The organism is Parasphingopyxis sp. (assembly GCF_052168295.1).
Classification (GTDB): domain Bacteria; phylum Pseudomonadota; class Alphaproteobacteria; order Sphingomonadales; family Sphingomonadaceae; genus Parasphingopyxis.
The window spans coordinates 1-55,228 of the sequence record NZ_JBQLZN010000063.1 but is presented as its reverse complement, the minus strand read 5'-3'; the positions used below and the strand labels follow the sequence as shown (position 1 = coordinate 55,228).

Annotated in this window: 54 protein-coding genes and 1 pseudogene (1 of these 55 cut by a window edge); 25 read left to right on the top strand and 30 right to left on the bottom strand. The window is 64.5% G+C overall.

All coding sequences use genetic code 11. From position 1 onward, the window contains the following. The 4 genes from ACTS1Z_RS10700 to ACTS1Z_RS10685 all read right to left on the bottom strand — a co-directional run. Positions 1–282, bottom strand: partial view of a DUF58 domain-containing protein gene (locus ACTS1Z_RS10700; protein ID WP_442624447.1) — the 5' portion only. The gene continues 1,056 nt to the left of window position 1, outside the view; only the first 282 of its 1,338 coding nucleotides appear in the window; it begins with the start codon at positions 280–282; its stop codon lies beyond the left edge, outside the window. 208 nt (positions 283–490) lie between these two features. Then, positions 491–1,447, bottom strand: coding sequence for an AAA family ATPase (locus ACTS1Z_RS10695; RefSeq protein ID WP_442624446.1), 957 nt, complete (start codon positions 1,445–1,447; stop codon positions 491–493). Next, a complete protein-coding gene (locus ACTS1Z_RS10690; protein ID WP_442624445.1) occupies positions 1,437–2,636 on the bottom strand; it encodes a DUF4350 domain-containing protein in 1,200 nt (399 codons plus the stop codon). Before ACTS1Z_RS10690 ends, ACTS1Z_RS10695 begins: the two co-directional genes overlap by 11 nt. After that, on the bottom strand, positions 2,633–3,277 hold the full coding sequence (locus tag ACTS1Z_RS10685; protein WP_442624444.1) for a DUF4129 domain-containing protein: 645 nt from the start codon (positions 3,275–3,277) through the stop codon (positions 2,633–2,635). Before ACTS1Z_RS10685 ends, ACTS1Z_RS10690 begins: the two co-directional genes overlap by 4 nt. A 115-nt stretch (positions 3,278–3,392) precedes the next feature. On the opposite strand from ACTS1Z_RS10685, the gene ACTS1Z_RS10680 reads away from it, so the two are divergent. Beyond that, positions 3,393–4,298 carry a hypothetical protein gene (locus ACTS1Z_RS10680; protein WP_442624443.1) on the top strand — a complete coding sequence of 302 codons (906 nt, stop codon included), beginning with the start codon at positions 3,393–3,395 and terminating at the stop codon, positions 4,296–4,298. Positions 4,299–4,367: 69 nt separating this feature from the next. Beyond that, the gene (locus tag ACTS1Z_RS10675) at positions 4,368–5,372 is read left to right on the top strand and encodes a fumarylacetoacetate hydrolase family protein (RefSeq protein ID WP_442624442.1); all 1,005 of its coding nucleotides are present in this window, start codon (positions 4,368–4,370) and stop codon (positions 5,370–5,372) included. 63 nt (positions 5,373–5,435) lie between these two features. Here the strand turns inward: ACTS1Z_RS10675 and ACTS1Z_RS10670 are convergent, their stop codons facing one another. Beyond that, the gene (locus tag ACTS1Z_RS10670) at positions 5,436–5,864 is read right to left on the bottom strand and encodes a DUF2147 domain-containing protein (RefSeq protein WP_442624441.1); all 429 of its coding nucleotides are present in this window, start codon (positions 5,862–5,864) and stop codon (positions 5,436–5,438) included. A gap of 109 nt (positions 5,865–5,973) precedes the next feature. Between ACTS1Z_RS10670 and ACTS1Z_RS10665 the strand changes: the two genes are divergently transcribed. Then, on the top strand, positions 5,974–6,852 hold the full coding sequence (locus ACTS1Z_RS10665; RefSeq protein WP_442624440.1) for an S-methyl-5'-thioadenosine phosphorylase: 879 nt from the start codon (positions 5,974–5,976) through the stop codon (positions 6,850–6,852). 142 nt (positions 6,853–6,994) lie between these two features. Here ACTS1Z_RS10665 and ACTS1Z_RS10660 read toward each other — a convergent pair whose 3' ends face one another. Continuing rightward, positions 6,995–7,834, bottom strand: coding sequence for a radical SAM protein (locus tag ACTS1Z_RS10660; RefSeq protein ID WP_442624478.1), 840 nt, complete (start codon positions 7,832–7,834; stop codon positions 6,995–6,997). Between the two features lie 189 nt (positions 7,835–8,023). Then, positions 8,024–9,439, bottom strand: coding sequence for a dihydrolipoyl dehydrogenase family protein (locus ACTS1Z_RS10655; RefSeq protein WP_442624439.1), 1,416 nt, complete (start codon positions 9,437–9,439; stop codon positions 8,024–8,026). Between the two features lie 175 nt (positions 9,440–9,614). Here ACTS1Z_RS10655 and ACTS1Z_RS10650 point away from each other — a divergent pair, with 175 nt between their 5' ends. From ACTS1Z_RS10650 to ACTS1Z_RS10640, 3 genes are all read left to right on the top strand, one after another. Continuing rightward, the gene (locus tag ACTS1Z_RS10650; RefSeq protein ID WP_442624438.1) at positions 9,615–10,658 is read left to right on the top strand and encodes a methyltransferase domain-containing protein; all 1,044 of its coding nucleotides are present in this window, start codon (positions 9,615–9,617) and stop codon (positions 10,656–10,658) included. A 1-nt stretch (position 10,659) separates the two neighbouring features. Continuing rightward, positions 10,660–11,745, top strand: a complete 1,086-nt coding sequence (locus tag ACTS1Z_RS10645; RefSeq protein WP_442624437.1) for an SDR family oxidoreductase — start codon at positions 10,660–10,662, stop codon at positions 11,743–11,745. 216 nt (positions 11,746–11,961) lie between these two features. Then, on the top strand, positions 11,962–12,765 hold the full coding sequence (locus ACTS1Z_RS10640) for an arginyltransferase (RefSeq protein ID WP_442624436.1): 804 nt from the start codon (positions 11,962–11,964) through the stop codon (positions 12,763–12,765). A gap of 315 nt (positions 12,766–13,080) precedes the next feature. Here the strand turns inward: ACTS1Z_RS10640 and ACTS1Z_RS10635 are convergent, their stop codons facing one another. From ACTS1Z_RS10635 to ACTS1Z_RS10620, 4 genes are all read right to left on the bottom strand, one after another. Further along, positions 13,081–13,836: a peptidase gene (locus tag ACTS1Z_RS10635; protein ID WP_442624435.1), complete on the bottom strand. Its 756-nt coding sequence runs from the start codon at positions 13,834–13,836 to the stop codon at positions 13,081–13,083. Between the two features lie 106 nt (positions 13,837–13,942). Beyond that, complete coding sequence (locus ACTS1Z_RS10630) at positions 13,943–14,767, bottom strand: transglutaminase family protein (RefSeq protein WP_442624434.1); 825 nt, start codon at positions 14,765–14,767, stop codon at positions 13,943–13,945. Between the two features lie 13 nt (positions 14,768–14,780). Continuing rightward, positions 14,781–15,716 (bottom strand): alpha-E domain-containing protein, encoded by a 936-nt coding sequence (locus ACTS1Z_RS10625; RefSeq protein ID WP_442624433.1) that lies wholly within the window; start codon positions 15,714–15,716, stop codon positions 14,781–14,783. Continuing rightward, positions 15,716–17,161: a circularly permuted type 2 ATP-grasp protein gene (locus tag ACTS1Z_RS10620; protein WP_442624432.1), complete on the bottom strand. Its 1,446-nt coding sequence runs from the start codon at positions 17,159–17,161 to the stop codon at positions 15,716–15,718. The genes ACTS1Z_RS10625 and ACTS1Z_RS10620 overlap by 1 nt, the downstream gene beginning before the upstream one ends. Before the next feature lie 123 nt (positions 17,162–17,284). On the opposite strand from ACTS1Z_RS10620, the gene ACTS1Z_RS10615 reads away from it, so the two are divergent. Beyond that, positions 17,285–18,187, top strand: coding sequence for a phytanoyl-CoA dioxygenase family protein (locus ACTS1Z_RS10615; protein WP_442624431.1), 903 nt, complete (start codon positions 17,285–17,287; stop codon positions 18,185–18,187). A gap of 24 nt (positions 18,188–18,211) precedes the next feature. Continuing rightward, complete coding sequence (locus ACTS1Z_RS10610) at positions 18,212–18,997, top strand: SDR family NAD(P)-dependent oxidoreductase (protein ID WP_442624430.1); 786 nt, start codon at positions 18,212–18,214, stop codon at positions 18,995–18,997. Between the two features lie 153 nt (positions 18,998–19,150). Here ACTS1Z_RS10610 and ACTS1Z_RS10605 read toward each other — a convergent pair whose 3' ends face one another. The 4 genes from ACTS1Z_RS10605 to ACTS1Z_RS10590 are packed head-to-tail and all read right to left on the bottom strand — an operon-like array spanning position 19,151 to position 22,769. Continuing rightward, a complete protein-coding gene (locus ACTS1Z_RS10605) occupies positions 19,151–19,633 on the bottom strand; it encodes a DUF411 domain-containing protein (RefSeq protein WP_442624429.1) in 483 nt (160 codons plus the stop codon). A gap of 16 nt (positions 19,634–19,649) precedes the next feature. Beyond that, the gene (locus ACTS1Z_RS10600; protein ID WP_442624428.1) at positions 19,650–20,777 is read right to left on the bottom strand and encodes a copper resistance protein B; all 1,128 of its coding nucleotides are present in this window, start codon (positions 20,775–20,777) and stop codon (positions 19,650–19,652) included. Then, a complete protein-coding gene (locus ACTS1Z_RS10595) occupies positions 20,774–22,525 on the bottom strand; it encodes a copper resistance system multicopper oxidase (RefSeq protein ID WP_442624427.1) in 1,752 nt (583 codons plus the stop codon). Before ACTS1Z_RS10595 ends, ACTS1Z_RS10600 begins: the two co-directional genes overlap by 4 nt. A gap of 4 nt (positions 22,526–22,529) precedes the next feature. Next, positions 22,530–22,769: a metal-sensitive transcriptional regulator gene (locus tag ACTS1Z_RS10590; RefSeq protein WP_442624426.1), complete on the bottom strand. Its 240-nt coding sequence runs from the start codon at positions 22,767–22,769 to the stop codon at positions 22,530–22,532. Positions 22,770–22,881: 112 nt separating this feature from the next. Here ACTS1Z_RS10590 and ACTS1Z_RS10585 point away from each other — a divergent pair, with 112 nt between their 5' ends. Next, positions 22,882–25,068, top strand: coding sequence for a copper-transporting P-type ATPase (locus tag ACTS1Z_RS10585; RefSeq protein ID WP_442624425.1), 2,187 nt, complete (start codon positions 22,882–22,884; stop codon positions 25,066–25,068). Positions 25,069–25,121: 53 nt separating this feature from the next. Here the strand turns inward: ACTS1Z_RS10585 and ACTS1Z_RS10580 are convergent, their stop codons facing one another. The 5 genes from ACTS1Z_RS10580 to ACTS1Z_RS10560 all read right to left on the bottom strand — a co-directional run bounded on the left by ACTS1Z_RS10580 (position 25,122) and on the right by ACTS1Z_RS10560 (position 30,846). Next, positions 25,122–26,072, bottom strand: a complete 951-nt coding sequence (locus tag ACTS1Z_RS10580; RefSeq protein ID WP_442624424.1) for a cupin domain-containing protein — start codon at positions 26,070–26,072, stop codon at positions 25,122–25,124. Positions 26,073–26,147: 75 nt separating this feature from the next. Continuing rightward, positions 26,148–26,792 (bottom strand): TetR family transcriptional regulator, encoded by a 645-nt coding sequence (locus ACTS1Z_RS10575; RefSeq protein WP_442624423.1) that lies wholly within the window; start codon positions 26,790–26,792, stop codon positions 26,148–26,150. 195 nt (positions 26,793–26,987) lie between these two features. After that, entirely contained in the window at positions 26,988–27,689 is a 702-nt protein-coding gene (gene ctrA / locus ACTS1Z_RS10570; protein WP_442624422.1) for a response regulator transcription factor CtrA, read from the bottom strand. A 187-nt stretch (positions 27,690–27,876) separates the two neighbouring features. Beyond that, positions 27,877–29,850 (bottom strand): CHASE2 domain-containing protein, encoded by a 1,974-nt coding sequence (locus ACTS1Z_RS10565; protein ID WP_442624421.1) that lies wholly within the window; start codon positions 29,848–29,850, stop codon positions 27,877–27,879. 99 nt (positions 29,851–29,949) lie between these two features. Beyond that, positions 29,950–30,846 carry a LysR family transcriptional regulator gene (locus ACTS1Z_RS10560; protein WP_442624420.1) on the bottom strand — a complete coding sequence of 299 codons (897 nt, stop codon included), beginning with the start codon at positions 30,844–30,846 and terminating at the stop codon, positions 29,950–29,952. A gap of 95 nt (positions 30,847–30,941) precedes the next feature. On the opposite strand from ACTS1Z_RS10560, the gene ACTS1Z_RS10555 reads away from it, so the two are divergent. The 3 genes from ACTS1Z_RS10555 (at position 30,942) to ACTS1Z_RS10545 (ending at position 32,991) form a co-directional block, all read left to right on the top strand. Further along, positions 30,942–31,640 (top strand): pirin family protein, encoded by a 699-nt coding sequence (locus ACTS1Z_RS10555; protein WP_442624419.1) that lies wholly within the window; start codon positions 30,942–30,944, stop codon positions 31,638–31,640. Positions 31,641–31,708: 68 nt separating this feature from the next. Further along, positions 31,709–32,308, top strand: coding sequence for an NAD(P)H:quinone oxidoreductase (gene wrbA / locus ACTS1Z_RS10550; RefSeq protein WP_442624418.1), 600 nt, complete (start codon positions 31,709–31,711; stop codon positions 32,306–32,308). 38 nt (positions 32,309–32,346) lie between these two features. Then, positions 32,347–32,991, top strand: coding sequence for an RluA family pseudouridine synthase (locus tag ACTS1Z_RS10545; protein ID WP_442624477.1), 645 nt, complete (start codon positions 32,347–32,349; stop codon positions 32,989–32,991). Here ACTS1Z_RS10545 and ACTS1Z_RS10540 read toward each other — a convergent pair. Then, the gene (locus ACTS1Z_RS10540) at positions 32,988–33,785 is read right to left on the bottom strand and encodes a hypothetical protein (RefSeq protein WP_442624417.1); all 798 of its coding nucleotides are present in this window, start codon (positions 33,783–33,785) and stop codon (positions 32,988–32,990) included. The two genes, ACTS1Z_RS10545 and ACTS1Z_RS10540, sit on opposite strands and share 4 nt — an antisense overlap. A 107-nt stretch (positions 33,786–33,892) precedes the next feature. Between ACTS1Z_RS10540 and arfB the strand changes: the two genes are divergently transcribed. The 3 genes from arfB to ACTS1Z_RS10525 all read left to right on the top strand — a co-directional run bounded on the left by arfB (position 33,893) and on the right by ACTS1Z_RS10525 (position 36,323). Next, positions 33,893–34,306 (top strand): alternative ribosome rescue aminoacyl-tRNA hydrolase ArfB, encoded by a 414-nt coding sequence (gene arfB, locus ACTS1Z_RS10535; protein ID WP_442624416.1) that lies wholly within the window; start codon positions 33,893–33,895, stop codon positions 34,304–34,306. Between the two features lie 196 nt (positions 34,307–34,502). After that, complete coding sequence (locus tag ACTS1Z_RS10530) at positions 34,503–34,991, top strand: GAF domain-containing protein (RefSeq protein ID WP_442624476.1); 489 nt, start codon at positions 34,503–34,505, stop codon at positions 34,989–34,991. A 138-nt stretch (positions 34,992–35,129) separates the two neighbouring features. Then, a complete protein-coding gene (locus ACTS1Z_RS10525; protein ID WP_442624415.1) occupies positions 35,130–36,323 on the top strand; it encodes an RcnB family protein in 1,194 nt (397 codons plus the stop codon). A gap of 134 nt (positions 36,324–36,457) precedes the next feature. Here the strand turns inward: ACTS1Z_RS10525 and ACTS1Z_RS10520 are convergent, their stop codons facing one another. Further along, positions 36,458–36,913, bottom strand: coding sequence for a universal stress protein (locus ACTS1Z_RS10520; protein ID WP_442624414.1), 456 nt, complete (start codon positions 36,911–36,913; stop codon positions 36,458–36,460). Positions 36,914–37,019: 106 nt separating this feature from the next. Here ACTS1Z_RS10520 and ACTS1Z_RS10515 point away from each other — a divergent pair, with 106 nt between their 5' ends. Genes ACTS1Z_RS10515 through ACTS1Z_RS10485 form a run of 7 tightly spaced genes read left to right on the top strand, consistent with a single transcriptional unit; the run spans position 37,020 to position 43,917 of the window. After that, on the top strand, positions 37,020–37,475 hold the full coding sequence (locus ACTS1Z_RS10515) for a hypothetical protein (RefSeq protein ID WP_442624413.1): 456 nt from the start codon (positions 37,020–37,022) through the stop codon (positions 37,473–37,475). 29 nt (positions 37,476–37,504) lie between these two features. Continuing rightward, positions 37,505–38,839, top strand: coding sequence for a pyruvate dehydrogenase complex dihydrolipoamide acetyltransferase (locus ACTS1Z_RS10510; RefSeq protein WP_442624412.1), 1,335 nt, complete (start codon positions 37,505–37,507; stop codon positions 38,837–38,839). Between the two features lie 16 nt (positions 38,840–38,855). Further along, entirely contained in the window at positions 38,856–39,488 is a 633-nt protein-coding gene (locus ACTS1Z_RS10505) for an NADPH-dependent F420 reductase (RefSeq protein WP_442624411.1), read from the top strand. Next, a complete protein-coding gene (locus ACTS1Z_RS10500; RefSeq protein WP_442624410.1) occupies positions 39,475–39,921 on the top strand; it encodes an endonuclease domain-containing protein in 447 nt (148 codons plus the stop codon). The genes ACTS1Z_RS10505 and ACTS1Z_RS10500 overlap by 14 nt, the downstream gene beginning before the upstream one ends. 14 nt (positions 39,922–39,935) lie before the next feature. Next, positions 39,936–41,336 (top strand): dihydrolipoyl dehydrogenase, encoded by a 1,401-nt coding sequence (gene lpdA / locus ACTS1Z_RS10495; protein WP_442624409.1) that lies wholly within the window; start codon positions 39,936–39,938, stop codon positions 41,334–41,336. Between the two features lie 19 nt (positions 41,337–41,355). Then, the gene (locus tag ACTS1Z_RS10490) at positions 41,356–42,576 is read left to right on the top strand and encodes an APC family permease (RefSeq protein WP_442624408.1); all 1,221 of its coding nucleotides are present in this window, start codon (positions 41,356–41,358) and stop codon (positions 42,574–42,576) included. 60 nt (positions 42,577–42,636) lie between these two features. Continuing rightward, entirely contained in the window at positions 42,637–43,917 is a 1,281-nt protein-coding gene (locus tag ACTS1Z_RS10485; protein WP_442624407.1) for a Xaa-Pro dipeptidase, read from the top strand. Between the two features lie 24 nt (positions 43,918–43,941). On the opposite strand, the gene ACTS1Z_RS10480 is transcribed toward ACTS1Z_RS10485, so the two are convergent. Together ACTS1Z_RS10480 and ACTS1Z_RS10475 are read right to left on the bottom strand one after the other, a co-directional pair. Beyond that, a complete protein-coding gene (locus ACTS1Z_RS10480; protein WP_442624406.1) occupies positions 43,942–44,385 on the bottom strand; it encodes a bactofilin family protein in 444 nt (147 codons plus the stop codon). Continuing rightward, a complete protein-coding gene (locus ACTS1Z_RS10475; RefSeq protein ID WP_442624405.1) occupies positions 44,360–45,517 on the bottom strand; it encodes a M23 family metallopeptidase in 1,158 nt (385 codons plus the stop codon). The genes ACTS1Z_RS10480 and ACTS1Z_RS10475 overlap by 26 nt, the downstream gene beginning before the upstream one ends. A gap of 151 nt (positions 45,518–45,668) precedes the next feature. Here ACTS1Z_RS10475 and ACTS1Z_RS10470 point away from each other — a divergent pair, with 151 nt between their 5' ends. Both ACTS1Z_RS10470 and ACTS1Z_RS10465 read left to right on the top strand, forming a co-directional pair. Further along, positions 45,669–46,628 carry an aminotransferase class IV gene (locus ACTS1Z_RS10470; protein ID WP_442624404.1) on the top strand — a complete coding sequence of 320 codons (960 nt, stop codon included), beginning with the start codon at positions 45,669–45,671 and terminating at the stop codon, positions 46,626–46,628. After that, positions 46,625–47,353 (top strand): HAD family hydrolase, encoded by a 729-nt coding sequence (locus ACTS1Z_RS10465; protein WP_442624403.1) that lies wholly within the window; start codon positions 46,625–46,627, stop codon positions 47,351–47,353. The genes ACTS1Z_RS10470 and ACTS1Z_RS10465 overlap by 4 nt, the downstream gene beginning before the upstream one ends. A 9-nt stretch (positions 47,354–47,362) precedes the next feature. Here ACTS1Z_RS10465 and ACTS1Z_RS10460 read toward each other — a convergent pair whose 3' ends face one another. The 6 genes from ACTS1Z_RS10460 to ACTS1Z_RS10435 form a co-directional block, all read right to left on the bottom strand. Further along, complete coding sequence (locus ACTS1Z_RS10460; RefSeq protein ID WP_442624402.1) at positions 47,363–48,226, bottom strand: alpha/beta hydrolase; 864 nt, start codon at positions 48,224–48,226, stop codon at positions 47,363–47,365. A gap of 24 nt (positions 48,227–48,250) precedes the next feature. Beyond that, complete coding sequence (locus tag ACTS1Z_RS10455) at positions 48,251–49,537, bottom strand: serine hydrolase domain-containing protein (protein WP_442624401.1); 1,287 nt, start codon at positions 49,535–49,537, stop codon at positions 48,251–48,253. A 70-nt stretch (positions 49,538–49,607) separates the two neighbouring features. Then, entirely contained in the window at positions 49,608–50,186 is a 579-nt protein-coding gene (locus ACTS1Z_RS10450) for a uracil-DNA glycosylase family protein (RefSeq protein WP_442624400.1), read from the bottom strand. Positions 50,187–50,282: 96 nt separating this feature from the next. Beyond that, positions 50,283–50,771 (bottom strand): hypothetical protein, encoded by a 489-nt coding sequence (locus ACTS1Z_RS10445; protein ID WP_442624399.1) that lies wholly within the window; start codon positions 50,769–50,771, stop codon positions 50,283–50,285. A 141-nt stretch (positions 50,772–50,912) separates the two neighbouring features. After that, complete coding sequence (locus ACTS1Z_RS10440) at positions 50,913–53,318, bottom strand: TonB-dependent receptor (RefSeq protein WP_442624398.1); 2,406 nt, start codon at positions 53,316–53,318, stop codon at positions 50,913–50,915. A gap of 155 nt (positions 53,319–53,473) precedes the next feature. Then, the gene (locus tag ACTS1Z_RS10435) at positions 53,474–54,736 is read right to left on the bottom strand and encodes an amidohydrolase family protein (RefSeq protein ID WP_442624397.1); all 1,263 of its coding nucleotides are present in this window, start codon (positions 54,734–54,736) and stop codon (positions 53,474–53,476) included. Between the two features lie 338 nt (positions 54,737–55,074). Between ACTS1Z_RS10435 and rpsL the strand changes: the two are divergent. Next, positions 55,075–55,228: pseudogene (rpsL, locus tag ACTS1Z_RS10430) on the top strand (30S ribosomal protein S12); the annotation flags it as partial.

Below are 55,228 nucleotides of genomic sequence, written 5' to 3'. Positions count from 1 at the left end.
GGGCGAACCGCGCCTGTCGATCCCGCCCTCGCCGTCCTGAAACCGCAGCCGGCTCGTGACGATGAACGGCGCGCCGACGCCGATCGTCGCGGGCTTGTCGATCTCGATGTCCAGCCGTTCGCGCCGCTTTGCGCTCGCCGCGTCGAGCAGGATCAGCGCCGCCATGAGCACGATCCAGATCAGCCCGAGATACCAATATTGCGGCACGACCACGCCGATCACAAGCGCAGCGGGCGCGCCGAGCGCGGTCAGGATTACGGACCGGGCGGTCGGATAGATCATGTGCGTCTCGCCATAGAGTGTTTCTTGGATTTTTTGCGTTTCGAGCAATGACCGAGCTTCCCCTCCCCTTGATGGGGAGGGGTCAGGGGTGGGGTGATATCTCCGTTCGCGCCGTTCCAAGCCGATGGTTCACCCCCACCCAAACCCTCCCCCATCAAGGGGGAGGGCTTAAGACACCGCTCTATCTGTAAAGACGAGTTGCCGAGTGTCACCGCGGCGCCTCGACCTGCTCGATCAGGTTGGCCACGATGCCGTCGGCATCGCGTCCGTCGATCTCGGGGGCGGCGGACAGGATTACGCGATGGCGCAGCACGGCAGGCGCCAGCGCCTTCACATCGTCGGGGATCACATAGTCGCGCCCGTCCAGCGCGGCGGCGGCTCGCGCGGCGCTTGCGAGCATCGCCGCCGCACGCGGACTGGCCCCGGCGTCGAGATCGGCGGTTTCGCGCGTCGCCCGGATCAGCGCGACGATATAGTTAGTGATATCGGGCACAAGCTTCACCGTGGCCGCCGCTTCGATGGCGGCCGCGATGGCACCCCCGTCCGCCTTGCATTCGATCTCGAAATCGCTCGCCTTGGGCGCGCCGAACCGGCTGCCATGCACGGCGACGATCTTCTGTTCTTCCTCCTCGCTCGGATAGCCGACGGCGAGCTTGAACAGAAACCGGTCGAGCTGCGCTTCGGGTAGCGGATAGACGCCCTGTTGCTCGATCGGGTTTTGCGTCGCGACCACCATGAAACGGTCGGACAGCCGATGCGTCTCGCCGTCGATCGTCACCGCGCGTTCCTGCATCGCTTCGAGCAGGGCCGCCTGGCTCTTGGGCGGCGTGCGGTTGATCTCGTCGGCAAGCAGCAGCTCGCAGAAGATCGGGCCGCGCGTGAGCTTGAACTCGCTGGTCTGGAAGTTGAACAGGTTGGCGCCGATGATATCGCTCGGCATCAGGTCCGGCGTGAACTGGATGCGCCCGAAATCGAGGCCGAGCGCGCGCGAGAAGCATTGGGCGAGAAAGGTCTTCGCCGTGCCCGGCGGGCCTTCGAGCAGGCAATGGCCGGAAGAGAAGAGCGCGATCAGCAGATGATCGACAATCTCTTCCTGCCCGACGATCGCCTTGGCGATTTCGGCGCGAATGCTTTCGCCGAGCGGCTTGATGTCTTCAACCTTCATGGGTGACGGCCTTTCTCCAGTCGTAAAGCGCCTGTGCGGCGGCAAGTATCTCGTGCCGGCCCGTCGCGCGTTCGGCGGCGCGGGCCAGCGATGTAAAGGACGGCATGGTCTTGGGACCCAGCCCGTCGAGCCAGCGGTCCAGCGCTTCGCCCTCGAGTTCGCGCGGATTGCCGATCGCGGAGATGGCTGCCTCGCGCGCCATCGCGGCATAGCGTTCGCTCGACAGATGCTCGCGCCGGGCGAGACGCAGCAGTTCGGCGCTATTGTCGACAAGCGCGCGCTTGCCGAAGGCGATGGCGCGGCCGGGTCTGAGTTCCGGGCCGAAGCGGTAGATCGCCTGGAAGGCGGCGAGCAGCGCGGCGGCGAGCAGGCAGAGCGTCAAGGCAAGGAAGGGCGGTTCGAAGGCGAGCGTCAGCAGGTTGCGTGCGCCGCCAAAGCCGTTGGCGACCAGCTCGAACCGATAGGGGCCGTTCGTCTCGTTGAGCGCGCCGAGCAGTTGCAGCGCGGCCCGCGCGCTTTCGGTATCGGCGAGCGCCAGGTTGTTGAGCAGGTCGGGGTCGGCAAGGATGTAGATCTGCCGATCTTCAAGCTGGCCGAGCACGATCTCGGATTTGTCAGTCCGGATCACTGGAATGAGGCCGTCGCCCGATATCGTTTGCAAGCTTTCCGGCGCCATAAGCGCAAGGCTCGGGGACAGGCCGGTCCGCAGCCGGGTGTCGCTGTCGGTCGTGCTCGTCGAAACGCTGAATTGTCCGAGATCGGAGAGTAGCGGCGCTGCACTCCCGCCGATGCCGGAATCCAGCCACTGCACGCGGTCGCGTTCGTTTGGCACCGGAAAGGTCGCCCATTTCGGCAGTATGATCAGCAGCGGTCCCCAGCCATTTTCCGTAAGGGCGTATACCCGCTCGCGATTGCTGATCTGTTCCAGCGTGACGATCGTCAGCCCGGCATCGGGAAAAGAGTCTTCCTGCCGAATATAACCGACATCCGCGCCCGTTTCCTCAAGCAGCGTGTAGACGCCACGAAATCCCACGGCCGATGTCGAGAGGCTGTGCGCGCGCCCGTCCCGTCCGCTTCGGATCTCCGGCGCATAGGCGGTCAGCAACAGGAACGCTCCAAAGCCGATAATACCCGCGATCACGAGCAGGATCACCGTTTTCGCGCTGAAGGGTGATGCCGTCTCGGTCATGTCCAGCTCTTCCCGAAGGCGAATTCCTCATAGGCGGAGCGCGCTTCGCGCCAGCCCGATTCGTCGACCGGGCGCGCCGCGAATATGCCGCGCTCGACGACGCGCGCAATGGACGAAAAGGCGGACCGGGCGGGTGCGGGCAGTGCAGGCGCCCTTGCGATGTCCCGGCTGGTCAGCGCGGGGCGGAGAAAATCGGGCAGCCGTTCCTCGATATCGGCGACGCTGCGGAACAGCAGCAGATGCGCGGCCTCGGCATAGCGGCCCTGCTGCGCCAAAGCGTCCGCTTCGCCGAGCAAGCCCTGCGCCGCCCGGGTTTCGGGCCGCCACGTCTCGACGGTCTCTTCGTCATCATCATCGCCAGCCGGCCGGTCGGTGAAACGGCGGTAGAGCGCGCGGCCTATACTGAAAAGGATCAGCCCGCCGATCCCCACGGCCGCGATCCAGAACAGCGCCTGCCAGAAGGGGCCGAGCGTTTCGAGCCATTGCAGGAAATTCACGAGCCAGTCGGGCGGCGGGTTCCGTTCGGGCATCTCGAACCGCGTCATCTCGGTCTGGATGCGCTCGCTCTCGATCAGTTCGCGATAGGCGGCATCGAAATTCTGCGTGCCGTCTTCTGCCCTCGGCGGTGCCACAGCCGTCATGCGAACTCGTTCCCCTTGCGAGAATGGGCCTGCATAGCCCGCGCGCCGGAGCATGGCGAGAGTGGACTTTCCGCGCGTCTTACCGGAATGTTCGCGGCCGATACGGGAGGACGATATGGAATCGGAAGCCGGCCAGCAGCCGCGGTTCAGCTTCGGCAAGACGGTGTCGGACATGTTCGGCAGTATCGGCCGCAATCTCCTCGTGCTCGCGATACTCGCGGTGCTGCTGGCGGGCGTGCCCAACGCCATCTATTCGGGCGTCGCGATGCAGAGCATGGGGCTGATGGTCGGCGCGCAAAGCTTTTTCGACGGCGATTTTCTAAGCTTTTTCGGTCCGGCGATGATCATCGGCTGGGTAATCACGATCTGCGCCGCGGTGGCCGCGCAGGCCGCGATGACGGCGGTGGTGCTGGCGGACCTGCGCGGCGGCCGGCTCGACTTCGGCGCGGCGATCAGGGAAGGGCTGCGCTATTTCTTCCCGGTCCTCGGGATCACGATCATCTATTATCTCGCGGCCGGCGCGATCGTCGCACTGCCGATGCTCGGCATATTCGGGGTCATGGGCGGAATGGCGAGCGGCGACGCCGCGGCGCTCGGCGCAGTCTTCTCGATCTTCTTTCTCTTTCTGATCGTCATCATTCCCGCCCTGCTGTTTCTGGTCGTCGTCTGGATCGCCGCCGTGCCCGCCGCGATGGAGGAACGGATCGGCGTGTTCGCGAGCCTCGGGCGCAGCTGGTCGCTGACGCGCGGCTATCGCTGGAAGATATTGGCGATGGTGCTGCTCTATTTTGTCGTCCTGATGATGGTGTCCGGCACGATCAGCGCGGCGACCATGCCGGCGATGATGTTCTCTCCGGCGGAAACTTCGCTGGACGGTATGATACCCTATCTGATGGCCCAGTCGCTGCTCGGCGCACTGACGCTCGTCATCACCTATCCGGCGATCGCTGCGGTCTATTTCAATCTGCGCAATGCGAAGGAGGGCGTGTTCGAACAGGGCGTCGCCGATATATTCGAATAGCGCGAAACGGATTTGGACGCGGATGCGTTGGCCCGTTATGGACCGGTAACGAAAAATCAGGAGACACAGATGAAATTGGGATCGCTCAAGGGCGGCCGCGACGGCAGGCTCGTCGTCGTCAGCCATGATCTCGCCTGGTGCGCGGACGCATCGCATATCGCGCCGACTTTGCAGGCCGCGCTCGACGAGTGGGAAGACCGCGCGCCGCTGCTCGAAAATCTCGCCACCGATCTCGCGCACGACGCGATCCCCAAGGAGCGGTTTCACGAGCGCGAAGCCGCCTCGCCGCTGCCGCGCGCCTATCAATGGGCGGACGGCTCGGCCTACGTCAATCACGTTGTCCTCGTGCGCAAAGCGCGCGGGGCGGAGATTCCGGACAGTTTCTGGGAAGACCCGCTGATGTATCAGGGCGGATCGGACGGCTTTATCGGGCCGCGCGATCCGATTCCCCTGCCCGACGAGGAATGGGGCTGCGATCTCGAGGCCGAGATCGTCGTCGTCACCGGCGACGTGGCACAGGGCGCCAGTCGCGAGGAGGCGCTGGGCAGCATCCGGCTCGTCGGCCTCGTCAACGATGTTTCCTTACGCAACCTGATCCCGGCCGAACTCGGCAAGGGTTTCGGCTTCGTTCAGTCCAAGCCGGCGAGCGCCTTCTCGCCCGTCTTCGTGACGCCGGACGAGTTGCCGAACTGGAAAGAAGGCAAGCTGCACGGGCCGCTGATGGTGGACTTGAACGGCAAACCCTTCGGTCGCGCCGATGCGGGCGAGGACATGACCTTTGATTTCGGGACGCTCGTCGCGCATCTCGCCAAGACGCGCAATCTCGTCGCCGGATCGATTATCGGTTCGGGCACGGTATCCAATCGCGACGAGGATGGCGGTCCCGGCAAGCCGATCGACCAGGGCGGGCGCGGATACAGCTGCCTGGCCGAAGTCCGGATGGTCGAGAAAATCCTCGACGGCGAAATGAAGACGCCGTTCCTCTCGCACGGCGATACCGTGCGCATCTGGATGGAAGACGAACACGGCCATGCCACGTTCGGCACCATCGAGCAGGAGGTTGTAGAGGGTTAGAGTTCGTCAGAATTTTCCTAGCGGGCCGGTGCCGCGCTCGACCGCCAGGTCGAGTCTGACAAACTATCTCCGCGTCCAGGTCTGCGACTGGCAGATGATGCCGCCGAGCACGCAGCCGGTCACGCGCAGCGTGCCGTTGCGGTTGAGGCGCAGCCGGGCATTGTAGCTGCGGCCATTCTCCGGATCGTAGATCTGGCCGTGGCGATACTGACCGCCATCGCGGCGAAATCCGGTGAGGACGCGCACGCCCTGGATCGGGCGGTCGCGTAGATTGGGATCGGGATTGTTCACGTCGCGCTGCCCTTCTTCGACATCGACGAGAATGCGCGCGATCCGGCCGCAGATATTCGATCCGCACCGCTCGACCGCGATGATCGCGCGATTGTCCTCGGTCAGCCAGTTGCCGAGGATGCTCGATTGCGCCGAAGCGGGCGCGGCGGAGACCGCCATCATCGCCATGCAGAGTCCGGCAAGGCGCGAAATGAGTTTCATCAGCATCTCCAAGGGTTTGAATCGACAGCCGCTGAATCGCGCCTAGCCTGTTTCGCTTTCCTGGACTAGTGCCCGGACACCGGGTTGCCGACAAACGGAGGGGACGAAAATGGACGAAGGCGAATGGGTGATCGGCGTGATCGGCGGGTCCGGGCTCTATGCGATGGACGCGCTCGAAAATGCGCAGTCGATTCGGGTCGATAGCCCTTGGGGCGACGCGTCGGACGAACTTGTGATTGGCGAGATTGCCGGCAAGCGCTTCGTCTTCCTGCCGCGCCACGGCAAGGGCCATCGCATCCCGCCGAGCGACCTCAATTTCCGCGCCAATATCGATGTGCTGAAGCGGGCCGGGTGCACGGACATGCTGTCGCTCTCCGCCGTCGGCTCGCTGCGCGAGGATCTCCCGCCCGGCAACTTCGTGATCGTCGACCAGTTCATCGACCGGACCTTCGCGCGCAAAAAGAGCTTTTTCAGCACCGGGCTGGTCGCGCATGTCTCGATGGCCGATCCGGTCTGCCCGAGCCTCTCGGACCGGGCCGAGGCGGCGGCGAAAGCCGCGGGCGCCGACGTACATCGCGGCGCGACCTATCTCGCGATGGAGGGTCCGCAATTCTCCTCGCGCGCGGAGAGCGAGCTCTACCGCTCATGGGGCTGCGATGTGATCGGTATGACGGCGATGCCCGAAGCCAAGCTCGCGCGCGAGGCGGAGCTGCCCTATGCGCTCGTCGCGATGGTGACGGATTACGATTGCTGGCGCGACGGCGAGGAGCATGTCGAGGTGCACGACATTCTCGCGACGCTCTCGGCCAATGCCGACAGGGCCGCGCACACGGTCGTCGAATTCGCCAAGGCGCTGCCCGATACGCGGCCTGTCAATCCGCTGGATACCGTGCTCGACATCTCGATCATCACCGCGCCCGATGCGCGCGATCCGGCGATGCTGGCGAAGCTCGATGCGGTCGGGAAGCGGGTGTTCAAAAGCCAATAATTCCCTCTCCCCTGGCGGGAGAGGGGGATAGGGCGGACGTTGCTATAGATGAGCCGCGCCCGGCGCCTTTCCCCTCTCCAATTCCGACTAGTTCGCTGCGCTCACAAGTCTCCATATCCTCTCCCGCAAGGGGAGAGGAGGTTCAGGCCGTGCAGCTCGCGCCACCGAGGACGCAGAAGCGGGCGCAATGGGGGTGGTTCAGCGACACGTCGCGGCTGGCTTCGGCGAGCGTTTCGCCCATCTGGAAGTCGTCGCCATAGGGGAGCAGCGTGCAGGCGGTGACCATCGGCCGCGCCGCGCCTTTATGTTTGACCACCATCCGGCTCGATGCGCACATCACGCTCTTCGGATCGACATCGAGAATGCCCCAACAGGCCGTCGTGATCTCGGGCACATCCGCGCTCGCATCCATTTCGGGAAACAGGACGAGCTGCGCCGGGTCCGCCGCGTCGATCCGGATGCCGGTCTCGGCGAACAGCGCAGCATAGCCCTTGCGCGCCATCGCATCGTCTTCATGCGCGAGATGGCGGCCGGCGACGGCGATCGAAAAACTGTTGTCGGACAGCCATTGGAGACCGGCCATGCCCTTGTCCCAGCTATTGGGGCCGCGTTCGGCCTCATGCACGGCTCGCGTGTAATGATCGAGGCTGACGCGGAACGTCATCCGGTCGCCATGGCGCGCGTTCAGGTCGAGCAGCGCCTCTTCGAAGCGCCGCATCGGCCGCATCGCATTGGTCAGCACCAGCACTTCGAACCCGCGCGCAAGGCAGGTTTCGAGCATTGGCACCATGTCGCGGTTCATGAAAGGCTCGCCGCCGGTAAAGCCGATCTCGCGCGTGCCCAGCCCCTCGCGTTCGATCTCGTCGAGATACGTCTCGACTTCGGCCAGTGTCAGATAGACGAGCGCGTCATTGGTCGGCGAGCTTTCGATGTAACAGCTCTTGCAGGCGAGGTTGCAGAGCGTGCCCGTGTTGAACCACAGCGTCTCCAGCTTTTCGAGCGAGACCGTCGCGCGCGGCTCGCCCTTGGCCGTGACCGTGGGATCGCGGAACTTGGCCGGATCGAGCGGCGCGGCATCGGCGATTTCGAAAGGCGAGGGGTCTTCTAGCGGCTGGGTAGCGATGGCGGGATATCCTGTCTGGTTGGTGTGCCCATAAACGTGCGGGCGCGGCTAAAGCAAATATTTGGCGCGGAAACGTGCCCATCGTTTCGGGAGGCCACCGAATATCGTCGGCTCCCAGATCGCGAAACCGGCCTGCTTCGAGATATCCGAACGGGTCGGATAGGGGACGATCGCGCCGCCGATGGCAAAGGCGTTGGCCTTGCCGCCGATCGCCAGGCTCCAGGGCAGTAGCAGCTCGCCGGCATGCGGGCCGACGGCGGTCGCACCGAGCACCTTCTTGCCCTTGCGGATGATCTTCAGGAAGCCTTCGGATTCATTTTCCGCGCGCGCCCGGTCATTCTCGGCGAATTCCTGCTTCGTCACCGCGACGGCGTCGCCATATTTCTCGCGCGCCTGCGCTTCGGTCATGCCGACATGGCCGAGCTCGGGATCGCTATAGGTGACCCAGGGCAGGGCGGAATAATCGGCCTTGCCCGACAGGCCGAGCGCGATCTGCAGGATGACGAGCGAGCCTTCATAGCCCGAGGCATGGGTGAAGCGCGGTCCGACCCGGCAATCGCCGATCGCATAGACCTTTTTGTTGGTCGTGCGGCGGCGCGCATCGACTTCGATACCGCGCGGGCTCCACGCGATCCCGCCATTTTCAAGGCCGAAACCGGCAAAGTCGCAGGTGCGGCCCGTCGCGACGAGCAGGTGGCTCGCCTCGATGGGCTCGCCCTTGTCCGTTTCGACGCGGATGACGCCGTCGCTCTGGCCGACCTTCACGACATTGGTCTCTTCGCGAATGTCCATGCCTTCGGCGCGGAACCGGTCGACAACGATCTTCGCGGCTTCGGGATCATCCTTGCCCATCAACCGGCCGCGCTCGACGATCGTGACCTTGCTGCCCAAGCGGCGGAAGCTTTGCGCCATCTCGCAGCCGATCGGGCCGCCGCCCATAATCGCCAGATGATCGGGGCGTTCGGTCAGGCCGAAGATCGTTTCGTTGGTCAGATAATCGACGCTCTCGATGCCCTCGACCGGGGGGATGAACGGCTTGGAACCGATGGCGAGCACGATACGGGGCGCCTTCAGCGTTTGTCCGTTCACCTCGATCGTCGAACCGTCGATCATCTTCGCATAGCCGCGAATGACCTCGACGCCGAACTCTTCTTCGAAGCGTTCCTGCGAATCGTCGACCGCGATCGCATCTATCGCGCCCTGCACATGATCGTGCACGGCCTTGAAATCGATCTCCGGCTCGACATCGGCGATGCCATATTTGGCGTTCTCGCGCATTTCCTGCGCGCGCCGTGCCGCCGTGATCAGCGCCTTGGAGGGCACGCAGCCGGTGTTCAGGCAATCGCCCCCCATCGGCCCTTTCTCGATGAGCGCGACTTTCAGCCCGAACTGGGCGCAGCCGCCGGCGGCCGTGAGCCCCGCGGAGCCGGCGCCGATTACGATTACGTCATGGGTGCGTTTCATGATGCCTGTTCCCTGTCTCTGTCGCGTCCCTGTGTGTCGCGCCGTGTTGCCGCGATGTCTCGACCGGGCTTTTCGGGAAGGTTGCGATAAAGGTTACAATCGCGGTGCGTTTGTGTAACCGATCCGCAGCCTGTTCCGAAACCTTTTCCACAGACATTCCCGCCGGAGACACGCTTTGAACATCGAGAATAGCCGCGACTATTACGGACAGGTGCTGCAGGGCTCCGCCGATCTGAAAACCGACGCCTGCTGCACTATCGAGGCGCCGGCGCCGGAAATTCTCGAAGCCCTGGCCAACGTCCATCCCGATGTGAAGGCGCGCTATTATGGCTGCGGGCTGATCGCGCCCGAAGCGGCGGAGGGCATGCGCATCCTCGATCTCGGCAGCGGTTCGGGGCAGGACGCCTATCTGCTGGCGCAGCTCGCCGGGCCCGAAGGCAGCGTCGTCGGCGTCGATACGACGCCCGAACAACTCGCCGTCGCGCGCGAGCATCTCGATTGGCATGCCGAGCGGTTCGGCTATCGCAATGTCGAATTCGTCGAGGGCGATATCGAGCAGCTCGATACGCTGGGCCTCGAACCGGCGAGTTTCGACATCATCGTCTCCAACTGCGTGATCAACCTCGTCGCCGACAAGGCCAAGGTGTTCCGCGATGCGCATGCGTTGCTGAAGCCCGGCGGCGAATTCTATTTTTCGGATGTTTATGCCGAACGCCGGGTGCCCGCGCCGCTGCGCGCCGATCCCGTGCTGCATGGCGAGTGCCTGTCGGGCGCTCTCTATTGGGGCGATTTCGACAGGCTGGCGAAGGAAGCCGGCTTTCGCGATCCGCGCCTCGTGACCGACCGGCCGCTGGCGATCGGTGATCCGGCGGTCGCGGAGAAAGTGGCCGGCATCCGTTTCTTCTCGGCTACCTATCGTCTGTTCAAGCTCGACGGATTGGAGCCGGCTTGCGAAGATTATGGGCAGGCAGTCCGTTACAAGGGGACAATCCCCGGCCATGAGCGTGCCTTCATGCTGGACGGGCATCATGTCATCGAAAAGGGCCGCATGTTCGCCGTGTGCGGCAATACCTGGCGGATGCTGGCGGAGACGCGCTTTGCCGAGCATTTCGAATTTTTCGGCGATTTCTCGACCCATTATGGGATCTTCCCGGGCTGCGGCGACCTGATGCCCTATGATGCGGCGCCGGCCAGCGACGCGGTTTCGGGCTGCTGCTGAGTTGAGCTGCTATCTGGTTACCGGAGCCGCAGGGCTGCTCGGCGGCGAGATTTCGGCCGCGCTGGCCGACAAAGGCCATCGCGTCATCGGCCTCGTCCGCAAGAACCGCTTCGTCATGCATGGCGACCGGAAGCGTAGGCCGACCGAAGACTGGACCGGCGATCCGCCTGCACCCGGCGACATCCACCTGCTGCAGGGCGATGTCCGTCACCCACAGCTCGGGCTGACGCCGGACGCCTATGCACGGCTGGCCGCGCAGGTCGACTGCATCGTCCATTGCGCCGCGATCGTGCAGTTCGACGCCGACGAAACTATCTACGAGGCTGTGAACATCCGCGGCACCGGTCATATCCTCGATCTCGCCCGCGCCCGCCCCGGCACGCCGGCCGCGCTGCTGCAGGTCAGCACCGCCTATGTCTGCGGGACGCGCGACGGCGAAATCGCCGAGGATGACGCGGCCCGGCCCGAGCGTTTCTCCAACCCCTATGAGGCGAGCAAATTTTCGGCCGAGGCACAGGTGCGGCAGGCGATGGCGGACGGAGTGACTGCCGCCATCGCACGCCCGAGCATCGTGGTCGGCCGCGCGCATGACGGCGTGATCGCCGGTTTCGACACGATCTATATGGCGTTCAAGCTGCTCGCCGAGGGCCGGATCCGGACGATCCCGTCGACCCCCGATGCGACGCTGAACTTCGTGCCGCTCGATCATGCCGTCAACGGTATCGTAACCATTGCGGAGCGGATCGAGGAGGCGGCCGGGCGGACCTTTCACCTCGTCGCCGGGGCGCCGATGCCGGTTGCCGACTTCTTCGCGCTGGTGCGCGACTATCCGCAATTCTCGAACCCCGAACAGGTGTCGCCGGAAGCTTTCGACCCGGCGGCGCTCTCGCCGCTCGAACAGCGTTTCCATCGCCGCGTCGCCGCACTCTACACGAGCTACTTCCAGCGTAATCCCCTGTTTTTACAGGATAACATCGTCGAACTGACCGGCGTGAGCGGTCCCGTTGCCGATCATGCGCTGATGCGGCGGCAAATCGATTTTGCGATTCGCACCGGTTTCCTGCCCGCCGAGTCGGTCCCGGCCTGACCGTGCCTGCCGATTGCGCGCACGCGGTTACGGACCAAATCGGGACGGTTAAAATGGTTATCCACAAACGCGGTCAATCGGCATGGTTAATCTTCACAAGAAATTGCCGCCTCGGCCCGTTTTAACTCTTTTTTAGGGTAAACGGCCTTCCCAACCTCCCGCTGCGCAGTCATAAATACGTCAAACAGCAACGACCGATGCGAAGGCGGTTTTTTGGTGAGCGCACCTTTTCGATTCCCGCGATTTTTTGTGACGGCGCCCAGTCCGTGCCCCTATCTCAAGGGCCGCATGGAGCGGAAGGTGTTCACCGAACTGCGCGGTCCGCACGCCGCGGAGCTCAACGAAGCGCTCGGGCGGATCGGCTTCCGGCGCAGCCAGTCGGTCGCCTATCGGCCGAGCTGCGTGGGATGCCAAGCCTGTATCTCGGTGCGCGTGGCCGCATCGCAGTTCAAGCCCAATGCGAGCCAGCGCCGCCTGCTCCGCCGCAACGGCGATCTCGTCGTCAATGCCTGCGAGGCCTGGACGACGGAAGAGCAGTTCGCGCTGCTGCGCCGTTATCTCAAGGTTCGCCATCCCGATGGCGGTATGCACGAGATGGACGAAATGGATTTCGCCGACATGGTCGAGCAGACCCCGGTCGATACCTATATGATCGAATATCGCGAGCCGGGCGAGGGCGGCCGTCCCGGGCGGCTGGTCGGCGCCTGCCTGACCGACCGGCAGTCGGACGGGCTGTCGATGATCTACAGCTTCTTCGATCCCGACCATGCCGAGCGCAAGGGCCTCGGCAACACCATCATCCTCGATCATATCGTGCATGCGGCGAAGGCCGGGTTGCCCTATGTCTATCTCGGCTATTGGGTCGAGGGCGCGCCGCGCATGCGCTACAAGACGCGCTACAAGCCGCTCGAACGGCTTACGCCCAACGGCTGGGTGCCGTTCGATCCGGACGGACCAGATCGCGCGAAAAAGGGCGCGCCCAGCACGACCGACGCCAGGATATTCGCGCGCACCGAATAGCGTGCCTGACGCGAGGAAAAGCAGCTATCTGCTTCAGATATGTGATGGCGACTATCCCGTTCGGGGCATGTATCCGCACATCCCATCTCGTCATTCCAGCGAACGCTGGAATCTCCGGCCGCAAACACCCTGCCTATCCGCCTGAGATCCCAGCGTTCGCTGGGATGACGGGGGATCACCTGTTTGAAAGGAATAGGCCCCACACATGATCCAGCTACTCCGTTAGCCCTGAGCCTGTCGAAGGACGCTTCTCCGGCCGATAGACGCCCTTCGACAAGCTCAGGGCTGACGGCGTGTTTGAAAGATGCCCTTCTCCTAGTTGTCCGCTTTCATGAAAGGCGGCATCGGAATCGCGGCGCGCGCTTCGGCGAGCGCGATGGCCCATTGCGACGACAGCATGTTGAAATAGTCGTCGGTCTCCTCGATCCGGCGGAAATGCGCGGGCTCGCTCTCGTCTGCGGGCAGGATCGCGAGGTCTAGCGGGCGCCCGACGCTTAGGTTGGAGCGCATCGTGGAATCGAAGGACACGAGCCCGGTTTTCACCGCATCGTCGAGCGGCGTTTCATATTCGAGCGCGCGATCGAGGATCGGCTTCCCATATTTGGTTTCGCCGATCTGCATGAACGGCCGGTCCGGCTGGCAGCTGATGAAATTGCCTTCCTTGTAGATGTGATAGAGCCGCAAGGGACGGCCCTTGAACCGTCCGCCGAGCAGCATCGAGCCGGAAAAGCTGTACTGGCTGTCCTCGCCCGCCGTCTCCTTGATCTCCTCGCGCGAGATCTGCAGCGCCTCGCCGATCAGGCCCGCCACGCGATGCATGTTCGACATGCCGGAAAGGAAACGCGGTCCGTCGCTGTCGTCCTCTTCCTCCAGGCCTTCGGCGAGCAGGGCGAAGGCCGATTGCGTGACCGAGAGATTGCCCGCCGTACAGGCGATGATCGTACGCTCGTCGCTCTGCTCGAGGATATGGAGCTTCTTGTAGGAGGAGATGTTGTCGACACCGGCATTGGTGCGCGTGTCGGCGATCATCACCAACCCGTCTTTCAGCAACATTCCGAGGCAATAGGTCATGCGAATCCGCGGCAAATTTTCAGCGAATAGCGGTTAGCGGGGAAGATCGGCGGCGGATAGACTGTATCTGCGTCGAGATGTGGATCGGCGCGCGGCGCGTTCGGCGTCAATTCTGGCTTTGCGCCTGCGCCTGGGTCACGCGGACATTGACCGCGAGTTCCTCGTTGCCGCCGCCTACGCGGCGACCGGCGACCGGCGCGGCATCGCGATAGTCGAGCCCGCAGGCGAGGCGCACATAGGCGTCGTCCGGCCCGATGCCGTTCGCCGGATCGAAGCCCGTCCAGCCGATATCGGGCAGATGGGCCTCGGCCCAGGCATGGCTGGCTTCCTGATTTTCCGCGCCGTCGCGGCGATAGAGATGGCCCGAGATGTAACGGGCGGGCGTCCCCATGGCCCGCGCCGCGGCGCAGAAGATATGCGCATGATCCTGGCACACGCCCTTGTTGGCGGCGAAGGCGGTGGCTGCGTCGCGTTCGACGGCATCGAGCGTCGGCTCGAAGCGGATTTCCTCGAGCAGCCGCTGCATCAGCAGGTGCATCCGCTCGAGCGGGTCGGATTTCCTCGCTTCGATATCGGCCGCGAATTTCCGGATTGCGCTGTCGGCCTTGCTGAGCTCGGTAGAGCGGAGAAAGGCTTTTGCAGGCAGGGGCTCCGGCGCATCCTCGACCACGCCCGACCGGTCCGAAGTCAGCACCTCGCCCGATACCGAGAGCGCGACATTCTGCACCGGTCCGTCAATATAGAGCATGGTGACGTGATTGCCGAAACCGTCGCGGTGGCTGCGCAGCCGCGCGTCGCAATCGACGTCGATATGCCAGTTCATCACGGTCTGCGCGGCGAAGTTTGGCGGCGTCATCCGCAAGAGCTGGACGAGCCGGCGCTGCGGTTCGCTGAACGCGTACTCGGTGCGATGATCGATGGTGAGATGCATCTGCGCGGCGCCCCTAGTCGAACCGGAACTGCTTGGTGATGGCCTGGCTCAGCAGGCGGTTTTCCTCGATAAGGGCCTGCAGATATTCGTGCAGGCCGCCACCGATAATATCGCGGATCGTGGTGGCGGCGATGCGCCGCTGGCGAAGCCGCGCCATGCGATCCGCCTCGCCCTGATAGCCGGTCAATTTGCCGAGCTCGCCGAGCAGTTCGACCGTATCGTCGACGGTCGCGGCGATCGAGCGCGGCAATTCGCGGCGCAGGATGAGCATCTCTACGACGTTGCGCGGCGAGAGCCCGTCCCGGTAGAGCCAGCGGAAGGCCGTGTTCGCCGAGACGGTCTGGAGGATCGTGCCCCATTGGTCGCGGTCGACGAGACCGCCCACCTCTTCGCCCTCCGGCAGGATGATGTGGTATTTGACGTCGATGAGCCGGGCCGTGTTGTCGGTCCGCTCGATATTTTCGCCGAGCATCAGGAAGAAATAGCTTTCCCTGCGCAACATGCGGTGGAGCGCGCCTTCGAAACCGCGATTCTCGGCGATCAGCGCTTCGATCAGATTGATCGTCCCCTGCGCGCTCCCCACAGCGCTGCGCCCGTCGATATTGAGCCAGGCCCGGTTGATCGATTCCCAGCCCTCCCGGGTCAGCGCGGTGCGCACGGCGCGCGCGTTCATCCGGGCATTGTAGAGGCAATTGCGGATCGAGCTCGGATTGTCCTCGGAAAAGGTCAGATAGTTGGCGACGTTGTTCGGCGTGATCGTCTCGCCCGTCTGACCGAAATCATGGCTCGCCGCGGCGACCGCGAGCGCGCTCGACCAGGCGCCTTCGCCGGCGGGCCGGGCGGACAGCGCATCGAGCCGGACCGTCGCCTCGATCAGGCGCGCGGTGAATTCGGCGCGCTCCATATAGCGGCCGATCCAGTAGAGTTGGGAGGCGGTCCGGGCGAGCATCAGCCGGGCTGCTCGCTTTGCGGGCGCAGGACCAAGCTGTCTTTCGTGCCGCCGCCCTGGCTCGAATTGACGACGAGCGAGCCTTCCCTGAGCGCCACGCGCGTCAGCCCGCCGGGCACCGTCGTCACTTTTTGCCCGTCGGACAGGACGAACGGCCGGAAATCGACATGGCGGCCCTTCGCCCCCTTCTCCGTCAGCGTGGGGACGGTCGAAAGGTCGAGCGTCGGCTGCGCGATATAGCCGTCGGGATTATCGATCAGCGCCGCGCGGAATTCCTCGATCTCCTCGCTCGTCGAGGTCGGCCCGACGAGCATGCCGTAGCCGCCTGATCCGTCGACTTTCTTGACGACCAGATCGGCGAGATTGTCGAGCGTATATTGGAGCGCATCGGCTTCGCGGCAGCGCCAGGTCTCGACATTGGGGAGCTTGGCGTCCTCGCCCGAATAATATTTCACGATTTCCGGCATGTAGGAATAGATCGCCTTGTCGTCCGATATCCCGCCGCCCGGTGCGTTGATCAGCGTGACATTGCCCGCGAAATAGGCGGCCATCAGCCCCGGTACGCCGAGCATGGAATCGGGGCGGAAGATCAGCGGATCGAGAAAATCGTCGTCGATGCGACGATAGATGACGTCGACGCGCTTGCGCCCCTCGATGGTCCGCATCCAGACGATATCGTCGTCGACGACGAGGTCGGCCGCCTCGACCAGTTCGATCCCGACATTGTCGGCGAGGAAGCTGTGCTCGTAAAAGGCGCTGTTGAAATGGCCGGGCGTTAACAGCACGCAGCACGGCTCGCCCGGCGCGCTTTCCGGCGCGACCGCCTGCATCATCGCACGCAGCGCATCGGTATAGCCGTCCACGGGTTCGACTTCGAACGCCTCGAACAGTTCCGGGCAGAGCCGCAGCATCGCCTCGCGATTTTCGAGCATATAGGAGACGCCGGACGGCGTGCGCGCATTGTCTTCGAGGACGAGAAATTCGTCCGGCCCCGTGCGCACCATGTCGATGCCGCAGATATGCGCATAGACGCCGTGCGGCGGGCGATGGCCGTTGACGACAGGCGTGAAGCCCGGATTGCACAGGACGAGATCGTCCGGGACGATACCGTCGGCGAGAATCTTCCGCTCGCCGTAAACGTCCTCGAGGAACATGTTGAGCGCGGTGACCCGCTGCTCCAGCCCGTCGGACAGCGATTGCCATTCCTCGGCGGTGAAGACGCGCGGGATGATATCGAACGGGATGATCCGCTCGGCCTGTTCCTCCTCGCCATAGACGTTGAAGGTGATGCCGAGCTGGCGGAACGCGGCTTCGGCGGAATCCTGCCGCCGGCGCAGCTCCTTTTTCGGCGTTTCGCGGATCCAGCGGGCGATGGACTCGAAACCGGGCCGCGGCGTGCGCCCCCGGCTGTGACCCCAAATCTCGTCGAAGAAGCTTTTTGACATGCTGTACTGCAACAATGCACGAGCGCCCCGGTTTGTTCAACCGGCGCGGCAAGTGCCGGTGCGCCAGGCTCTTGGATCGACGCCGATATGGGTTAGGGTGGACGCTGCAAGAGGAGAGTGAGCATGGCCCAAATCACCCATGTCGATGCCGATGTCGCGCCGGAGGAGATTTCGCGACTGCTCGCCGAGCAGGGCGCGGTGATCGTCGATAAGCTGATGCAGGGCGATCAGCTGGACCGGCTGACCGGCGAGATCATGCCCTATGTCGAAGCGACCGAACTCGGGCGCGACGATTTTACCGGGCGCAAGACGACGCGCACCGGTGCGCTGGTCGCGCGCTCGGCGGCCTGCCGGGAGCTCGTCACGAACCCGACCATCCTCGGCGCGTGCGAGAAATTCCTGCTGCCCTTTTGCGACCGTTTCCAGCTCCATCTCACCCAGCTTATCCGCATCCGCGACGGGCAGGGCGTCCAACCGCTCCATCGCGACCGGCTCGCCTGGGGCGGCTATCTGCAGCGTGTGATCGAACCGCAGCTTAACACGATCTGGGCCGTCACCGATTTCACATTCGAAAACGGCGCGACACAGGTCGCCCCAGGAAGCAATCTCTGGGAAGACGATACGCGGCTGCCGACGGAAGACGAACTGACTTGGGCCGAGATGAAGGCGGGTTCGGTGCTCGTCTATTCGGGCAGCGTCATTCATGGCGGCGGGGCGAATACATCCGGCGCCGACCGGATGGGCCTCAACATCACCTATGCGCTCGGCTGGCTGCGGCAGGAGGAGAATCAATATCTCTCCTGCCCGCCTGAGATCGCCAAGGATTTCGATCCCGAACTCCAGGCGCTGCTCGGCTATGCCATGGGCAGCTACGCGCTCGGCTATTATACGCCGCCCTTGCCGCCGGGCGAGGGGCCGGAAGTCGTGCCGCCCGATTTCCTGTTCGGCGAAAAGGCCGCGGGCTGGGGCGACGATCTGTACGAGCAGGTCACGCAGCGCTCGCGCGAAGGCACGCTAGGCGGTTGAGCGCCGCGCAAATCGGAGAAGGATGTGGAACCCTATCAGCCATTGAGCCGGTCGATCGCCGGCAAGGTCGCCATCATAACCGGCGCGGCGAGCGGCATGGGGCGGGCGACGGCGCATCTCTTCGCCGCCGAAGGCGCGAAGGTTTCCGTTACCGATCTCCGGCAGGAGGCCTGTAACGCGGTGGTGGACGAGATTGCTGCGGCGGAGGTTTCCGGCGAGGCTGCGGCATGGGCGCTCGATGTGTCGGACCCGGATGCCATCGCGCGCGTCGTCGGCGCGGCGGCGGAGCGGTTCGGCGGCATCGATATCCTCGTCAACAATGCCGGTTTCGCGATTCCGGCCGATATCGGCGAAGAGAGCTACGAGGACAGCTGGGGCCCGACGCTCGAAGTCATGCTCACCGCGCATCAGCGGATGATCCGTGCCGCGCTGCCGCATCTGAGCCAGTCGGACAGCCCCCGCATCGTCAATATCGCCTCGACCGAAGGACTGGGCGCGACGCCGGGCAACAGTCCTTATGTCGCCGCCAAACACGGCGTGATCGGCCTGACGCGCGGGCTAGCGGTGGATCTGGGGCGGGAGGGCATTACCGTGAACTGCATTTGCCCGGGCCCGATCCGCACCGGAATCACCGATGCGATCCCCGAAGAGCATAAGACGATCTACGCCAAGCGCCGGGTGCCGATGCGCCGTTACGGCATCCCCGAAGAGGTTGCGCATATGACGCTGTCCTGCGCCCTGCCTGCGGCGAGCTTCCTGACCGGCGCGGTAATCCCCGTCGATGGCGGGCTGACGATCAAGAACGCGTAGTTTGTCAGACTCGACCTGTCGGTCGAGCGCCGCACCGGCCCACTCCCCCTCCCGGCCTCCCAACAGGGTACACTCAAATGGGAGGTCGGGAGGGGGAGCGGGCCGGTGCGGCGATTTCGCGTCAGCGAAATTCTGAATAAAACGCGGCGGGGTTTAGCGGTTGGCGAAAACGCGCGTCGCGCCGTCGCGCCGGAACAGCAAGACTTGATAGGGTTCGCGCCGGTTGCCCATCTCCATCCCCGGCGAGCCGATGGGCATGCCGGGCACCGCGATACCTGCGGCATCCGGCCGCTCGTCGAGCAGCCGGCGAATGTCTGCGGCGGGCACATGGCCCTCGACCGCATAACCGCCGATCTCGGCGGTATGGCATGAGCGCAGCCTGTCGGGCACGCCGAGCCGGCGGGCAATCGGTGTCGTGTCCGCCACATCGATTCCTTCGACGGTGAAGCCGTCGGCCCGCAAATGATCGATCCACGCGTTGCAGCAGCCGCAGGTCGGCGTCTTGTGGACGCGCATCGGCGGCAGCCCGGCGCTGGCCGACGTCTGCGAACCGGCTGGGCCGGCCGAGCAGGCGACGAGCGTCGCCGGTATCGCGGCGAGGAAGGTGCGACGGGAGAGGATCGTTTCGGTCATCATCGGGCCTCCATAATCGTCAGAACCGGAATTTGACACCGGCGAGGAAGACCCAGCGGTCCGGATCGTCGCCGACCGCGCGGGCGAAATCGGCGGTGTCGCCGAATGCGCGCTGCCATTCCACGCCGATATAGGGCGCGAATTCGGGAACGATCTCGTAGCGCAGCCGCAGTCCGGCCTCGAGATCGCTGAACCCCGATCCGACGCCGAGTTCGGGTATGTCCTGCGCGGAGAGGTTCAGCTCCACGCGCGGCTGCAGGATCAGGCTCTGCGTGAGCCGCTGGTCATACTCGGCCTCGATCCGTGCGGTGACGTCGCCATCGTCGGAGACAAAGGCGGCGAGATCGACCTCGAACATATAAGGCGCAAGTCCTTGCACGCCGAGCGCGAGATGGGCGCTGTCCGGCCCCTCGCGAAAATCGGCGCGGACGCCAGCCTGGAAATCGAAAAACGGCCCGATCGCATGGCTCCACAGCGCCTGTATTTCGACCTCTTCGAGCGATCCGCCGAACGCGCCCTCGCCTTCGGACTTGATCCAGAGCCGGTCGATATCGCCGCCATAGCGCGCGTTGAGCTCCCAGACATACTCGTCCTCGCCATCGCCGATAGCCGCCTCGAGCCGATCCACGGAAAACAGCCCGACGGTCATCGCGCCATTCTCTCGGCGGAGATTATCGCGCGCCTCGGCCATGACGGCTGGCGGAAAGATCGTATCGGCGGCGTGCGCCGGGCCGCTGAACGCTTCGGGCGGCGGGCCGGACTGGGGCAGGGCCGTATCGCTTGCGGTGTCGGGCATCGCGTGGCCGGCGTGCGGATCGTCGGCGGGCATTGCATGACCGTCATGGCTGGCCTCGGGTTCGTCCATCTGGTGGCCCGCATGCGGATCGGGTTCGTCCGGCGCGCCATGGCCGGCGTGCGGATCGGGCTCGACTGCCTCCGGCGTCATCTGCTCGGTTTCGCGCACGATCTCCGTACCCTCAGTCAGGTCATGACTGACATGCACGTCGGGCGGTTGCTCGGGTGTCTGCTCGGCCTGTGTTTCCATCGCGTGATGCGCATGCGGGTCGGCGGCCTGGCCATGACCCTGATGCTGGGCGAGAGCCGGGCTGGCGGTGAGCAAGCCCGCTACGGCGATGGCAGTCTTCACGCCGCGTCTCCGTCGAGCGGCCGGACGGTGACGACGTTGAACATGCCGGCATGCATGTGCATCATCAAATGGCAGTGAAACGCCCAGTCACCGGGTGCGTCGGCGGTCAGGTCGAACTGGACGAAACCGCCAGGCAGCACATTCACCGTATGCTTGCGCGGATGGCGGCCCGGATGGCCGTTCACCAGCTCGAAGAAAAAGCCGTGCAGGTGAATCGGGTGCGTCATCATCGTGTCGTTGACGAGCTTGACGCGCACCCGCTCGTCGCGCGCGAAGCGGATCGGCTCGACCTGTTCCGAAAACCGCCGCCCGTCGAACGACCACATATAGCGTTCCATATTGCCGGTCAGGTGGATCTGGAGCTCACGGCTCGGCGGGCGCGGATCGGGATTGGGAGCGAGCGCCTCAAGATCGGTGTAAACAAGCACGCGGTGCGGGACATCGTCGAGCCCGAGCCCGCGATCGCCGGTGCGATCGACCGGCATCGGCGCGATCATATCGACGCCAGGGGTGAGCTCGACGCCGGGCGCGACCGATCCGTCGCGCATCGAATGGTCCATCGATCCATGGTCCATCCCGGCCATGTCATGGCCCATGGCCGCATGATCCATGCCGTCCATCGCCATACCGCCCATGCCCATATCGCGCATGGTCAGCGTCGGGCGGTCGCGCAGCGGCGGAACCGCCGCCTCCATGCCGGGGCGTGGCGCGAGCGTCGCGCGGCCCATGCCGGACCGGTCGATGCTCTCGCTGACAATCGTATAGGCTTGGGGCTGGGTCGGCGTGACGATCACGTCATAGGTTTCGGCGACGCCGATCTGGAACTCGTCCACGGTCACTGGCCGCACATTCTCCCCATCGGCATTGACGACCGTCATCGGCAGGCCGGGAATGCGGACATTCATGATCGACATGGCCGAGGCGTTGATGATCCGCAGGCGCACGCGCTCGCCGGGCTCGAACAGCCCGGTCCAGTTTTCCTGCGGCCCATGGCCGTTGACGAGATAGGTATAGGTCGCGCCCGTCACATCCGCGATGTCCGACGGCATCATCCGCATCCCGCCCCATTGCAGGCGCTGCGCCGCGCTCATCTGCCGCCCGTCGAACAGAGTGTTCTGCTGCCGGTTGAAATAGTCGGGGCTCTGCTTCAGCCGCGTCATGATCCGGTGCGGGTGCATGAAGCTCCAGTCGGACAGCACGAGGATATGCTCGCGATCATAGGCGACCGGATCGGGGCCGGCTGGATCGATGACGATCGGGCCGTAATGGCCCATCGCCTCCTGCAGCCCCGAATGGCTGTGATACCAATAGGTGCCGGCCTGGCGGATAGGGAATTCGTAGGTGAAGGTCTCATGCGGCCGGATGCCGGGGAAGGAGATTCCGGGCACGCCGTCCATCTGAAAGGGCAGGAGGATGCCGTGCCAATGGATCGAGCTGTCTTCGTCGAGATGGTTGGTCACGTCGATCCGGACATTCTGCCCCTCACGCAGGCGGATCAGCGGCGCGGGGAGCGTCCCGTTGACGGTGATCGCATGGCCCGTGCGGCCGCCCACGGTGAACGGCGTCTCGCCGATGCTGAGCGCAATCCGCTCGCCGCTGAGGACGCCCGGGCTGGCCGCCGCCATAGGGCGATGATGGACATGGTCCTGCGCCCGCGCCCAACCGGGCAGCAGGTTCGAGGCGGCCAAGCCGCCCGACAGGGCAAGCGCGCCCGAAAGCAGCGCGCGGCGGTCGATCGTCGAAGTCATGGTGCTAGCGGTTCACTTTCCCAAACAAATCGATGAGCTCGGCGAATTTCTCTTTTTGCTCGGCGGCGTCGCCGCTTTCGATCGCCTCGGCAACGCAATGGTCGGCATGCTTGGCGAGCACCTTGGCTTTGGCCGATTTTAGCGCCGATTCCATCGCACTTATCTGCTGGAGGATGTCGATGCAGTAACGCTCCTCCTCCATCATCCTGGCGATTCCGCGCGCCTGGCCCTCGATGCGGTGCATGCGCTTGATCTCGTCAGAAAATTTTTCGCTCATGCCAACCTCCTCCTAACCGCGGCTTGACGACTCATATACCTACCCCCAGTATAGTATCAAGAGGCTAGTGGGGAAAGCGATGAACGACCAGTGCTGCCATCACGACCACGGCAACCGGGCGCCAGCCGCCCCCGCCGACCTTCCGCCCGGTACGATCTACACCTGTCCGATGCATCCCGAGATCCGCCAGGTCGGGCCGGGGAGCTGCCCGATCTGCGGCATGGCGCTGGAGCCGGAGACGATTTCGCTCGAGGATGGCCCCGATCCCGAATATCTCGACATGCGCCGGCGCTTCTGGGTCAGCGCGCTCTTCACCGCGCCGCTCGTCGTCTATGTCATGGGCGCGATGCTGCCGGGCCGGCCGTTCGACGGGCTGGTCGCGCCGCAGCTGGCGCCGTGGATCGAGCTGGCGCTGGCCAGCCCGGTCGTGCTCTGGGGCGCCTGGCCCTTCTTCGTCCGCGCCGTCCAGTCCGTCCGCACGCTCAACCTCAACATGTTCACGCTGATCGGGCTCGGCGTCGCCATCGCCTATGGCTTCAGCGTCGTCGCGACGATCGCGCCCGCTATCTTCCCGCCGGCCTTTCGCGACGCCGAGGGCCGGGTCGGCGTCTATTTCGAAGCGGCCGCCGTCATCACGACGCTCGTGCTGCTCGGGCAGGTGCTCGAACTCAAGGCGCGCGGGCAGACATCGGGGGCGCTGCGCGCGCTGCTCGAACTGGCGCCGCCCGTCGCGCTGCGGATCGGCGACGACGGCGCGGAGGAGGAAGTGCCGCTCGACGCGGTGCGCGAGGGCGACCGCCTGCGCGTGCGCCCCGGCGACAAGGTGCCGGTCGACGGCACGGTCGCGAGCGGCGCGAGCAATGTCGATGAATCGATGGTCACCGGCGAGCCGATCCCGGTCGCCAAGGCCGAGGGCGATGCCGTCACCGGCGGCACCGTCAACCAGACCGGCAGCTTCGTCATGACCGCCGAGCGGATCGGCGCGGACACCCTGCTCGCCAAGATCGTCCAGATGGTCGCCGAGGCCCAGCGCAGCCGCGCGCCGATCCAGCGGCTCGCGGATCTCGTCGCGAGCTGGTTCGTCCCGGCCGTTGTCGGCATCGCGGTTCTCACCTTCATCGTCTGGGCGCTGATCGGCCCCGAGCCGGCGATGGCCTATGCGCTCGTCAACGCGATCGCGGTGCTGATCATCGCCTGTCCCTGCGCGCTCGGGCTCGCGACGCCGATGTCGATCATGGTCGGCACCGGCAAGGGCGCGCAGAACGGCATCCTGATCAAGAATGCCGAGGCGCTCGAGACTTTCGAGAAGATCGATACCGTCGTCGTCGACAAGACCGGCACGCTGACCGAGGGCAAGCCGAGGCTCGTCGCGGTGGAGGCCGTACCGGGCGTGGACGAGGACGAACTGCTAGGCCTCGTCGCATCGGTCGAGCGCGCCAGCGAACATCCGCTCGCCGCAGCGATCGTCGACGGCGCGAAAGAGCGCGGACTCGATCTTGCCGCGGCCGAAGATTTCGCCTCGGTCACGGGCGAAGGCGTCGAGGCCGGCGTCTTGGGCCGGGCCGTCGCCATCGGCAACGAGAAGATGATGGAGCGCGCCGGTGCGCGTGACGACGGGCTAACCGCGCGGGCCGGCAACGGCCGCGAAGCCGGCCGGACGGTGATGTTCGTCGCGCTCGACGGTAAGCCCGCCGGCATGGTCGCCGTCGCAGATCCGATCAAGGAGACGAGCGCGGGCGCGATCGCTCGCCTTCACGAAGACGGGATCCGCGTCGTCATGCTGACCGGCGACGCCGAGGGCACGGCGCGGGCCGTCGCGCGCCAGGTCGGCATCGACGAGGTCCGCGCCAACGTCTCGCCCGAAGACAAACACCGGATCGTTAGCGAGCTGAAGGCCGAAGGGCGCACCGTCGCGATGGCCGGCGACGGGATCAACGACGCGCCCGCGCTCGCCGCCGCCGATATCGGCGTGGCGATGGGCACCGGCACCGATGTCGCGATGGAAAGTGCCGGCATCACGCTGGTGAAAGGCGATCTCGCCGGCATCGCCAAGGCGCGGCGGCTTTCGCGGCTGACGATGCGCAACATCCGCCAGAACCTGTTCTTCGCGTTCGTGTACAACACGCTCGGCGTGCCGGTCGCCGCCGGCGTGCTCTACCCGGTCTTCGGCCTGCTGCTCAGCCCGATGATCGCGGCGGCCGCGATGAGCCTGTCCTCGGTCTCGGTGATCGGCAATGCGCTGCGGCTGAGGCGGGCGCGGCTCTAGGCGGACCGACGCTTTCCCGACGGCAAGAGGCCGCGCCGCTGCGCCGGTCTCGGCTAGTTCTGTGGTCGCCTGAACGGATAGCTGCCGTGAAATTCGGCTTGCGCTTCCAGATATTCGGGGAAGGACGTGCCGAAGGCGAAATCCGAATTGTCGCCATAGAGGATGACGATACCTTCCAGCGGTACATCGCCCTCGCTGCGCACGACGTGCTTAGCGTAATGCGGCACGAAGACGCTCATGCCCGGTTCGAGCGCGATTATGCCCTCGTCGGTCTCCAATGTCCCCCGGCCATGGGTGACGATGAAAAGGTTGGGGACCTGGCTGAATTCCAGCCGCTCGTCGTCATTGGCAACTTCGCCGCTCGCGATGCTGAAATGCAGAATCCGGACGGCCTTCAGCATATGCAGGGCGGTAGCCTGCGCTCCGTGCGTCTCCAACGCATTGTCCCGGCCGAAGCGCGTGACTTCGGTCGTGCCGTGCGTCCCCGTCGTGAAGAAATGCGACAGTGCGATATAGTATCGGCTCTGCACGCCGGAATCCATGTCGAACCCGTCCATCGTGCGCGTCTCGACGCCGACCTGATCCGATCCGAAGGATTGCATGGCGGCCGTACCCGCATTCACGTCGCCGCTCGCGATCAGACGCAACACGCCGATGTCCGCAATCTCGAAATACCAGGTCGGCTCGGCCGGCGCGGCGCGCGTCAGCGTGACATTATGCGGTCCGAAGCGGTGGAAGGTCAGGTGCGGTGTGGCTTCCGGATTATAGGCCTCTTCCGTACGCTCGACGGCGATCGTCCACCAGTCTTCGCCGAGCTTGATGCCGAACGTGTCGCTGATCGCCATCGGATCGGTGCGATAATCCTCGGCGAGCGCCTCAAGAATCGCATGGGCTTCGTCGGTCTCGTTCATCGGACGGGTCTCCTCAGCGGGCTGGGCGAGGGCGGGCAATGGCTGCGCGACGGCCATCAGCGATACGGCGCAAAACAGGAACGGCTTCATCATGACATCTCTCCTTGGTGTATCGCCGTTTTAATACACCATGGCTCAATTTAAGCAAGTGTTTAATTTTGTCTCCCGCTAAGTCGGCCGCAACGCGTGGGAGAGCATGTCGCCCAGCGTCTCGACGAACTCGTCTAGGGTCGGCAGCGATACCGGCCGTGCGGCTTTCTGCGCGGCCGCCTCGCGGACCCGGGTCGCGATGAGAAAGTGGATGAGCGGACCGACAATGGTGAGATGGACGATCTGCGGGTCGTAGCGGCGCGCCTCTTCGCGCAACGGAATATGCGCGAGCACCGCCTCGGTCAGCGCCATGAAACCGAGCATCTTGGTCAGCGATTCCGGCCGGAGCAATTGCTCCGGGTCCAGTTGCTCGCGCAGGATCATCGGGCCGAGATGCGGGCGGCTCGCCATGGCAGCGGCGAAGATGCGGACGAGCTCGCGTTCGGGATAGTCGGCGCTATCGAGATCCGCTTCTCCGGCGAGCTGGGCAGCATGGTCGACCGCTTCGGAAAGGATGTCGTGATACAGCGCGCCCTTGCCGCCGAAATGATAGGATACCAGCGCCTGGTTGACGCCGGCCGCCGCCGCTATGTCCCGCACGCCGGTGGCCTTGAATCCCTTGTCGGCGAAAAGTTTGGCGGCTGCGTCCATGATCGCGCGGCGCGTACGGGTCGCGCGATCGGCGATCGGCGCGGTGCCGGTGGAAGGGGCTTCGGACGCCATGCCGGCATCCTAGGCCGGGGGCGGGGCGCAGACCAGAGCAGGGGTTGTTCACGCGGCGCAAAGAAAGAGGCCGCGGCAGTTTCGTGCCAAGGCCCCAAACGCAAAGAAAGAGGCCGCGGCAGTGTCCTGCCGCGGCCTCGCCCCTATTGCCGGGATTTGGAAACCCCGCTCCCTGTCTTGGCTCAGGCGACCGCCTTACGCGACCTGGGCCTGTTCTTCCTCGACCGGGTCGCGCAGCACGTAGCCGCGGCCCCAGACGGTTTCGATGTAGTTTTCGCCGCCCGAAGCAAGGCTGAGCTTCTTCCTGAGCTTGCAGATGAAGACGTCGATGATCTTGAGTTCCGGCTCGTCCATGCCGCCGTAAAGGTGGTTCAGGAACATTTCCTTGGTGAGCGTCGTGCCCTTGCGGAGGCTCAGCAGTTCGAGCATCGCATACTCTTTACCGGTGAGGTGAACACGGTTGCTGTCCACTTCGACGGTCTTGGCGTCGAGATTGACGGCGAGCTTGCCCGTCTTGATGACCGACTGGCTGTGCCCCTTGGAGCGGCGCACCACGGCGTGGATGCGGGCGACCAGCTCTTCGCGGTGGAAGGGCTTCGTCACATAATCGTCGGCGCCGAAGCCGAAGCTGCGGACCTTGGAATCCATTTCGGCGATGCCCGAAAGGATGAGGACCGGCGTCTGCACCTTCGAAAGGCGCAGCTTCTTCAGCACGTCATAGCCGTGCATGTCCGGCAGGTTCAGGTCGAGCAGAATGATATCGTAATCATAGAGCTTGCCCAGATCGAGGCCTTCTTCGCCCAGATCGGTCGTGTAGACGTTGAAGCCTTCGGTCGTCAGCATCATTTCGATGCTCTTCGCCGTGGTAGGCTCGTCTTCGATCAGCAACACACGCATCAGGTCACCCCTTTGTTGTGGCACCGAACGAGACGCCGTCCCGAACGGCTCGGTGCAATTCATTAACCATCGAAGGTATGAACGCAAAAGGTTAAAGGCCAGTTAACTCCACGAGTCGCGGACCTGTGACATTTTCGACTCACCCGGATTTCGCGGCGGAAATGCGCGTTTTGGCGCCATTGCTGCGCTAATCTCCGCCCTGCCGCTGTTCGATTATCCGGCTCATTCGCTCCACGAAAGACCCGAGCGCTTCGTCTTCGGGCGCAAGCCGGCGCAGCGCGTCTATGGCGGCGGGATCGCCCTCCATCGCCCGGCGATGAAGCGCCTCCAGCCGGTCGAAATGCTCCGGATCCATGTCGGGAACCGGTTCGAATACGATGACCGGCGTCGATCGGCCGCGCAGAAATATCGATCCCATCGTCCGGCACTGGCTGCCGGGCAACTGGTCTATCGCGGCGTCGCTCACCAGGATTTTCGTTCCGAGCTCCTTGTTCGCCGCCTCGAGCCGCGCCGCCACATTCATCGTATCGCCGAGTGCGGTATATTGAATGCGGTCCTTGCCGCCGAAATTGCCGACGATCGCCTCGCCATAATGCATGCCGACGCGCGTGCGGCCCACCTTGTACTCGGCCCATTGCGGATCGGTGCGAAAGGCTTCGCCGGCCTGTTGGAGCGCGATCGCGGCGCGATAGGCGCGCAAGCCGTCATCGTCGCGCGCGATCGGCGCGCCCCAGATGGCGACGAGCGCGTCGCCGACATATTTGTCGATGGTCCCGCCATGGTCGATCACCACGGCCGAGAGCGTCTCGAGATATGCGTTGAGCAGGCTCGCGACATCTCCCGCATCGGTGCGGTGGCACAGATCGTTGAACCCTTCCATGTCGGTAAATACGGTGAAGATCATGCGGCGGTCGCCGCTTAATGCGGCATCGGAGGGCCGGGCCAGGAGTTCGGTGGCGATATCGGGCGGCAGGTAGCGCGCGAGGGCGAACTGCGCGACGCGGCCGCGCTCCCACGCAATCGAGCGGCGCACGGTGACAAGCGTCAGGATAATCAGCGCCCAGCCGAAAACGGGACCGGCAGCCGGAAGGCCGTAGGTTGGCAAGGGTACGATCATTTGAATGCCGAAAGGCAGCGCCAGCAAAATCAGGAGCACGGCAATAACGCCGGCGATATGCAGCCATTTACCCTGTACGAACAGGCCGAGTATGATCGCGGACGCCATGGCGATGATGACCATCAGGCCGCCAAGCCAATCGGGCGGATCATCATAGCGTACATTGTCGAGCCGCTGCGCGATCATATGCGCCTGGACCTCAAGCCCGGAAGCGGTCGTCATTCCCGTGGCCCGATCGATATAGGGCACGTCGACGCGATTGAGGTCGAAATAGTCGGTGCCGATCAAGACAATCCGCCCAACCAGAAACTCTTCGAGAAGCGGCCCGACGGCGGGGTCCGCCACCATATCGATGGCGAGCATCGGAAAAACCGTGCCGTCGACATAGGCCGGCGTACGATAGCGGACCGGGCCGCCATAATCGGCGAACGGATCGCCTTCGCGAACGACGGCATCGGCAATCAGAGGAATTTCACCTGCGACAGGCCAACGCCTGACGACGCCGTCGCTGTCGATGCGCAGCCGCGGATCGGCGAATTCGACATTGCTGCCCGTCAGGCTATCGGAAAGCGACTGGAGATACTCCGTACGCTCAAAGGAAAGGTCGAAATCGTCGGGATCGCCCGGCATTGCAACATAGGTCGGCGTTCGCATCGCGGTGAGCGCCGCGACCAACTGTTCGTCTTCCTGGGTGGGGCTGTCCAACAATATGTCGATGACGACGGCGCGGGGGCGCGCGGCGTCTATCGAGGGCAAGGCCCGCGCCAGCATGCTGCGATCGACCGGCGATCGGCGCCCGGTCTCCATTGCCGTTTCCTCGGTATAGGCGACGAGGGCGATCCGCTCATCCGTTTCGGAAACGCCCATCGCCATCTGGTAGCGCTGGTTAAAAAGCGCGAGTTCGGCGGCACGCACCAGCGGCGTCTGCCAGCCTAATATCGATACGAAGAGTGCAAGGAAAAAGGCGGCGACGAGCAGTAACTTCGCCGTCGGGCCGAGCCAGGCGAGCATTTCGCCGAATTTCGAACGGATTTGCCGCAGCACGATCAGTTCCCCCGATTCCTAGATCGCAGAATGGACGGGCAGCGACAAGATGCGGGCAATAGGGCTTGGCCGAAGCGGTGCGCGTCAGTTCGCCGGGCGTTACCCGCCGAGCCGTTCCGCCAGATAATCGAGCAGAACGGTCACCCGCGCCGGGCGTTCGCGGCCCGGCGGCGTGACGAGATGCAGCGCGACGGGCGGGGGGGACCAGTCGGGCAGTAGCGTCACCAATGTGCCTTCCGGATCGTGCTGTGCGAGCATGAAATCGGGCACGAGCGCGATCCCGTGCCCGGCCATCAGCGCCGGCATCATCGCGTCGCTATTGTTCGCGCGCAGCGGCCCGCTGGGGCGGACATGCGCCTCTTCGCCATTTTTATGGGTAAACCGCCAGCTCTCCGGATTGGGCAGATAGGCATAGCAGAGGCAGGCATGGTCTTTGAGGTCGCTTGGATGCGCTGGGCGGCCCTTACGCTCTATATAGGAGGCAGAGGCGACGAGATGGCGGTCGATCGGGCCGAGGCGCCGGGCCTTGAGGCTGCTGTCGGGGAGGGCGGCGATGCGCAGCGCCGCATCGAAGCCGCCGCCGATAATATCGACGACATCGTCGCTCAGATGCAGGTCGATCGAGATTTCGGGATAGCGCGCGAGAAAATCGGGCAGCACCGCACCGACATGGGCGATGCCGAAGCTCATCGGCGCGGCGAGACGCACGAGGCCGCGCGGATTGGCCGCATCGTCGCGCGCCGCATCCTCCGCTTCTTCGCCCAGACTCAGCAATTGCTGGGCGCGCCCGGCCAGTTCGCGGCCGCTTTCGGTGAGCGAGAGATGGCGCGAGCTGCGATGGAGCAGCTGGACGCCGAGCGACTTTTCGAGGCGCGTGACGGCCTTGGATACGGTGGCCTTGGATACAGCTAGGTCCTCGGCCGCCGCCGTGAAAGACCGGAGTTCGACGACTTTCGCGAAAATCGCCCAGGCTTCGAGATCGGGTAGATTGGACATAAAATCGAAACGATAGTTTTCCAATGTTTCTATTTCGGTTCTATCGCAAACGCCTATCTCGGTGTCAACGAAACACGCAACGAAAGGGCAATCCGATGATCGAGAAACGACCTTTTTCCAGCCTCGGCCACGCCGATCATGGCTGGCTCAACGCCCGCCACCATTTTTCCTTCGCCAATTATTACGATCCGGCCCGGATGGGCTGGGGCAGCCTGCGTGTCTGGAATGACGACGAGATCGCCGCGCAAAGCGGCTTTCCGCCGCATCCGCATCAGGACATGGAAATCATCACCTATGTCCGCCAGGGTGCGATCACGCATGAGGATTCGATGGGCAACAAGGGCCGCACCGAAGCCGGCGACGTCCAGGTGATGAGCGCGGGCAAGGGCGTCCGTCACTCGGAATATAATCTGGAGGACGAGGAAACCCGGATCTTCCAGATCTGGATCGAAACCGCCGAGCGCGGCGCCGATCCCAGCTGGGGCGCCAAGCCTTTTCCCAAGGCCGACCGCTCGGGCCGGTTCGTGACGCTCGCCAGCGGCTTCGAGGAAGACGCCGATGCGCTCAGGATACTGACGCCCGCTCGCGTGATGGGCGCGACGCTCAAGGCCGGCGAAAGCATCGACTATGAGGTCGGCGAGGGCCGCCACGCCTATATGGTGCCGGCGACCGGAAAGCTCGTCGCCAACGATGTCGAGCTCGATGCGCGCGACGGCGCGGCCATATCCGGTGGCACGACCGTCACCCTCACCGCGCTCGAGGAGAGCGAAATCGTTCTCGTCGACGCGGCCTGAATATCCCCCAAGGCCATCCCGGTTCCCCCACCGGGATGGCCGTTTTCTTGAAGAAGGAGAGTTGTCCGATGACCAAAGTTCTTGTGCTCTATTATTCCTCCTACGGCCATATCGAGCAGATGGCCGAAGCGATCGCCGAAGGCGCGCGCGATGGCGGCGCCGAAGTCGCGATCAAGCGCGTGCCGGAAACCGCGCCCGACGAAGTCGTCGAGGGTGCGGGCTTCAAGACCGATTACGACCATCCGATCGCCGAGGTCGACGAGCTGCCCGAATATGACGCGATCATCGTCGGCGCGCCGACCCGGTTCGGCCGGATGCCGAGCCAGATGGCCGCCTTCTGGGACCGCACCGGCGGCCTGTGGATGAAGGGCGCGCTTAACGGCAAGGTTGCGGGAGCGTTCACGTCCACGGCGTCGCAGCATGGCGGGCAGGAAACCACCCTGTTTTCGATCATCACGACGCTGTTCCATCAGGGCTTTACCGTGGTCGGCCTCGACTATGGTTTTCAGGGTCAGATGGGCGTCGAGGAAGTGAAGGGCGGATCACCTTATGGCGCGACGACGATCGCCGGTAACGACGGCAGCCGCCAGCCCAGCGACACCGAACTGGACGGCGCCCGCTACCAGGGCCGCCGCATCGCCGAAACCGCCGCGAAGCTCGCGGCCTGATCTTGCGTCCCGCCGGCATGGCTGCGATCAGCGCGGCCATGCTGGCGGAGCGTATTCTTTTCTCCGACGCCGAAGCGATCGTGATCGACAAGCCCGCGGGGTTTGCAGTCACGAAGCCGAAACGCGGTGGCGATTGCCTCGAGGAGCGGCTTTCGGAGCTGCGCATGGGGTTTGCGCGCGATCCGATGATCGTCCACCGGCTGGACCGGGATACGAGCGGCTGCCTGTTGCTGGCGCGCAATCCCAAGGCGCTGAAGCGGTTCAACCGCAGCTTCGAGGACGGCAGCGTCCGTAAAATCTATCGGGCGGTGCTCGACGGTATCCTTCAAGATGAGGCAGGCACTATCGATCTGCCCCTGCTCAAACGATCCACGCGCGAACGCGGCTGGTGGATGGAAGGCGATCCGCGCGGAAAGGCGGCGCGTACGCACTGGGAAACGCTCAAGGTCGAGAACGGCAAGACGCTCGTCGAGTTCCGCCCGGAAACCGGCCGCACCCATCAGCTTCGCGTACATGCGAAAGAGGCGCTGCATTGTCCGATAGCGGGCGATCCCGTGTACGGTTCGGGCAGCGGGCCGATGCTGTTGCACGCGCGGGTGCTCCACGTGTCGCGCACCGGAAAGCCGGCAATCGCCGCCGAGGCGCCGCTGCCTGACCATTTTGGTATCTGGCGGCAGGCCTAACCGAATTGCCCGGCTTCGATGCGGAAGGTTTCGGCCGGAATCTCCTCGTCCACCTCGAAATCGGTATAGATGAAGTCATAGGCGCGTACGCCGTTGAGCCAGCTGCGCGTGCGGCCCGGCTGGACCCAGGAGATACCGGGCTTGGTGAAGAAATTGTCGAAGCGCCGTTCGTGAAAACCGCGCGGCGTGGCAAAGGCCACCCGCGCCATCCGGTAATCGGCTTTGCGCAGCGCGAAGACGCCGCGCCCGCCGCTCGGATCGATCACGCTGATCGCGAAGACGGGATCGCCGTCGACGGTATCGTCCGGCTCGCGTTCGAGCATATAGCCTTCGTCGAGCGCGAAGCGGAACATGCCGAAGCCCATGGAGGTGCGCCAGAAGGGGCTGTCCGCGCCCTCGCCGGTCGGTCCGTTGATATCATAGGTCCGCTCGCCGTCGAAAGCGATCTGCAGGCGGGGTTCGCCATCGACGAAGGAGGAAACGCGGATCTGGCCATCGGCGCGATGGCCGTCCGGTTTCGTCTCCGGATGGATGCGCCACAGGTCATAGGGGTCATGGCGGATCGGTTCGCCCGGACCGTCCGGATATTCGAGCAGATAGCCGTGCAGATGATAGCTGGTCGGCCGCAGCCATTGCGCGCCGCCCATCGCCGCCTGCGCACGCGCGACGATTTCGGCGGCCTCGAGCGCCGCATCGGCCGCCGGTTGCGCGAATATGCGGCCCGCGGGTATCGCGGCGAGCGCGCCCGCCGTCCCGCAAAGCCCGATGAACCGCCTGCGTCCGATCCCGCTCATGCCATCGCTCCCTCTGGTTGCACCGTCGGAGCCTATCCGAAGCCGCAACACGCGCAAAGGCCGCGGAACATTTGGATCGCGGGTGCAGGCTCGGCTAGGAAACGTGCATGACCGGTTTCGATCCTTCCGAAATCCCTGCCGACGCGATCGAGGAGCGCCATCTCGCGGGCACGGGCCCTGGCGGACAGAATGTGAACAAGGTCGCGACGGCCGTGCAGCTGCGCGTCGATACGCTGGCACTCGAATTGCCGTCGCACGTCTATCGCCGCCTGCGCTCGCTCGCCGGCAACCGGATGACGGCGGACGGCACGCTCGTAATCACCGCGCGTAACCATCGCAGCCAGGAAGCGAACCGGAGGGAAGCGATGGCGCGGCTCGGCGCGCTGATCGAAAAGGCGCGCCACCGGCCCGCCCGGCGGATCAAGACCAAGCCGAGCCGGGCCGCCAAGGCGCGACGCGTGGACCGCAAGAAGGTGCGCGGGCAGGTTAAAAAAGCGCGCGCCAAGCCGCGTCTGGATTGAGGTTTGTTTGTCAGAACATTGCTGTCGCAATGTCGCGGCACCGGCCCACTCCCCCTCCCGACCTCCCATTGAGTGTACCCTAGTTGGGAGGTCGGGAGGGGGAGTGGGCCGGTGCCGCGCTCAACCGCAAGGTTGAGTCTGACAGAAAGAATCCTCAGATATGCGGATATCCGAAACAACCGGGTTGCGTATGATCATGCATGAGTTCGCGATATCCGAAGCGGCCGACAAGCCTTCGCTCTATGCCGACCTCCATTCGGCGCTTGATGGGCTGACCGCCGACGAGCCCGACGCCATCGCCAATATGGCGAATGCGGCGGCGCTGCTGTGGGAATATCTGCCGGACATCAACTGGGCGGGTTTCTATCGCCTGATCGGCGACGAACTCGTGCTCGGCCCGTTTCAGGGCAAGGCCGCCTGTATCCGGATCGCGATGGGTGCGGGCGTGTGCGGGACGGCCGCGGCGACGCACGAAACGCAGCTCGTAGATGATGTCGAGGCCTTTCCCGGCCATATTCCCTGCGATGCCGCGTCGGCGTCCGAGCTGGTCGTACCGATCGTGGTGGAAGGGCGGTTGATCGGCGTGCTGGACATCGACAGCCCGTCCAAGGCGCGCTTCGATGCCGACGATGCGGCCGGATGCGAAGCGCTGGTCGCGTTGATCGGGCCGCGCGTCGCCGGCTGACGGCCGCGAACTGCCTCAAATCGGGACAGAATGGCGCATAGCGCGGCGTGGCGCGGTCCCGCCAAAACTGTTAAGAAATCGTGAACGCCCGGCGCGCGACGCGTTTCGGGGGCGAATGACAGTGGGAAGGGCAAAACCATGCGTAGCTTAGCTTTTCTGGGCCTATTGATGTCCGCGGCGATGATTCCGGGCGCCGCACAGGCGCAAAGCGACTCCGGCGCTTCGACCAACACCGGTGTCGCCATGGCGACCCAGGCCATGCGCGGCATGCGCGGGCATCGCGGCGGCACGCGCGTCTGGCACGGCGGTGGCGGCCATTATGTCCGGGGCGGCGGGCATCGCTTTTACGGTCACCGCGGCGGGCATCGCTTCTATGGCCATCGGGGCGGGCATCGCTTCTTCGGCCATCGCGGCGGCACGCGTTTCCATCGCGGTACGCGCTTTTTCGTCGGCGGTTTTCTCCCGCGCTACTTTCTCGCGCCGCGCTATTATGTCGTGAACTATCCGAGCTACGGCCTCGCACGGCCCGCCTACGGCCATCGCTGGGTCCGTTATTATGACGATGCCTATCTGGTCGACGAGCGCGGCCGGATCGCGGATCACCGCTACGGCGTCTCCTATGACGGACGCGGCTATTATGGCGGCGACCATCGCTATGACGGCCGGTATCGGGACGGCCGCTATTATGACGACCGGTATCGGGACGATCGCTATTATGACGACCGCCGGCGCGGAGACGACGGCGCGGCGGCCGTTGGTGCCGTTGCGGGCGGCATCATCGGCGGCATCGCGGGCAACCGGATTGCGGGCCGCGGCAACCGCACCGAAGGCACGGTCATCGGCGGCGCGCTCGGCGCGATAGCCGGCGGCGCGATCGGCAGTGCGGCCAGCCGGTCCGATCGCCATGACGACCGGTATCGGGACGATCGCTATTATCGCGACCATGGCCATTCCGAGCATCGCCATTCCGAACATCGGCGCTACGGCCACGAACATTCGGACCATCACGGCGATCACCGGCGCGGCGGTTATTATGACAGCAACGCGCCTGTGCCCGAATATGTCGGCGATGGCGATTATTATCCGCCGGCCGCGCCCGGCTACAGCGTCGATTACGATTATGACTACCGCCATGACGACCGGATCGTCTCGCCGCCCGCGCATCACGCGCCGAGCGTGCGGACTCACGTTACCGTCAACGGGGTGACGACCCATGCCACGCAGCACGCCCATGGCATAACGCAGAGCGCGACGACCAATATCGTCGTGCATCCGCAGCCGACGACGACGTTCATCGAAGAGGAAGTCGAATATATCGCGCCGCGCCACTAAGGCCATTGGAGCGTATCGTCACACGGCTATAGCTGCTGATATCCGCCTTCCGCTTGGGGGAGCGAGAGGGCAGAAGGGCGGCCGGGAGCGATCCCGGACCGCCCTTTTTCGTGCGGTGTCCCCGATAGCGGCGCTTAGCCGAGCCGCTCCAGCTCCTCGAAGCTCAGGCCGCCCGGCACGACGATAACCGGACAGGGCAGTTGCCCGGCGACGGTGCCGGCGAAATGCGACACGAGCGGCCCCGCCGGCCCCTCGGCCGCCGCGCCCAGCATGATGCCGGCGATATTCTCGCTCTCGTCGATCGCTTCGCGGACCATCTTGATCGGATCGCCTTTCTTCACCTTGATCTCCGGCTGGACGCCGGTCGTTTCGACCAGCTCGCCCGCCGCCTGCGCGACGGCCGCCTCGGCGCGCAGCCGTGCCTCCTCCTCGAACGTCGCCTCGACCGCCGCCCAGTTGACGAACTCCTGCTGCGGGATCAGCGACACGATCTCGACCGTCCGGCCGAGCTTGATCGCGCGCACGGCCGCATAGTGCAGCGCCGTGCGCGCCTCGGGCGTTTCGTCGATGACCACGAGATAGGTGCGCATCCTCTTCCGTCCCCCTGTTCGCGGCGAAGACTGATCGAATATCGCCGGTCTGGCAAGCCGGGCGCGTCGTCCGGGCTGTTCGCGGGCACCGTTCGCGGCTAAGGCGATGACCGTCGGTGCGGCCAAGGGGAGGGACGGCATCATGCGCAACGCGATATTCTGGATCGTCGCCATATTGGCGCTCCTGTGGAACGGGTTCGGTCTCTACGATCTCTACATGACGCTGACCGTCAATCAGGCGTATCTCGCCCAGTTTCCGCCCGAAATGCTGGCGATGATCGAGGATTTCCCCGAATGGCGCCGCCTGATGTGGACGACGAGCGTCTTTCTGGGCGTGATCGCCGCTATATTGCTGCTGCTGCGCAAGCCGATGGCGGAACGTGTATTCTGGGCGACGGCCGTGCTGATGGCGGCCGGGTTTCTCGGCTACGATCTGCCCTTCGGAAATGGCATGGAAGCCTATGGCACGGGCGGCGTCATATTCTCGTTCGTGCTGATCGTCATCCAGGTCGCCTTCGCCCTTTACGCGCGCTGGGCTGCGCGGCATGGGTTAATGCGCTAGACGCTGCGCTTCGGAGCCGAGGAACCGCCATGCCGATCGAACTCAAAATGCCCGCGCTTTCGCCGACGATGGAGGAAGGGACGCTGGCCAAATGGCTGGTGAAGGAAGGCGACGAGATCAGTGCCGGCGACATCATGGCCGAGATCGAGACCGACAAGGCGACGATGGAGTTCGAGGCCGTCGACGAGGGCGTCTTGGCGAAGATCTTGGTGCCCGAAGGCACCGACGAAGTGGCGGTCGGCGCGGTGATCGCGATTCTTGCCGAGGAAGGCGAGGACGTCGAAGAAGCCGCCAAGGCGGATGTCGGCAGCGGCAAGCCCGCGGAGCCGGCGCCCGCACCGGCAGCATCTGAGCCCGAACCCGATCCGGAAGACCCGAACAAGACGGATGATGACACTGCTCCGGCCCCGGTCGCGCCCGCGCAGGATCACGGCAAACCCGCGCCGGACACCAAGGCCCCACCAGCACCCGCCGAGGATGGCGAACGCGTGAAAGCCAGCCCGCTTGCCCGGCGCCTTGCCGAACAGAACGGCCTCGACCTCACGGCCCTTTCGGGCAGCGGTCCGCACGGCCGGATCGTCAAGGCCGATATCGAGGCCGCGCTCGAAAGCGGCGTCGGCAAGGCGCCGGCCAAGGAAGCGGCGGCTGCGCCCGCCGCGCCGGTCGATACCGATATCCCGCATGAGGCGATCAAGCTCTCGAACATGCGCAAGACGATCGCCAAGCGGCTGACTGCTTCGAAGCAGGAGGTGCCGCACTATCGCCTGACGCTCGATTGCCGGCTCGATGCGCTGCTCGATCTGCGCAAGGAGCTGAATGCGGGCCTCGAAGCGCGCGGGATCAAGCTCTCGGTCAACGATCTCCTGATCAAGGCGCTCGGCGCGGCGCTCGAACAGGTGCCCGATGCGAACGTCTCCTTCCAGGGCGATCAGCTGCTCAGATACAGCCGCGTCGACATCTCGATGGCCGTCGCGATCGAGGGCGGTCTCATCACGCCCGTGATCGTCGATGTCGGCGGGAAGACGCTGTCGCGCATCGCCACGGAATCCAAGGAGCTCGCCGAAAAGGCGCGCGACGGAAAACTGCAGCCGCACGAATATCAGGGCGGTACAGCTTCCATCTCCAATCTCGGCATGTTCGGCATCAAGCATTTCGATGCCGTCATCAATCCGCCCCAGGCCATGATCATGGCGATCGGCGCGGGCGAAAAACGGCCCGCTGTCATCGGCGAGTCCCTGCAAATCGCTACGCTCATGAGCGCCACCGGCAGTTTCGACCATCGCGCCATCGACGGCGCGGTCGGCGCCCAGCTCATGCAGGCGTTCCAGCAGCTGGTGGAAAACCCGCTGGCAATGCTGGCGTAGCGCAAGGAGATGGGCGATGAAGATAGCGGTAATCGGCAAGGGCCGGGTCGGTAGCGTATTGGGACCGGTGTTCAGCAAGGCCGGGCATGAAGTCGTCTACGGCGTCCGCAATCCGGCGGACGATAAGTACGACAATGGCGACGAGATTCCCCACGACACGACCGAGGGCGCTGCGCAATGGGGCGAGGTCGTCATCCTCGCCGTGGACTGGGGCGCGGCGGAAAGCGCGCTCGCCCAGTGCGGCGATCTGAGCGGCAAGATACTGATCGACTGCACCAATCCGCTGACGATGACCGAGAAAGGCCTCGAACTGGCGCTCGGCTTCGATACCTCGGCGGGCGAGATACTGGCCGGGCAGACGGATGCGAAACTGGTGAAGACACTGAACCAGGTCGGCTCGCCGGTCATGGCGAAAGCGCATGATTTCCCTCGTCGACCGATCCAGTTCGTTGCTGGCGAGGACGCGGAGGCGAAAACGCTGGTCAGCAGCCTGCTGCGCGATATCGGCTTCGAGCCGATCGATTATGGCGGCATCGAGAACGCTCGCAAGATGGAACCGCTCGGCATGGTCTGGATCGACCAGGCGTTCCAGCACGGGATGGACCCGGAAACGGCGTGGCATTTTATGAAGCTAGATGGCGGACAATAATGATCCCTCTCCCCTCGCGGGAGAGGGAGGGGCCCGCACGCGCGAGCGTGTGGGAGGGAGAGGGGGCGCAACACGCGCCCACGCCAAAGCCATGCGCTCCGATCAAACGGCAGCCGAAAAACGGCTATGGTCGATACTGCGCGCGAAGCGCCTCGCCGGTTTCAAGTTCAAACGGCAGGTTCCTGTCGACCACTACATCGCCGATTTCGTGAGCTTCGAACGCCGCCTGATCATCGAAGCCGACGGTTCGCAACACCTAGACAGCGCGTCTGACCAAACGCGTGATGCCTATCTCGAAGGCGAAGGGTTTCGGATATTGCGGTTTTGGAATAGCGATATTCTGAAAAATCCGGATGGGGTTGCAGAAGCCATTCTCGCTGCGCTCGAAACCCCTCTCTCCCAACCTCTCTCCCGCAAGGGGAGAGAGGAGTAGAAGGGGCGTAAGTTATGGCTGACCAATATGATCTCATCATTCTCGGCTCCGGGCCCGGCGGTTATGTCGCGGCGATCCGGGCGTCGCAGCTCGGTATGAAGGTGGCGATCGTCGAGCGGGAATTGCTCGGCGGTATCTGTCTCAACTGGGGCTGCATCCCGACCAAGGCGCTGCTGCGGACGAGCGAGATCTATCATTATATGAGCCATGCCGATGCCTATGGGCTGAAGGCGGACAATCCTGGTTTCGATCTCGCCAAGGTCGTCGAGCGTTCGCGCCAGGTGGCCGGGCAGCTCAACCGGGGCGTTACCGGTCTTATGAAGAAGAACAAGGTCGATGTGCATGAAGGCTTCGGCGCGATCACGGGCAAAGGCAAGCTGAGCGTCAAGGCCGAGGACGGCAAGACCACGGAGCTGACGGCGAAGTCGATCATGATCGCGACCGGCGCGCGCGCGCGCGACCTGCCCTTCGCCAAGGCGGACGGCAAGCGCATCTGGACCTATCGCCACGCCATGGTGCCCGAGGAAGTGCCATCCAAGCTGCTCGTGATCGGTTCGGGCGCGATCGGCATCGAGTTCGCCAGCTTCTATTCCGATCTCGGTGTGGAGGTGACGGTCGTCGAGATGCTCGACCGCATCCTGCCCGTCGAAGATGAGGATGTGTCGAAACATATGCTAAAGACGCTCAAGAAGCAGGGCATGACGATCATGACCGGCGCGGGCGTCGAAAAGCTCGAGGCCGGGACGAAATCGGTGAAGGCGGCGATCAAGGATGCCAAGGGCAAGGTGACGGAGAGCGAGTTCAGCCACGCCATCGTCGCCATCGGCATCGTGCCGAACACCGAGGATATCGGCATCGATACGCTCGGCGTGAAAACGGCGAAAAACGGCCATATCGAGGTCGACGGTTTCGGCCGGACCAATGTCGACGGCATTCTCGCGATCGGCGATGTGACGGGCCCGCCCTGGCTCGCGCACAAGGCGTCGCATGAAGGCGTGATCGCGGTCGAAAAGCTGGCCGGGAAGGATCCGCATCCCTTCACGACCGACAATATTCCGGGCTGCACCTATTCGCGCCCGCAAGTCGCTTCGGTCGGGCTGACCGAGGCCAGGGCCAAGGAAGCGGGGCACGAGGTGAAGGTCGGCAACTTCCCCTTTATCGGCAACGGCAAGGCGATTGCGCTCGGAGAGGCCGACGGTTTCGTCAAAACCGTGTTCGACGCGAAGACGGGCGAGCTGTTGGGCGCGCATATGATCGGCGCCGAGGTGACGGAACTGATCCAGGGTTATGCCGTGGCGCGCCAGCTTGAAACGACCGAGCAGGAACTCATGCACACCGTCTTCCCGCATCCGACGCTCAGCGAGATGATGCATGAAAGCGTGCTCGACGCCTATGACAGGGTGCTGCATATCTGACGCCTGATCCGGAGGAGGCATGGCGGAAGAGACCGAGCAGAAACTGGCCCGTGTGGTCTCGCCGAACATGCTGGCCATCTACAGCCTCGCGACGATCCTGGGCGCGGGTATTTATGTGGTCATCGGTGAAATCGCGGGCGAAGCCGGCCTGCTCACGCCCTTCGCCTTTCTGCTTGCGGCCGTCGCGGCGGGCTTCACCGCACTCAGCTATGCCGAGCTGGGCGCGCGCTATCCGCAATGCGGCGGCTCGGCCGTCTATGTGGATACGGCATTCAACCGGCGCTGGCTGACCTGGATTACCGGCTGGGCGGTGATCGCCACGGGCCTCGTCTCGGCGGCGACGATCGCCACGGGCTTTGCGGGCTATCTGACCGCCTTTGCGCCGATCCCGAAGGACGTCTCCATTCCGCTCCTGATCGCGGCGCTTACCGCCATCGCGGCCATCGGCATCCGGGAATCGGTCTGGTTCATGCTGTTGTGCACGGGCGCGGGGATATTGGGTCTGCTGATCGTGATGGTCGTCGCCGGGAGCAACGTCGTCGATTATCCGGCGCTGGCGGCGCAAGGATTTTCGGCAGGCGGCGGATGGGCGCTCGGCGTCCTGCTCGGCAGCTTTCTCGCCTTTTACGCATTTATCGGGTTCGAAGATCTGGTGACGCTCGGCGAAGAGGTCGAGGATGTCGAGCGGGCCCTGCCCCGCGCCATTATTATCGCACTCGGCGTTTCGCTCTTCTTCTATGTCGCGATTGCCATGGTGGCGGTTTCGACGCTCACCCCGGCAGCGCTCGATGCGACCGGCGCGCCGCTCGTCGAGGTCGTGCGCGCGAGCGGTTATGACGGCAATTTCCTCGCCGTGCTCGGATTGCTCGTGATCGTCGATGGCGCGCTCGCCCAGATCGTCATGGCGGCGCGCATCGTGCACGATCTGGGCGAACGGCGCGGCGGGGCGCCGCGATGGCTCGCGCGTGTCAACGTCAGGACCCGTACCCCGGTCCTCGCGACGGTGCTGGCGGGGACGACGATCCTCGCGCTCGCCCTGTTCTTCCCGACCGGTACACTGGCAGGCGCGACAAGCTTCATTACGCTGTGCGTGTTCGTTGCGGTCAACGCGGCCTTGCTGCGTCTGAAGCTGACCGGCGAGGCGCGGGGCAAGGGTATCGTCAGCTATCCGGTACTCGTGCCAATTGCCGGCCTGCTGTTCAGCCTCACCCTGATCGCCGGCCAGATCGCCTTTGGCTGACATCGCTCGACGGCGGCCGGCGCCTGTTGCATAGACGGGCGAAATTGCCGGAGAAACGCCATGATCCTTCGCTGGTTGCTAGCGCTCGCGCTGTGCGCCCTGCCGATATCCGCCCAAGCGGAAACGCTGGTCGTCACGGCCGACCGCATGATCGACGTGCTCGAAGGCCGGACCGTCGACAATCCCGTGGTCGTCATGACCGATGGACGCATCGTGTCCGTATCCACGGGGGACGTGCCGGCCAATCTGCCCGAAGATGCCGAGCGGCTCGATCTTCCGGGGATGACGATCCTGCCCGGCCTGATCGACATGCATGTCCATCTCACGACGACGCCCGAGATCGGCGGTTATCGGCGGCTCGAATATACGGACAGCTTCTGGATCACGCTGGGCGTGCCCAATGCGCGCGCGATGCTCGAATCCGGCTTTACGACGGTTCGCAATGTCGGCGCGCCGGACTATGCCGATGTGGCGCTGCGGCAGGGTATCGAGAGCGGTTTCTATCCGGGGCCGCGCATCGTGGCGGCTACGCGCGGTTTCGGCGTGACCGGCGGGCATTGCGATATGAACGGCCTGCCGCCCTCGCTCGTCCTGCGTGATGGCGAGCGCGGCGTGAACGGGCCGGAGGCCGTGCGCCTGCAGGTCCGCGAAAACCGCCGTTATGGTGCGGACCTGATCAAGATCTGCGTGACGGGCGGTGTCTTCTCGCGCGGCACCGAGGTCGGCATGCAACAGATGACCGAAGAGGAGGTGCGCGCGGCGGTCGAGGAGGCGCATATGCTCGGCATGCGGGTGGCGGCGCACGCCCATGGCAATGCCGGCATCCGCACGGCGATCCGCGCCGGCGTCGATACGATCGAACATGCAAGCTATCTCGACGACGAGACGATCCGCATGGCGATCGACCGTGGCACCTTTTTCTCGATGGATATCTACAATACCGAATATACGCTGAGCGAGGGCGAGGCGAACGGCGTGCTCGAGGAGAATCTCGCCAAGGAACGGCAGGTCGGCACGATCCAGCGCGAAAGCTTCCGCCGCGCCGTTGAGCTCCGCGCCCGCCATGTGTTCGGGTCGGACGCCGGCGTCTATCCGCATGGAACGGGCGGACGGCAATTTGCGCGGATGGTGCGGTTCGGGATGACGCCGCTACAGGCGATCCAGGCGGCTACCGCGAATGCGGCCGAAGCGCTGGACCGTACGGCGGATGTCGGCGCCATCGCGCCCGGGCGCTACGGTGATATCATCGCGGTAGACGGCGATCCGCTCGCCGATATCAGCGCGCTTGAAGACGTGGACGTTGTGATCAAGGGCGGGGCGGTCGTTTCCGACCGCCGCTGATCGGTTTGGCGGCGCCGAGCTGGTTTAGCCGACCGTCGCCTGCGAGGGTTTCGGCGCGGCTGCGTCGGCGGCCTTCTCGTCGACCAGCTTGAGCGACGGGTCCTTCGGCTCGTCCTTCTTGAGCGTGCCCGCGCTCTTGTGCCGGAAGCTGCCTTCGACATGGCCGCCGGTTTCGATACTGAGCTTCTCGTAGGTTACGTCGCCGACAACCTTGGCCGACGCTTCGACGATCAGCTCCTTGGCGGTGATCGATCCTTCGACACGCCCGGCGATGCGGGCCTGCTCTGCGCTGATCGCGCCCTTGACGGTGCTGTTATTCGCCTGGACCAGCGTCGCGCAGCGGATGTCGCCATCGACGCGCCCGTCGACATGGAGATCGACCGAGGCGTCGATATCCCCTGTGACGGTCACGTCGGAACCGATCACCGAGAAGGTCGAGCGGTTATCCGCGCTCGAGGGGATTGCCATTTCTTCGTTCTGCGACGGATTGGATTTCGAGAACATCGCGATCTGCCTCCAATAGGGGCCGGGGGTTCACCGCGCGGCCGTTGATGCGCACCTCATAGTGCAGGTGGGTGGCAGTCGAGCGGCCTGTGCTGCCCATTCTGCCGATACGATCCCCCCGATCGACTTGTTCGCCGACTCGCACATCTATAGCAGAAAGATGTGCGTATCGCGTTACGACGCCCGCGCCGTGATCGATTTCGATCGTCCGGCCATAGCCGCCCTTCCAGCCCGCGAAACGCACCCGGCCCGGGCCCGTGGCGAGAATGCCCTGGCCGTGGCTGCCGCGGAAATCGATGCCGTTATGCATGGCGCGCCCGCCGGTAAACGGATCGCGGCGCAGGCCGAACGGGCTTGTCATCGAGCCATAGGCCGTGGGCTGGGCGGACGGAATTGCGCGCAGCGAGAGTTCCATCACGGCAAGGCGGTTGAGCGCGATTTCCAGATCCGCGATCTCGCTGTCGATCGCCCCGTCGAGCGTCATCGCCGTGCGGATCGGGCGGAGCGGACCACCCTGTGCCTGGCGGCTCATGAGGCGCGGGTCGAGGCCGAACTCGCGAATGGCCGCCGCAGTCTGCTGCGTGCGTTCTTCCACCGCGGCGCGGAGCGCACGGGCGAAGGCGACCTGCTGCCGTTCGAGCGCTTCGAGCGCGGCGGCTTCCGGGATCGCGGCGCTGCTCTCGTCGGCAGTCTCGCCATCCTCGCCGGTTTCGGTTTCTTCGATATCCAGATTGCCGAAATGACGGCGGACCAGCGCGTCGAGCACCGCCTGGCGCCGTTCGACGCGCGCGACCTGCTCCTCGACGGAACCGCGATAGGCGGCGACCCGCGCTTCGGTTTCGATGACCTCCTGTTCGCGTTCGTTAAGGGCGATTCGGTCGCTTGCACCCTTTACCTGCAGCCCGACCATCACGAGGGTGAAGGTCAGCCAGCCCAGCGCGGCGAGCGCGGCGATGCTGACGACCCTGATCTGTAACTTACTGGATATCCTGAAAAAACGGAGCTTGCCGCCGGAGCGGATATGCAGCTCATGATCAGGAAAAAGGCCCTTGAACCGGGTCCACAGACCCGGGCCTTCCTTTTCAATTTTCGACACGTGCGACCCTGTGAGTTGAAATTTCTGCAAGCGCGCTAGCAATAATATGACGGGATCGCGAATCTATCGAACCGGGGCGCGATGAATCGTTTGGGAGTCGGGTCGAATCGACGGAACGGCGGAAAACGGACCCGTAACAAGGCGCTTTTTCTTGGAATCACAGGCCAACGCTGCCAATAGCGCGGCCATGGGCAAAGGCACGCACGATTATCGCGAAGATCCGCGCAACGCGGATATTCTCATCAACGTCAACGGCGAAATCGTGCCGCGCGCGGAGGCCCGCGTGTCGGTGTTCGATTCCGGTTTCATGCTGGGCGACGGCGTCTGGGAGGGCCTGCGCGTCCATCAGGAGCGGATCGCCTTTCTCGATCAGCATCTGGACCGGCTCTACGAGGGCGCGAAGGCCATCGACATGGATGTCGGCATCGATCGCGATGCGCTCGAGCGCAGGCTCTATGAGACGCTCGACGCGAATGGCGATAGCGAGGGTGTGCATATTCGCCTGATGGTCACGCGCGGCATCCGTTCGACGCCCTATCAGGACCCGCGCGTCGTAATCTCGCCCGCCACGATCGTGATCATTCCCGAATATAAGGAGCCGCTGCCCGCGACGGTCGAAAAGGGCATCCGCCTCTTCACCGTCCATGTCCGGCGTGGCGATCCCGCTGTGCAGGACCCCAAGCTCAATTCGCACAGCAAGCTCAACTGCATCACGGCCTGCATCCAGGCGGCCAAGGCCGGGGCGGACGAAGCGCTGATGCTCGATCCGCACGGTTTCGTCGCGACCTGCAATTCGACGCATTTCTTCATCGTGCGCAAGGGCGAGGTGTGGACGTCGAGCGGCGATTACTGCCTTGGCGGAATCACGCGCGGCACGGTGATCGATCTCTGCCGCGAGGCTGAAATCCCGGTGTTCGAGAAGAATTTCTCGCTCACCGATGTCTATGGCGCGGACGAGGCGTTCGTGACCGGCACCTTCGCCGGCGTCGTGCCGGCGACCGAGGTCGACGGGCGCGTGCTGACCGACGGACGCGGCCCGATGGTGGAGCGCTTGCAGCAACTCTATTCCGCTCGACTGGCGACGGATACGGCGGCGCGCTCCCGCCCATGACGATCCGGATCGCGATGTGGTCGGGCCCGCGCAATATCTCGACCGCCATGATGCGCAGCTTTGGCAGCCGGGCCGACTGCCATGTCAGCGACGAGCCCTATTATGGCGCCTATCTGAAGGACACGGGCTTCGCGCATCCGATGGCGGACGCGATCATCGCGGATATGGATTGCGACTGGCGGTCGATCACGAAAACGCTGAACGGCGATCCGCCCGACGGCAGTGCGATCTGGTATCAGAAGCATATGCCGTCCGAAATGGTCGGGCCGGTCGATATCGGCGATTTGAACGCGCACCGCCATGCGTTTCTCATCCGCGATCCCAAGCGCATGATCGCGAGCTATGCGAAAAAGATGGAGGCCGTAACCTTCGAGGATATGGGGCTCGAGCGCCTGCATCTCTATTTCCGCATGGAGGCCGATCGCCTGGGCAAAGCGCCGCCTGTCATCGAAGGCGCCGATATCCTCGATGCGCCCGGTCCGATGCTCGAGGCGCTCTGCAAGGCGCTCGACATCCCGTGGTACCCATCAATGCTGCACTGGGAACCCGGGCGGCGCGATACCGACGGCATCTGGGCGCCGCACTGGTACAACCGGGTCGAGGCGAGCACCGGTTTCGAGGGCGACGATCGCGGACCGGTGCAACTGCCCGACGAATATCGCGCGCTCTACGAACGCTGCCGGCCGCATTACGAGGCGCTCAGGGCGCACAAACTCACCGCCTGACTGCGTCCGTCAGTCGGCCTCGCAGGCCGGTTTGCTCTCCCAGCTCGCAGTGCCTTCGAGCGATATCTCGTCGACCTGATCGTTTTCCAACGCATCGACCCATCCCTCTATGAGCGGCTGGATCAGGCGGAAATTCGGCCGATGGCGGACGCCTTCGATGATCGCCAGTGCAGCCAGTGAACAGGTCGCGCGATAGAGCCGCCGTGAATTCGCCGGTTCGACATAGGTATCTTCGGCGCCATGAATGAGCAGCAGCGGCTCATCGACGCGGGCGAGCGCGACGATGCTTTCCCAGCCATCGGGAATGAGCAGCTCGCTGTAGAAAGGCGCGGCCTCGGCAAGATCGCTGAACGTGCCTAATGTGATCACGCCGTCCAGCACTTCGCGCGCGGCAAGCTGGATGGCGACCGCGCCGCCCAGCGAATGCCCGAACGCGTAGACACGGCCGTCCCCGCCTGCCCGCGCGCGCGCCAGGCGGTAAAAGGCTTGCGCATCCGCGATCAGCCCGCGCTCGTCGGGCGATCCCCCATTTTCGCTGAAGCCGCGATAGGAGGCGACCAGAACGCCGCTTTCGCCCTCGGCCAGCCGCTGGACATAGCCGGCCATCCGCCCCGCATTGTCGCGCCGGCCGTGCAGGACGAGAATGATGTCGGAGGTGCCCGCGTCCGGCGCCCAATAGAGGCCCGTGAGCGCGATGCCGTCCGCTGTCGTGACGCTAATGCGCTCGGGCGCGGGGCCGGTCCAGTCCGGCGTGCTGATCGGTCCGACGGGCGGTGCGTAGAGCTGCTCGCGGGCGAATTGCGCACAGCCGACCTGCGCGCCCAGTGTTCCGACGCCGAGCAGGATCAGCAGCAACAGTTTGAAGCGTCTCATCGGGCCCGGCTAACCATGGCAAGCTTAACCCGCACTGTCCGCCGCGCGCGTCGCGGCTTCGGGATCGATCCAGTTGGCGTCCGGCAGGCCGTAGAGCTGGTCGAAGATATCCATGGGTATGCCGAAAGGCCGGCCAGTCCCGGAGTTCCAGAGGACCGCCACGCCGCTGCGCAGCGCCGGATCGATCATGATCATCGCCCGATAACCGCGCACCGCGCCGCGATGCGTAAGGACCGTATGGCCCGCATAGTCGTACACGCGCCAGCCCAGCGCATAGCGCGTGTTCGAAATCCGCGCGGCATAGCGGCTGTTCCGCCGGTCCTCGCGTTCGGTGCGCACGACGGGCCGGTGGACGGTCGCGAGTATGGAGGGCGGAATGATGTTCGGCGCGCCGTTGACCTGCGCGCGCATCCAGATCGCGAGATCGCGGATCGATCCGTTGACGCCGCCCGCGGCGGGTACGCGGTAATAGGGTTCGACGACCGGCACCTCCTCGCCCGTGCCGCTATGGCTGAGCGCCCAGCTCGGGCTGTCGAACAGGCCCTGGCGCGAGATGCTGGCCGTGCGCATACCGAGCGGCTGGAACAGGCGGCGCTGCACGGCCGCCTCATAGCTTAGCCCCGTGACATCTTCGACGATCTCGCTCGCCGCGTCGAAACCGACATTCTGGTAGCGGAAACAGGTGCCCGGCGGGCAGGCGACCCGGTGGCCGGCGAGAGCAGTACGCAGCGTGTAGGGATCCTCGTCCGCTTCGAGCCGGTTGTCGAGCGCATTGCGTTCGATGCCGAGGCGATGGGAGAGCAATTCCGCGATCGTCACCTCCATCTGGCTCGAGCCCGGCAGCCGAAGCGACGGGGCGAAGCGCGATACGGGCGCGTCGAGGCTGAGCGCGCCGTCGCGTGCGAGCAGGGCGATCATCGTCGCCGCGACGCCCTTGGACAGCGAAGCCCATCGGAACACCGTGTCGATCGACACCGGATCGCCGCTTTGGTGTACCGTCTCGCCATAGCCGCGGGCGAAGGTGATCTCGCCATTTTCCATGACCGCGACGGCGAGGCCGACCATCGCATCGTCTTCCATCAGCGCGGCAATCCGGCGGTCTATCTCGTTATAGTCGATCAGGCCGGACCGCGGGTCGACCGCGGATATCTCGCCTGGCGACTGTGCGGCATCCGGCGCGGGCGCATCGAGCGCGATCGATACGCCCTCGCTGACCGCCTGGGACGGGAAGGGCCCGCTGAGCACAGGCGCCATCGCGAGCACGCCGAGGGTTACGAACAGCAGGGTCAGGGGCAGGGCGAGCCGGTTCATTTTTCGCGCAGCCTGATGGCAGATTAGTGCAAGGCGGGATAGCGTTTATTGTCCGCAGGATAGCCGGTGCCTAAGCCGACAGGGCGGCCTGCACCCTTTCGCGAAGTGCCGGGATCAGGGCTTCCCCGAACCAGGGATTTTTGGAGAGCCAGATATTGTTGCGCGGGCTCGGATGGGGCAGCGGCATGGTCGACGGGCCGAAATCGCGCCAGTGGCGGACCGTCTCGGTCAGCGTCTTGTACGGCATATCGAGATGCCAGCGCATCGCATATTGGCCGATCACGAGCGTCAGGCGGAGGTCGGAAAGCTCGGCGAGCAATTTCGCGCGCCAGGTTTCGGCACAGACAGGCGGGGGCGGCAAGTCGCCTGATTTACCCGTGCCCGGATAGCAAAAGGCCATGGGCAGGATGGCAACATGCTGGGCATCATAGAATATGTCCCGGTCGACGCCCATCCAGTCGCGCAGCCGCTCGCCGCTCGCATCGTCGAAGGGGATGCCGCTCGCCTGCACTTTCCGGCCCGGCGCCTGTCCGGCGATCAGGATGCGCGCCGATCGATGGGCCTGCAGCACGGGCCGGATCGGATCGGGAATCGTGCCCTCGCAAAGGTTGCAGTCGCGAACAGAGGGAAGCAGGGCGTCCAACGTCATTCGTTGACCTTATCCGATCGGCATCGATGGGGGCAAAATGCGGCCTTCCCGTTGGAGAGCAGGAAGGCCGCGAGGGGGACTGCCAGGGGAGAGCAGTCAGAAACTGAACCGGATGCCGATCTGCGAGGGGGAGGGATCGGTGTGGAAGGCGTCGACCTCGGAAAAGCCGGTATTGCCGAAATCATGATCGTCGGTGGCACGTCCGGCGAGCATGATCGTCCGGCGCGGGCGGACAATGTCGATGCCGTCGCCAATCATGATGTCGCCAAGCCGCGCTTCGGCGATGCTGAACCGGTCCAGCATGGCGAGCCGGGGCGTCGGTGCGGTCCGGTTGGCCGCTGGCGCGGCCATCGGCGATCCCGTCGGCAGGACCGTATGCACGGGCCGTTCCTCCAGGCCGAACTCGGCGCGCCGCCCGGCATCCCTCATCGCTTCGCCGAGCGAAACGCCGCGCATCGTTCCGCTGAGCTCGGCGACCGCGCTGCTACCGGCGCCGGTCTGGGCCAGCGCGGGTCCGGTAGCCGTCAGAGTCGCGCCGATCGCAGCCGAAGCGGCGGCCGCGGCGAAAAGAATATGCTTGATCATCGTCTGTCTCCTGGTTCCGGCCCGACGAAGCATCGGCGCGGTCACACAGGAATTCGTGACATCCGGCCCCGACGTTACGGCCGGACCCGCAAAGCTTTTCGCTTACAGTGACCGAGTTTTTCTATCCGCGGGGCGGCGGCATCAGAAACGCATGCCGATCTCGATGCCGTACAGCCCCGGTTCGCCGGCGATGAAGGTCGGCGTGCCGAACGCGCCGCCGGTATTGCCCGCATCGATCAGATACTCCTCGTCGAACAGGTTGCGCGCGAAGCCGACAATCTCGTAGCGGCCGTCGTCGAAGCTTACCCCGCCGCGCAGATTGACGAGCACATAGCCGTCCTCGCTGAGGAGCTGCGTATTGGGCACTTCGAAGAAGACCCGGCTCTGATAGGTGATCGTCGGCGTCAGGAAGAATTCGGTGCCGTCCGCGATATCCACATTGAACTGCGCGCCGCCCGACGCCGAATGTTCGGGCTGCAAGCGGAAACGGCTGCCGACGAACTGCGTCGCGCCGCCCGCCGCCGGGGCGTCGATCTCGGCATCGATATAGGCGTAATTGGCGAAGAGGCGGAGTTCCGGGACGACCTGATAGGCGGCCTCGATCTCGACACCGAAGTTGCTCGCTTCGCCGGCATTGACCGGGACGATCTGGCCCGTGCCCTCCTCGAAGAAGCTCGTCTGGAAGTTGGAGTAATCCTGGTAGAAGACGCCGATCGACCCGAAAAAGCCGTCGATATCGGCCTTGATGCCGCCTTCATAATTCCAGACGCGCTCGGCAGCGACGAGCGTGACGTCCGGCACGGTGCCGGCCGGCGTGGCAAGCGCGCTCAGGTCGATGACCGGTGCGCGGCGGCCGCGCGAGACGGTCGCGTAGATATTCACCTGATCGGTGATGCGATAAAGCGCGTTGAAGCGCGGCAGCCAGGCGTCGAACTCGTCTTCGGCGGCAAACGTCCCGCCGCCCGTGTCCGCCGCGCCGAGCAGCGAAACCCCGGGCGCACCGAGGCCGGCGAAGATCACGCTGCCCGGCTGGGTGGCACGGTAGCTCGAGCGCCGTTCTTCATAGACGTAGCGCAGGCCGGCCGTGAGCTCGAAATCGCCGAGGATCAGCGTGCCGTCGGCGAAGACCGAATAGCTGCTGTTGGTGCCGCCATTCTGGAACACGCTCTGATAAGGCAGCACCGTGGCCGCGCCGCCGGTGAGCAGCGCGGTGGCGAGCGAGGCGTTCAGCGTGCCATCGGCAGCGACGCACGGATCCGCACCGCCGAGGGCCGCCGAAAGGTTGGCCTGGATCGGCGCGAACGCTCCGAACGGCGCGCAGGCGATATAGGTGCCTTCGTCGGTCGAGAAGGGCACGCGCTGTGTCCCCTCCTCGTGGAAGATGTTGAAGCCGGCGAACCCGCGGAGCATGTCGCCGTCATAGGTGATACGGGTTTCGTGGCTCATTTGTTCGCCCCGGGCGTCCTCGGCGAATTCGAGATAGAAGAGCGCCGAGCCGTCAGCATCGAAGGTTTCGAGGCTGTCGAAGCGGCGATAACCGGTGATCGAGGTCAGCGACAGCGTGTCGGTGATCGGCGCGTTGAAGGTCAGGCTGGCGTCGAACACCTCGCGCTCAAGCCCGAGCTCCCGAATGCCGAGCACGGTCTCGCTGAACGGCGAGCCGCCCAGTTCGGCAAAGCTGAACGGGCTGGTGTCGCCGCCGGTCGGCGGGATCGATCCCGATTTGAACGCCGTGCCGATGTTGCGCTGCTGCTCGTAGGTGAGGATCAGGTCGATCGTACTGTCGTCGGTCGGGAAGATACGGAGCGATCCGCGAATGCCGAACTGCTCGATGCCGTTGAGATCGTTTTGATCGATGCCGACGATCTGTTCGCTGGCCGTGCCCGGTTCGCCCGCGATATTGCGGATATAGCCGTCGCGCTCCTTATAGACGAACGCCAAGCGGCCGGCGATATCGTCCGACCCACCGTTGATCATGCCGTTGAGCTCGATCGCGTCGTAATTGCCGTAGGAGGCGGAAAAGGCCGCGCTGAGATCGGGCGTCGGCCGCGCGGTGACGACCGAGAGCGCGCCGATCGTTGCTGCGGTGCCAAACAGCGTCGCCTGCGGGCCCTTAACGACCTCGATCCGCTCGATGTCGAACAGGTCGAAATAGGAGCCGCGCGAGCGCGAGACGTCGATGCCGTTATAATAGATGGTCACGCGCGGCGCGATTTGGGCGCTGCCGGAATCCGATGTGATGCCGCGGATGACGAAGCCCGGATTGTTGGCGCTTTGCTCCTGGATGTTGAGGCCGGGCACGAAGGCGGAGAGCTCGTCGAATTCGTCGATACCAATATTTTCAAGCGTTTCGCCGGAATAGGCGGTGACTGTCAGAGGAACGTCCGTGATCGCTTCCTCGCGTTTCTGCGCCGTCACCACGATCGGCGCATTGGTCGCCATCGTGTCCGCCGTCGCCGCGCCCGTCGCCGAGCCTTGGGCCAGCGCGGCCGTGCTGGAGGTGCCGAGGATGAGGGCGATGAATGCGGGACGGGCTGTGCGGATCATGGACATGGCTCTTTCTGTTCGAGGGGAATGGACGGACGGAGGCCGCCGCGAACAGGATGATGCCTAGACGCCAATTGATGCGTTTATGTTGCAGTGCAATGTCGGTTTCGGGACAGTTGCGAAGGCGCGAAGCCGGTGGCACGCGCAGGCCGTTTCTACTCGCTCGCGCTTGGCGCCGGATCGAGGTTCAACAAGCGACCGTCTTTGATGCGCAGCGTAATCCGTTCGAGCGCGGACCAGTCTTCGAGCGGGTTCGCGCCGAGCACGAGGAAGCTCGCCTCATATCCATCGTCCAAGGCGCCGACGCCGCGGGTCGGGAAAACCGTACGTGCGCAATTCTCGGTCCACATCGCGAGCAATTCGCGTGGCGAGAATATGCCAAGCGCACGCAAATACTCCGCCTCCGCACGGCTGTCGGCATCGTAGAGGTCGCTGCCGATGGCGAGCGTGACGCCGGCGTCGTGCAGCAGGCGGAGGTTCGCGCGCTGGGCTTCCTGGATGGCGGCGAACAGGTCCGCATCCTGCTCGCGCATGCGTTCCGCCAGCACGGCCGTGGTGTGTACGGCGATATTTCGTTCGGCCGCCCGGGCGGCAGCATCCGGCGCTATCCGTTCCACCGACCGGCGGCCAGGTAGATGGGCGATGACGTCCACGCCGATATCGACGGCCAGCGCGAAATCGGCGGCCGTTTCTATATGCGCGACCACACGCAGGTCATGTGCATGCGCCCGCGCCGTTATTGCACGCGCCAGATCCGGATGCAGGCCGCGCTCTCCGGCATAGTCGGTATCTTCGGGCGCAGCATCGTGCGCGTCGGCCTGCATGATGAAGATCTTGATGAAATCGGGGCGGAAGCTCAACGCGATCGGCCATATCCGGTCGAGATCGTCCGCCGTGCCGACCGCAAAATAGGCATGGTCGGCCAGCGTGTCGCGGGTAAAGCCCGGATAGGCTCCGAAACCGAGCAACCGTTCGCGCAGCGGGATCGGGTGCGCGCCCGGCGCGGTTATCCCGCCATTGGCGAACTGCACGTCAACGCTGTCCGGCCGGTTGAAATTCCGCCGCGCAACGCCCGTATATTGCGGAAAGTTGCTCAATATCCCGACATAATAGATGCCGGCGTCGAGATAGCGGTCGATGACTTCCTGCTCGTCTTCGTCCCCGCCGAGATTATGGTTGTGCGCTTCGCACAGCGGCGGGATCACATGGCCGCCTTGCAGGTCGATCACCGTGTCGACCCGATCCGGCGTCGCTGAGGTCAGCCGTCCGCGATCCGCATAGACCGTCCGTGTGACGAACGCGTCGCCGTCGAACCATCGGCCGTTCGTGAATTGAAAGGTCGGCGCAGGCTCGGCCGCCGATGCCGCAGTTGCCGCGACAACGCCGAGCGAGATCAGCAAGCGGGACAAGACCTTCACGCGCATCGCTCCTGTTCTGACCGGCAAGGCCAGTGTAAAAATCGTGCGATCCGTGGTCAAACGTGTCGCGGCGATTTCGACGGACGAGCACCATTGACCGGGTGCCGGGCCGTCGCTATATCGCCGCCCGTGCCAAGGATCGGTGGTGGGGGTTCAACCCAGACGCGATTCGCTTAAGGTACGAGAGCTTGAACATTGCCATTGGCGTGTATGGGGCCTTGCGGAGCCGTTCGCGGTTACCGGAAGGCCTTTGTGCGTTTCCGGCTTCCGGCGAAACCGGGTTCGGAACATGCGCGGCGTGCCCTTGGCAAAGTAACTGAATAAAGGTGAAGGGCTTCATGCCAACGATCAATCAGCTGGTCCGCAAGGGCCGCAAACCCGAACGCACCAAGTCGAAGGTGCCCGCGCTCGAAGCGAACCCGCAGAAGCGGGGCGTCTGCACGCGCGTCTATACCACGACCCCGAAAAAGCCGAACTCGGCTCTGCGCAAGG

What these genes read in the sequence shown, in the direction of transcription:
- ACTS1Z_RS10605 (WP_442624429.1), bottom strand. Translation starts at nt 19,633, where the DNA reads ATGATGACCGAAACGATCCTCTCCCGTCGCACCTTCCTCGCCGCGATA.
- ACTS1Z_RS10575 (WP_442624423.1), bottom strand. Translation starts at nt 26,792, where the DNA reads ATGGCGTCCGAAGCCCCTTCCACCGGCACCGCGCCGATCGCCGATCGC.
- ACTS1Z_RS10665 (WP_442624440.1), top strand. Translation starts at nt 5,974, where the DNA reads ATGGACGAAGGCGAATGGGTGATCGGCGTGATCGGCGGGTCCGGGCTC.
- ACTS1Z_RS10695 (WP_442624446.1), bottom strand. Translation starts at nt 1,447, where the DNA reads ATGAAGGTTGAAGACATCAAGCCGCTCGGCGAAAGCATTCGCGCCGAA.
- ACTS1Z_RS10620 (WP_442624432.1), bottom strand. Translation starts at nt 17,161, where the DNA reads ATGTCAAAAAGCTTCTTCGACGAGATTTGGGGTCACAGCCGGGGGCGC.
- ACTS1Z_RS10530 (WP_442624476.1), top strand. Translation starts at nt 34,503, where the DNA reads ATGCATGAGTTCGCGATATCCGAAGCGGCCGACAAGCCTTCGCTCTAT.
- ACTS1Z_RS10680 (WP_442624443.1), top strand. Translation starts at nt 3,393, where the DNA reads ATGGAATCGGAAGCCGGCCAGCAGCCGCGGTTCAGCTTCGGCAAGACG.
- ACTS1Z_RS10540 (WP_442624417.1), bottom strand. Translation starts at nt 33,785, where the DNA reads ATGAGCGGGATCGGACGCAGGCGGTTCATCGGGCTTTGCGGGACGGCG.
- ACTS1Z_RS10580 (WP_442624424.1), bottom strand. Translation starts at nt 26,072, where the DNA reads ATGATGAAGCCGTTCCTGTTTTGCGCCGTATCGCTGATGGCCGTCGCG.
- ACTS1Z_RS10440 (WP_442624398.1), bottom strand. Translation starts at nt 53,318, where the DNA reads ATGATCCGCACAGCCCGTCCCGCATTCATCGCCCTCATCCTCGGCACC.
- ACTS1Z_RS10560 (WP_442624420.1), bottom strand. Translation starts at nt 30,846, where the DNA reads ATGTCCAATCTACCCGATCTCGAAGCCTGGGCGATTTTCGCGAAAGTC.
- wrbA (WP_442624418.1), top strand. Translation starts at nt 31,709, where the DNA reads ATGACCAAAGTTCTTGTGCTCTATTATTCCTCCTACGGCCATATCGAG.
- ACTS1Z_RS10590 (WP_442624426.1), bottom strand. Translation starts at nt 22,769, where the DNA reads ATGCACCGCATCGAGGGCCAGGCGCGCGGAATCGCCAGGATGATGGAG.
- ACTS1Z_RS10615 (WP_442624431.1), top strand. Translation starts at nt 17,285, where the DNA reads ATGGCCCAAATCACCCATGTCGATGCCGATGTCGCGCCGGAGGAGATT.
- ACTS1Z_RS10630 (WP_442624434.1), bottom strand. Translation starts at nt 14,767, where the DNA reads ATGCATCTCACCATCGATCATCGCACCGAGTACGCGTTCAGCGAACCG.
- ACTS1Z_RS10485 (WP_442624407.1), top strand. Translation starts at nt 42,637, where the DNA reads ATGATCCTTCGCTGGTTGCTAGCGCTCGCGCTGTGCGCCCTGCCGATA.
- ACTS1Z_RS10505 (WP_442624411.1), top strand. Translation starts at nt 38,856, where the DNA reads ATGAAGATAGCGGTAATCGGCAAGGGCCGGGTCGGTAGCGTATTGGGA.
- ACTS1Z_RS10625 (WP_442624433.1), bottom strand. Translation starts at nt 15,716, where the DNA reads ATGCTCGCCCGGACCGCCTCCCAACTCTACTGGATCGGCCGCTATATG.
- ACTS1Z_RS10520 (WP_442624414.1), bottom strand. Translation starts at nt 36,913, where the DNA reads ATGCGCACCTATCTCGTGGTCATCGACGAAACGCCCGAGGCGCGCACG.
- ACTS1Z_RS10525 (WP_442624415.1), top strand. Translation starts at nt 35,130, where the DNA reads ATGCGTAGCTTAGCTTTTCTGGGCCTATTGATGTCCGCGGCGATGATT.
- ACTS1Z_RS10555 (WP_442624419.1), top strand. Translation starts at nt 30,942, where the DNA reads ATGATCGAGAAACGACCTTTTTCCAGCCTCGGCCACGCCGATCATGGC.
- ACTS1Z_RS10685 (WP_442624444.1), bottom strand. Translation starts at nt 3,277, where the DNA reads ATGACGGCTGTGGCACCGCCGAGGGCAGAAGACGGCACGCAGAATTTC.
- ACTS1Z_RS10635 (WP_442624435.1), bottom strand. Translation starts at nt 13,836, where the DNA reads ATGACCTATTGCCTCGGAATGTTGCTGAAAGACGGGTTGGTGATGATC.
- ACTS1Z_RS10675 (WP_442624442.1), top strand. Translation starts at nt 4,368, where the DNA reads ATGAAATTGGGATCGCTCAAGGGCGGCCGCGACGGCAGGCTCGTCGTC.
- ACTS1Z_RS10465 (WP_442624403.1), top strand. Translation starts at nt 46,625, where the DNA reads ATGACGATCCGGATCGCGATGTGGTCGGGCCCGCGCAATATCTCGACC.
- ACTS1Z_RS10510 (WP_442624412.1), top strand. Translation starts at nt 37,505, where the DNA reads ATGCCGATCGAACTCAAAATGCCCGCGCTTTCGCCGACGATGGAGGAA.
- ACTS1Z_RS10690 (WP_442624445.1), bottom strand. Translation starts at nt 2,636, where the DNA reads ATGACCGAGACGGCATCACCCTTCAGCGCGAAAACGGTGATCCTGCTC.
- ACTS1Z_RS10545 (WP_442624477.1), top strand. Translation starts at nt 32,347, where the DNA reads ATGCTGGCGGAGCGTATTCTTTTCTCCGACGCCGAAGCGATCGTGATC.
- ACTS1Z_RS10515 (WP_442624413.1), top strand. Translation starts at nt 37,020, where the DNA reads ATGACCGTCGGTGCGGCCAAGGGGAGGGACGGCATCATGCGCAACGCG.
- ACTS1Z_RS10490 (WP_442624408.1), top strand. Translation starts at nt 41,356, where the DNA reads ATGGCGGAAGAGACCGAGCAGAAACTGGCCCGTGTGGTCTCGCCGAAC.
- lpdA (WP_442624409.1), top strand. Translation starts at nt 39,936, where the DNA reads ATGGCTGACCAATATGATCTCATCATTCTCGGCTCCGGGCCCGGCGGT.
- ACTS1Z_RS10595 (WP_442624427.1), bottom strand. Translation starts at nt 22,525, where the DNA reads ATGACTTCGACGATCGACCGCCGCGCGCTGCTTTCGGGCGCGCTTGCC.
- ACTS1Z_RS10445 (WP_442624399.1), bottom strand. Translation starts at nt 50,771, where the DNA reads ATGATCAAGCATATTCTTTTCGCCGCGGCCGCCGCTTCGGCTGCGATC.
- ACTS1Z_RS10655 (WP_442624439.1), bottom strand. Translation starts at nt 9,439, where the DNA reads ATGAAACGCACCCATGACGTAATCGTAATCGGCGCCGGCTCCGCGGGG.
- ACTS1Z_RS10670 (WP_442624441.1), bottom strand. Translation starts at nt 5,864, where the DNA reads ATGAAACTCATTTCGCGCCTTGCCGGACTCTGCATGGCGATGATGGCG.
- ctrA (WP_442624422.1), bottom strand. Translation starts at nt 27,689, where the DNA reads ATGCGTGTGTTGCTGATCGAAGACGAGCCTACCACGGCGAAGAGCATC.
- ACTS1Z_RS10500 (WP_442624410.1), top strand. Translation starts at nt 39,475, where the DNA reads ATGGCGGACAATAATGATCCCTCTCCCCTCGCGGGAGAGGGAGGGGCC.
- ACTS1Z_RS10585 (WP_442624425.1), top strand. Translation starts at nt 22,882, where the DNA reads ATGAACGACCAGTGCTGCCATCACGACCACGGCAACCGGGCGCCAGCC.
- arfB (WP_442624416.1), top strand. Translation starts at nt 33,893, where the DNA reads ATGACCGGTTTCGATCCTTCCGAAATCCCTGCCGACGCGATCGAGGAG.
- ACTS1Z_RS10455 (WP_442624401.1), bottom strand. Translation starts at nt 49,537, where the DNA reads ATGAACCGGCTCGCCCTGCCCCTGACCCTGCTGTTCGTAACCCTCGGC.
- ACTS1Z_RS10480 (WP_442624406.1), bottom strand. Translation starts at nt 44,385, where the DNA reads ATGGCAATCCCCTCGAGCGCGGATAACCGCTCGACCTTCTCGGTGATC.
- ACTS1Z_RS10460 (WP_442624402.1), bottom strand. Translation starts at nt 48,226, where the DNA reads ATGAGACGCTTCAAACTGTTGCTGCTGATCCTGCTCGGCGTCGGAACA.
- ACTS1Z_RS10450 (WP_442624400.1), bottom strand. Translation starts at nt 50,186, where the DNA reads ATGACGTTGGACGCCCTGCTTCCCTCTGTTCGCGACTGCAACCTTTGC.